The organism is Microbulbifer maximicatervae (SeqCode), from assembly GCF_052467325.1.
Genome location: NZ_CP174310.1, coordinates 3,693,766 through 3,750,349, shown reverse-complemented (window position 1 = coordinate 3,750,349; position 56,584 = coordinate 3,693,766). Strand labels below are relative to the sequence as shown.

Here is a 56,584-nt window from a genome sequence, read left to right as displayed (position 1 = left end):
CCATGCACTGGCTGGTTTTTTCTGGGTCGCTATCGGCGGTGTGGTTATAGGCGCTGGAGCAGCATTTGCCTGTGGATATATTTTGCGCCTGCTGGTCAGAGTTGGCGGTGAGGACACTACTGTACAAGTTCTAGTGAGCTTATTAGTGCCCTTTGCGGCTTATATCGCCGCCCATACTTTACAGGTATCGGGTATTTTGGCAGCTGCCAGTGCTGGAATTGCGACTCACTATACCACCTTACACGGCGCGGAAATGTCGACTACACGGATGGACCGCCGTGCAGTATGGAAAACAGTACAAGCAGTTCTTGACGGTATTATTTTTGTTTTGTTGGGAGAGCAATTGGTTCGAATTACCGGAGCGGATTTCTCCGGCGCGCGCCACACTGGTGACTTAACAATTATTTTTTATGTCCTGGCAATATTTGTTGTACTACTTCTCCTGAGATTTGTGTGGGTATGGGTCTCCCTATATCTCTCACGTTTTGGGCAGAAAGTAGAATCTTTTGGTACCCATTTTTTATTGGTTAGCGTGTTGACCATCGCCGGGGTAAGAGGGGCGATTACATTGGCGGGAGCCTTTTCCCTTCCCCTCGCTATGACAGATGGAAAGCCGTTGCCCGGCCGTGATTTAGCCCTGATTATTGCAATGGGCGTTATCTTGCTTTCCTTATTGCTGGCAAGTTTTTTATTGCCTGTTCTACTGCGCCGTTTACCCGAAGCCCCCAATTTTGCCGCTATCGGTGATGAAAAAGGTGCGCGAATATCTGCTGCCACAGCGGCAGTGAATCAGCTGATGAATATGCGTCATGATATTGATCGAGGTGAAAAAGATCGCGATCTCGCTTTTGAGGCGGTGGATCACCTTTTGGCTATTTATCGGCGGCGCATAAGCCTAGGAGAAGATGAAAGCGAGGATATTATCTGGATGCGTTCCAGGGTTGAGCGTCATTACCACCTTGCTGCACTTTCCGCTGAGCGCGAACAACTGCTGGAATTGCGTGTCTCCAGGAAGATTGATGATGAACTCCACCGCAAATTGGTTTTGGAGGTCGATCTGGTAGAGGCGAGCTTAATTAACAAAGAATAAATTTTCTCTTTTAATAGACACGCTTAAATTGGTGAAAACTTGATATGGAGTTTGTAGAGCTGTGTTCAGTTAATGGGGTTTCCCTTTTTCAGAAAAGAAAAATAGACAGTCCCCAGCGCGAGCCCCTGGGTAATTACTCAATCCCCTATCCCGCCAAGCAGGTGCAGTTCCGGGAGTTTAGTGAGGGGCAGCGTTTTGATTGGCACTGTGCCCCGCAGGCGCAGTTTATACTTTACCTTGAAGGCAGGGTGAAGCTCACAACCAGCTCCGGTGAACAATATACCTTTGCTCCCGGAGATATCTTATTAGCCAATGATTTACACGGAAAGGGTCATATCAGCGAGAGTCTGAGTCCTGGCAGGGCTGCCATTGTCATGCTTAATGACAACTCCTAGGGCCAATAACCGGCTTACTGTTTTTCCATCTCGGGCTTGGCTTCTTCCCAGTAGTGATCCAGATGCAGGTCCTTGTCGCGGCGGTCTTGTTGTAACGCCTGTAAAAGCTGCTCGCGATAGATTCGGCTTTGCGCAATATGCTGGGACTCATCGCGCCAGTAGGGGAAAAGTGCCTCCAGCATACGCTGGTCGTGCTGCTTGAATTTTAAGGCGGCGCGGCGCGCCTGTATGGGACTGAGTCCCAATAGTTCCAGCGCCTTTTCGCCGATGGTCAGGGCCGAGTCCACGGTCTCGCGGAAGATATAGCGGACCCCGGCTTCCATCAAAGCATATTGGTGCATACGGTTGCGGGCCCGGGCGAGGATGGTCACATTGGGGAAGTGTTTTTGCAGCTGGGCCACAATTTCCAGACAGGCGGCCTGGTCGCTCAAGGTCAGGATAACCAGCTTTGCGTTTTGGGCTCCGGCGGCGCGCAGCAGATCCTCTCGCGAGGCATCCCCGTAGTAAGCCTTGATACCATAGCGGCGCACCAGATCCAGCTGTTCTGCATTGCGTTCGAGCAAAGTGGTATTGAAACCGCAGGCATTTAGAAGTCGCCCGGCGATCTGCCCAAAGCGCCCGTAGCCAATAATGATTACCGGTGAGCCGGAATCCACAGGCGGTGATGTATCTATGTTGGCGGGAACCTCTGGGCCGGTGACAAACCGCGGCTGGATAAACTGTTCGTAGATCAGCAGCAGCACTGGTGTCAGGGCCATGGTCAGAGCAATTTGGGCTACTAACAGGTTGCCGATGTCCGCACTCAGGACCTGAAGCTGGGTAGAGAACGCCACCAGTACAAAACCGAATTCACCGGCTTGCGCCAATGACAGAGCGAACAACCAATCCTCGCCCTTTGACATTCGCAAGGTGCGCGCCAGGGCAAACAGCACGGTAAATTTAACCAGCACCAACGCCAATGCTAATCCGATTAGCACCAGCGGGTTGTCCGCGATCAGGGAGAAATTCAGGCTGGCACCCACGGCGATAAAGAAGAGGCCCAACAGCAGGCCCTTAAAAGGCTGTATATCCGCTTCCAGCTCATGGCGGAACTCGCTCTCGGCCAGCAGTACCCCGGCGAGGAAAGTACCCAGTGCCGGCGATAGGTCCAGCCAGGTCATTACCGCAGCTGCGGCAAATACGATAAGTAGCGCGCTCACGGTAAACAGTTCGCGCACTTGGCTGCCTGCCATTAGACGCAGTAAGGGACCGAGCAGGTAACGCCCGGCGAAAATAAAAGCCAGCATGGTGCCGATAACTGCCGATGCGTAATACCAACCACTCAAGCCACTTTCATGGGGGCTGGCAGCGGTACCTGCCAGCAGTGGCAATAGCGCGAGGATGGGAATAACAGCGATATCCTGGAACAAAAGTACCGCAAATGCAGCGCGCCCGCCCTGGCTTTTCAGCAGGCCCTTTTCACTGAGGGATTGCAATACGATCGCAGTTGAGGACAGTGCCAGGATCAGCCCGATAGCCACCGAAGAGCGCCAATCCATCTCGGAAAAGGCGAGAACCAATCCAGCGATGGCCGCAGCGGAAAACAGTAGTTGGGCACTGCCGGTGCCGAGGATAGCACCGCGCATTTTCCACAATTTCTTCGGCTGCAGCTCCAGGCCGATCAGGAACAGCATGAGTGCAACACCAAACTCGGCAACGTGCATTTCATCGCTGGCATCGCCGACTAAGCCTAGGGCACTTGGGCCTATGGCCACACCGGCGAGTAAGTAACCGAGGACTGAGCCCAGGCCCAGGCGGGTGGCAATGGGTACCGCAATCACTGCGGCAGCCATGAAAATTACTGCCTCAATAAGGAAGCCGGAGTGTTCCATTTAATCGTTATCGCTATTTGGCTGTCGGTTGCTGGGGCTCGTCGCGTTCGGGCTCAGAAAACTCCCGGCTGCGACGAATCAATGGCGCTATGGTAGAGCCCTGTACGACGATAGAAAAGAGCACCACGCCATAGGTCATGACCACCCACAGGTAGCGAAGGTCCTGTCCCTGGACGAAGGCACTGCCGGCGGGAATCGACATCGCCAGCGCCAATGCCAGACCACCTTTCAACCCTCCCCAGATCAAAATCCGGTTGGTATAGGGGTGGTACTTGCGGCGACTTTTTAAATACAGGAAGGGTATGCCGACAGCGAAAACCCGGGCGGTGAGAACAATGACAATGCCCACTGCCATCAGCAGGTAGTCGGAGGGGCGCAGGTCGATAGTAATCAGGAACAGGCCCACCAGCAGGAAGAGCAAACCGTTGAGGAAGTCCTCGGTGATGCTCCAGAAATTATCCAGCTCGTGTTGGCTCACCCGGGAAAAGCCGCGCTCGCGGGTAAAGTTGCCAATAATAATGCCACTCACCACCATTGCCAGGGCGCCGGAGACCCCGAGCACATTGGCCAGGGAAAAACCGGCAGTGGGAATAACCATGGTCAGCATCAATTCCAGGCTGTGATCATTGGTACAACAAATAGCCCAGTGGAAAACGCCACCAATGATCAGTCCCAGCAATATGCCCCCCAGTGCCTCGATAGCGAATAGCTCAGCCACTGCCGGTACTGTAGGTTGGCCGCCTTCGAAAGCGAGTGCGTAAATCACCGCGAAGATCACGATACCGAAGCCATCGTTGAACAGGGACTCACCTTCCACCTGAATGGAAACCTGCTCCGGGGCTTTCAGGTTTTTCATTATTGCCAGTACGGCGATAGGATCGGTGGGAGAGATCAATGCACCAAATAACAGGCAGTAAACAAAAGCCACCGGCATATTGATCAGCATCAGGAACCAGTAAAGAAGGGCCCCGACCACAAAGGTGGAAATGAGGGTACCGACAATGGCGAGAAGACCGATCTCCAGTTTCTGGTTGCGCAGCTCCAACAGATCGATATGCAAACTGCCGGCAAAAAGCAGAAACCCGAGCATTCCCTTGAGCAGAATATCCTCAAGGTTGAGGAGCGGCAGAAGCTGATCTGCCCAGGTGCGCAACTCTACCACCCCCAACTTGCCGAGGGCGGTGACCAATAGTGATAAGGCCAGGGCACCGGCGGTAATAGCGATCGTGGTTTGGGCGCGCAATACGTATTGGTTCAAGAAACCCAGAAAAACTGATACGGCGGCAAGAAAACAAAAGGTGTAATAAACTTCCATGCCGTGTGTGGACTCCAGCGCTGAAATATTCTCGGATGGTTTAATGCCATTTTGGGGAGCGCCCCGGCGGCAATTTATATGATGGTGAGTGTGCCGTTATTGTAGTCGTGCAGAGGCTGCTCGATTTCCCTTGGCGTGGATCTAGGGCAACAGGATTACACCGGGGCGGGCCGCGCGGGCACAAGCGGCCAACTCCCTTTTATATGGGCGCGCAATTGTAGCGGCTCTAGGGCGCCAGACAACTGCATTTTTCAGTTTTGCGCTCAAACGGATCGACTTCCCCTACCCACTAAAATTCATTAATGCCTTAGCTTTTTAAACATTACTTCATTACTTACTAACTGCCAATTAGTAGATTCCTACTGACTATTGAAAATAAAAAGGATGATTGTCACGCCAATCTAGTAGTTTTTATCCCTCCTGAGTAAAGGCAGCTACCGACTATCTCATGAATTTTTACGACAGTGTCTACACTGGTTGATAGTCCATACCCATAAATGCGCAATTGAGGAAGTAGTAGTGAAGCATTCGATATTGTGCGACACCTCTAAGCTGATCGGTCGGGTACTGATGTCGCTGATCTTTATATTTGCCGGCTGGAATAAAATTGGCGGCTACGAAATGACAGAGGCCTTTATGGTTTCCATGGGGATACCCGGCTTCATTTTGCCCCTGGTCATCGTTATAGAGTTGGTGGGAGGACTCGCGGTGTTACTGGGGATATTCACCCGGATATCTGCTTTTGTTCTTTTCCTGTTCTGTCTCGCTTCGGCCTTCCTGGTACACCTATCCCCTGGTGATGCAACAGAAATGACCAGCTTTATGAAAAATATCACGATTGCCGGCGGTTTCCTGATTCTTACCTGTGCCGGTGCCGGTCGCTTTAGCCTGGACCATTGGATACGCGGTAAGTAGATTTCAGCAACAGTTGTAGAGAGGAATTCAAGCCAATTGCAATCGTGCTTCATTGGGGAGAAATAAGCCGGGCCTATACTGCTGGGATATAGGTAATGACTCTACAGGATTACCATGAAGCTTTTTTATGCACCGGGTGTTTGCTCTCTATCGCCTCATATTGTTGCTTGTGAAGCAGGGATCAATCTGGGCCTGCAAAAGGTCAATCTAAAAACCCACGAGCTGGAAAACGGCGACGACTTTACAAGGATTAGTCCTAAAGGGTACGTGCCGGCACTGCAACTGGAAGGCGGAGAAGTACTGACAGAAGGTCCGGCAATCGTCCAGTTTTTGGCGGAACAAAAGCCCGACGCGCAACTGGCGCCACCAGTGGGCACCCTGGCCCATTACCGGCTTCTCGAGTGGCTCAACTTCCTCAGTGCTGAAGTCCACAAGCTATTTAAACCACTGTTCTGGCATGGTACAGAAGAGGAGCAGGAGGACTCCCGGGTTAGGCTTATCCGCTGGTTTGACTATATCGAAGGGCAGCTTGATAAAGACTACTTAATGGGAGACGGTTTCACGGTTGCCGATGCCTACCTGTATGTTCTCTCTCGCTGGCTGAAACATCAGCAGTTTGATATGCCCCGGTGGCCCCGGCTTCAAGCATTCCAAAAGAGAATGGAAGGAAGGCCCGCAGTGCAGCGGGCGCTTCAGGAGGAAAGTTTAGAACCGGTGTAAAGAGCTGCCGTTAACGCGGGGTAAAGCGCCGGGTTGCAGGGATATCGGACTCGATCGGTTGGCGAACCTTCGCGACGAATAGTGCAGAGAGTAGTGCCACAAAAGCACAGCCCGCCATAGATCCTGCAATAGGTGTCAGGGTTCCGGTGTGCAGGCTGCTCGCCAGTCCACCCAGTATCCCCCCGGTAATAAACAGAGCGGCGCCGTATAGCGCGTTGGCACTACCGCTGATTTTGGGGAAGAACTCCAAATAACAGGCGGCGGCATTGGGGCCGGTAATACCGATACAGCTCATCACCAGTACCAGGGGAATCATCCACAGGGTAAGTTCTTTGACTCCTGTCATAGTTCCCAGCAGCAGCAGGCCGCAACCCAATAGCTGCAACACAATACCCGCCAGCAGGATATTGCGCGGCTCAAAAAAGTTCAGTAGGCGGATATTCACCTGAACCATGCAAATTAGCCCGAGTACGCAGATACCAAAAAACAGTGGGAACTGATTCGCGCTAACACCGAAGTAATCCATAAACACAAAGGGCGCGGTGGTGATGTAGATAAACATCGAACCGCTGACACAGGCCTGTGCAATCAGGAACCCAATAGCGCGGGGATTGCGCAAAACCTGGCCGTAGCTGCCCACGAGAGACTTTAGCGGCATCATCTGGCGGCGTGCGCGGGTAAAGCGGGAGACGGTCTCCGGTAACAGCAACTGTACTAGTACGAGCATTGCCAAAGCGTACAGTAACAAAAAGACGAATATACTCTGCCAGCCGCCAACGGCTAGTAGTGCGGAGCCGATCACCGGGGCGATCAGTGGTGCAATCAGCATGATGGTGCTAATCAGGGAAATAATTTTTGCCGCCTCACGGCCACTGTGTAGGTCGCGCACAATTGCAGCACATATTACTGTGGCAAAGCCGCCGCCAACTGCCTGGCAGAAGCGCAGGATAATCAGTTGGTCTACATGGTCGGTAAACAGGACTAACAGGGAGCTGGCTATATAGATACTGAGGCCGATGGTTCCTACAAGGCGCCGTCCCCAGCGATCTGATAATGGTCCGCCAAACAGTTGTCCGAGGGCAAAGCCCAGCAGAAAACTGGACACTGAGTACTGCATCCGCTCGACTTCTGTATCCAGGGCCGCCGCCATCGCCGGAATGGCCGGCAGGTAGCTGTCGATGGAAAAAGGTGTCAGAGAAACGAGTGCGGCCAGCCACACCACTAGCCAGCGCGGGGCTTTCTCGTCCGGGTTAGAAGCGATGGATGTCATTATGTTGCTCAGGTACAGCCTGGAAGGATCTTCCCGGCAAAGCCCAATTGGCGGGAAATGGCTTTGGTAGAAACGGGCGGGCACATTGTCCCTTGCCCGCTTTGGATATCAGGGAGTTTAGTGCTTGTCTTCCCGCAATGTGTACAGTCCCTGTTTCAGTTTCAACAGGTGCTCCTGTAGCTGAGGACCTTTGCGCTGGGCTACGCCGATAGCGAGGACATCGATTACCACCAGATGAGCGATGCGCGAGGACAGCGGCGTATAGATCTCAATATCCTCTTCTACATCCACTTCCAGTGGGATGCTGGCTTGCTGTGCCACCGGCGAGCCGCTGGGTGCCAAACCAACCACCAGAGCGCCCTGCTCTTTTGCCATGCTCATGGAGCGAAGTAACGCCTTGGTGCGACCGCTCTGGGAGATAGCTACTACTACATCCCCCGCTTGCATGGACATGGCCGACATATTCTGGATGTGGTGGTCCGAGTGAGCAGCGGTGGCTAACTGTAGGCGGAAGAACTTGTGCTGGGCATCGGCGGCGACGGCACCGGAGGCGCCAAAACCGAAGAATTCCACCCGCTTGGAAGCGGCCATCGCAGTGACAGCGGCCTCGAGGGCACGGTCGTCAATTCTATCGCGGACTTTCAGCAGGGTATCCACCGTGGAGTCGAAAACCTTGCGCTTGTATTCGGCAATGGTATCCGTTTCCGTAACCGCAATCTGGCCGAAGCTGGGGCTGGAAGCCAGCTGCTGCGCCAGGTTCAGCTTGAACTCCTGGAATCCGGAGCAGCCCACGGCGCGGCAAAAGCGCACCACGGTAGGTTCACTCACCTGGGCTTCAGTAGCCAGGTCGACGATGCGCATATGAATGATTTCATCGGGGTTGGCGAGAATATACTCCGCCACCTTGCGCTCTGATTTGCGCATGGATGACAGTTGTTCACTGATTCGTTGCGTTACTTCCGCCGGTTTCACAGGACTTCCTTCTCTATGCCAGATGGCGCAGTTTAGCCGCTGTGCCCTCCGCTGGCGAGCGACATTACATTGTCAGGCAGGGCAAAATCCTGTTTATTTACACAGGTCTTGTGCATCAGCTCTGGTACAATCTTCGCCCATGGACGTATCTCAGATTTTAGACCCCCTCAACGACGCCCAGCGCGAAGCAGTAGCTGCCGCGCCCGGCAATCAATTGGTTCTGGCCGGTGCCGGCTCGGGCAAGACCCGGGTGCTGGTACACCGCATCGCCTGGCTGATGCAGGTGGAGGGCGCCTCGCCCTACTCCATTATGGCGGTAACCTTTACCAACAAGGCGGCCCGCGAGATGCGCGCCCGTATCGAAGAACTGCTGGGGGTGAATACCTTTGGCATGTGGGTGGGCACCTTCCACGGCCTGGCTCACCGCCTGCTCAAAGCTCACTGGCAAGAAGCCAAGTTGCCGCAGAATTTCCAGATCCTGGATTCCGACGACCAGCTTCGCCTGATCAAGCGGGTACAGGCAGATCTTGGGCTGGATGATAAAAAGTGGTCACCGCGGGAAACTCAGTGGTGGATTGGCGCGCAGAAAGATGAAGGTCTGCGGCCGCAATATATCAATGCCGGCGCGGATCCCTGGTTGCAGACCATGGTGCGAATCTATTTCGCCTATGAAGAGGCCTGTCAGCGCGGTGGATTGGTGGATTTCGGCGAGCTGCTGCTGCGCGCCCACGAGCTCTGGCTAAATAACGACGCTATTCTGGCCCACTACCGCCGGCGTTTTCCCCATATCCTGGTGGATGAGTTCCAGGACACCAACACGATTCAATATGCCTGGTTGCGCCTACTTGCCGGTGAGCAGTGCCATATCACCGCCGTGGGTGACGATGACCAGTCCATCTACGGTTGGCGCGGTGCCAAGATCGAGAATATCCAGCACTTTTCCACAGATTTACGAGAAGTGCAGACGGTGCGACTGGAGCAGAACTACAGATCCACCTCCACCATTCTGAACGCGGCCAATGCGGTGATCGCCAATAACAGTGGTCGCTTGGGCAAAGAGTTGTGGACCAAGGGTGAAGAGGGTGAGCCCATCGCCGTCTACGCGGCCTACAACGAACAGGATGAATCGCGCTTTATTGTCGAGCGAATCAATGACTGGGTGCGCGACGGTAATCGCCGCGACAGCATCGCTATCCTCTACCGTTCCAATGCCCAATCCCGGGTACTTGAAGAGGGGCTTTTGCGCGAGCAGGTTCCCTACCGTATCTATGGCGGCCAGCGCTTCTACGAGCGCCTGGAAATCAAGAATGCCCTGTCTTATTTACGCCTGATTACCAACCGCGATGATGATACTGCGTTTGAACGGGTAGTGAATACGCCCACCCGTGGCATCGGCGCGCGCACTGTAGAGATGGTCCGCTCTTATGCCCGGGAGCAGGGCTGCTCCCTGTGGCAGGCGGCCAAGCTGATGTTGCAGCAGCGGGTATTGGCTGCTCGCGCCGGCAATGCCCTGCAGAGCTTCCTGGACCTGATTAACCAGCTGGCAGCGAATGCAGAAGATAAAGAGTTGGATGCTATTGCTGAGGATGTGATCGAAAACAGCGGTTTGCTGGAGTTTCACGGCAAAGAGAAAGGCGAGAAAGGCCAAACACGAGTGGAGAACTTGCAGGAACTGGTCACTGCCTGTCGCGGCTTTACCGGTGCAGGCCTGCCCGAGGGAGAGGAAGATGAGGAGAAAATCCCGCTTCTTAACCAGTTCCTCGACAGCGCTGCCCTCGATGCCGGTGAAGGCCAGGCGGATGAGTTTGAGGATGCCGTCCAGCTGATGACCCTGCACTCCGCGAAAGGTCTGGAGTTTCCCCTGGTATTTATGGCGGGTGTGGAGGAAAACCTGTTCCCCCACAAGATGTCGGCGCAGGAGCCCGGCCGCATGGAGGAGGAGAGACGCCTCTGCTACGTGGGTATCACCCGCGCCATGCGCAAGCTATACATTACCTACGCGGAAAACCGGCGTCTGTTTGGCAGCGAAACCTATAACAGCCCTTCTCGCTTTATCGGCGAAATTCCACCTAATTTGGTGCAAGAAGTGCGCCTGAAGACCGAAATTTCCCGCCCGCTCTATCAGGCGGATTACGGCAAGGTAGGCCAGTTTTCCGACCCGGCGCCAGACTTCGATGATTTGCCCCCGCTGGTCCTGGGCGGGCGAGTGGACCACGCCAAGTTTGGTGAAGGAACTGTCATTGAGTTTGAGGGAACGGGTCCTCGAATGCGGGTGCTGGTTAATTTTGACGATGTTGGCGACAAGAGGTTGATACTTTCAATGGCCAAGTTGCAGCCGCTTTAAGTGATGGCTTGAGCTGGCACTAAGCATTAAATACTGAGTGCCGGAGCATGTCGGTACCGAAAGGCATGCAGAATTGAAAGTTAGATAGTGGTGAATGGATTCCAGCGATAGCGGGAATCCATTCAAAATACCAAGGTAAAATCACAGCGGACTTCCTCTGAAGACCTAAGTTGGCGACCAAAGCGTCTGCCGATAATTTGTACAATACAAAAATAACGATAAATTAGTGGCAATGAAAAAACTCAATTGGTACCCGGCTATCATTCTCGGGCTCTTAGCCCTGCTCGCCATTACCTTCGCCGCCCTGGTAGCTTCCCGTGCAGCAATGGGCCCTGCCCAGCACTTTTCTGCAGAGGGCAATAAAGAGCTGTTTGAGTGGAAATTAGTTACTACCTGGCCCAAGAATTTCCCTGGCCTCGGCAGTGCGCCGGAGCGTTTTGCCAAGAAAGTCGAGGCGATGTCAGCCGGGCGTCTCAGGATCAAAGTGTACGGTGCCGGTGAGTTGGTACCTGCCCTGGGCGTATTTGGTGCTGTTTCGGAAGGCGCCGCGCAGATGGGACACGGCGCGGCCTATTACTGGAAAGGCAAGGTGCCCGCAGCCCAGTTTTTTACCGCAGTGCCATTCGGATTGAACGCCCAGGAAATGAATGGTTGGTTGCACCACGGCGGTGGTCTCGAACTCTGGGAGGAGATCTACGAGCCCTTTAACCTGATCCCACTTGCGGGGGGCTCCACCGGTGTACAGATGGCGGGCTGGTTTAACAAACCGATTGAGTCGGTGAAGGATTTAAAGGGCCTAAAGATGCGTATTCCCGGCCTGGGTGGTGAGGTTTTAAACCGCGCAGGCGGCACTGCGGTGACCATTCCCGGTGGAGAACTCTACACCGCCCTCCAGACTGGAGTGATCGATGCTACCGAATGGGTGGGGCCCTACAACGATCTCGCTTTTGGTTTCCACCAGGTCGCTGAGTATTACTACTACCCCGGGTGGCATGAGCCGGGCTCTATCCTGGAATTTATCGTTAATAAAAAGGCGTTCGAAAAACTGCCTGCTGATTTGCAGGAAATAGTGCGAGTCGCCGCCCGTGAAGCTAACCAGGATATGCTGGACGAATACACGGCACGCAATAACCGGGCCCTCAAGGAGCTGGTAGAAGAGCACGGGGTAAAAGTGGAGCGCTTGCCGGAGGATGTTCTGTCTCACCTGAAGAAGATCAACAACGAAATTATGCAGGAGACGGCGCAGCAGGACCCGGAGTTTGCCCGTGTTTACAAAGCCTTTAAGGAATTTGAACGGGATGTGAAGCCCTACCACGAGATCAGTGAAGAGGCTTACTACCAGGCGAGAGAGTTAAAGGAAGATTAGCGCCCAACTACTGGGCCGATGATATTGCCGGCTGTGTTGCTCTACAGCCGGCGAACTCGAAATCTACAATCAGGGCAGCGGCCTGGTGCGGCCGGCATCGTCGATAGCGACAAATACAAACTCACCCTCGGTAACCTTAACCTGCTCACCAGAATCCACCCGCGTCAGCCAAACCTCAACCATAGTACGAATTGAGGAACGCCCTTCTTCAATGGCTTCCGCATAGCAGCTGACTGTTGAGCCAACCGGAACCGGGCGCAGGAAAACCATGCTGCCCACTGCAACGGTTGTGACACGGCCGCGCGCCATGGTTTGCGCGAGAATGGCGCCAGCGAGGTCCATCTGCGACATCAGCCAACCGGCAAAAACATCCCCCTGCGGATTGGTATCGCGGGGCATAGCCAGGGTTTGCAGGGTTAGCGTGCCTGTGGGTTGCGGATCTTCATCGAGAGCTGACAGTGCGGACATCGGGTACTCACAGATTGTTAGAGTTATTGGTTTCCACTACTGGAATGGTGGCGCATTCTAGCACAATTTGGCCAGTAATTGACCAGAATAAATTTCGGCCTTTAGTCGACCGTAGACGCGTTTTTGGCCGTTGGTGCTGCCTCTCAGCCCTGGACGGCTCTCTACATGACGCAGATCACTATTGCTGAACCACCCCCGGCAACCAAGTGGCCAGGGCCGGCCATATCGCCAGCAGGCAGAGCAGTAAAAGTTGAATGGCAATAAAAGGTGCTACCCCGCGATAGATGGCCGATGTCGCGACAGAACTGGGGGCCACCCCGCGCAGGTAAAAGAGGGCAAACCCAAATGGAGGCGTTAGGAAAGAGGTTTGCAAATTGATGGCAATCATAATGCCGAGCCACACCGGATCGACGCCCATTGCCAGCAGTACCGGGCCCACAATTGGTACCACTACAAAGGTGATCTCGATAAAGTCGAGGATAAAGCCCAGCAGGAAGATTACCAGCATCACCAACAGGGTCGCGCCGATTACCCCTCCGGGCAAGCTGTGGAAAAATCCTGTCACCAATTCTTCACCGTTGTAACCGCGAAATACCAGAGAAAATAATGAAGCGCCAATCAATATGGCGAAAACCATTGCCGAGACCTGAAGTGTACTGCGGCCGATTTCCCCGGCGCGCTTAAAGCTTAGTGCTCCGCGACTGGATGCCAGTAACGCCGCCCCCAGTGCGCCGACGGCGGCCGCTTCTGTAGGGGTGGCAGCGCCAACGATGATTGATCCGAGCACAATCAGCATTAAGGCAATCGGGGGCAAAAGACTGCGAAGCAGCTGGGCCTTATCCACTTCTGGAGGCTCGCTGCTCTCTGTGGGTTTGGGGCGACGGGCAATAAATAATAGATAAATGATATAGGCGGCCACCAGCAGTAAGCCGGGAATAATTGCCCCTACAAACAGATCCCCTACGCTGACTGGCTTGGGATTGAAAATGCCTGCAGACAGTTGTGCCTGTTGATAGGCATTGGAGAGGGTGTCACCCAACAGAACCAAGGCAATAGAGGGAGGGATAATTTGCCCGAGGGTACCAGTGGCGCAGATAGTGCCGGTAGCCAGTTTGGGGGAGTAGCCACTTTTTAACATGGTGGGCAGTGACATCAGCCCCATGGTGACTACAGTTGCACCGACGATGCCAGTACTGGCGGCGAGCAGCGCGCCCACTACCACTACGGAAATGGCGAGTCCCGAGGGAGCCCCCATAAAGGCTTTGCTCAGATTAACCAACAAATCCTCGGCAATCTTGGCTCGCTCCAGTATTACCCCCATCAGCACAAATAGCGGAACGGCAACCAGAGTGCCGTTTTGCATAATGCCGTAGAGGCGATCGGGGAAAGCGCGCAGCAACTCAGCATCAAATACGCCATACACAATACCCAGGCCCGCTGATAGCAGGGCGGTACCCGCGAGGGTAAAAGCTACTGGGTAGCCGAACATAAGCAGAGCGCAGACGGCTGCAAACATCAGAAAGGGGATTAGCTCAATCACACTTCGGCCCCTTCTACCTGCTTCAGTACTGCTTTTGACGACGACATTGGAATGGACTGTTGTTGGGGCAGCATCAATTGCACCAGCGCGCGAATAAACTGGGCCAGCCCCGCCAGAGCCAGGGTGACGGCGGACAGAGGAATCAGGCTCTTCAGTAAAAATACCCCAGGCAGGCCGCCGGCGTTCGCACTGTCTTCAAAAACTGACCAGCTATTCAGTACAAAGTGCCAGCTGCTTATAAATAGAAAGACGCAAAGCGGTAAGAGGAATATCAGATAGCCAATTGCATTGATCCAGGCTTTGGCCCTGGCGCTCATCCTGCGGTAGAAGACATCCACCCGCACATGGGCATCGGTCTGCAACGCATAGGCCAGCCCCAGCATAAAGGCGGCACCGTGCAGGTAAATCACGGATTCCTGTAGGGCGATAGAACCGGTATTGAAGCCGTGGCGCATCACCACAACACAGCTTTGTAACAGAACCATGGCCCAGGTGAACCAGGACAGCAGTTGCCCGGTATGACTGGTCAGGCGCTCGAGTGCCTGCGCGCTGCACAGCAGAAAACGCATGGGGGCTTCTCTCTTTACATCTTATTGTTATTTATGTTGCTCGAAGGTTAACCCTTTGCCCGCTCTCATGCCAGCAGGGTAAAAATACAGCTGTAACCTTTTTGTAATCTTTTATTCATAGAATCGTCACCCGTTGTTCCTAGCATCGCCGTGTGAAATAAAAACACTCATCGGAGTTACACAATGAACAAGCAAATTCTGGCGACTTCTCTGGCAGCCCTGACCCTGGCAACTTCACAGGTTGCTATGGCAGCGCGCGATTACATTAGTGTTGTAGGTTCCTCTACTGTTTACCCGTTTACTACGACTGTGGCGGAGCGTTTTAGCCGCGCAACCCAGTTTAAAACTCCAGTCGTTGAGTCCACTGGTACTGGTGGTGGCATGAAGTTGTTCTGCCAGGGTGTTGGAGAAAGCACTGCGGATATCACCGGTGCCTCCCGTCGCATCAAGCAATCCGAACTGGAAATGTGTAACAGCAACGGTGTTGATGTTGTTGAAGTACAGATCGGTTACGACGGCATCGTTCTTGCAAATGCTAAGAAAGCGGCTCCCTTTAAGCTGACTCGTAAGGACATCTTTCTGGCCCTGGCTAAGGAAGTTCCTAACCCAGACGGTTCTGAAACTCTGGTAGCCAACCCCTACAAGACCTGGAAGGACGTAAACCCAGCTCTGCCCAACACCAAAATCGAAGTTTTGGGTCCGCCCCCCACTTCCGGTACTCGCGATGCTTTTGCCGAGCTGGCAATGGAAGGTGGCTGTAAGAAGTTTGGCTGGATCAAAGCCATGAAGAAAACAGACAAGAGCGCTTACAAAGCGATCTGTCACAACGTTCGTGAAGACGGCGCTTATGTTGAAGCCGGTGAGAACGACAACCTGATCGTGAACAAGCTGGTTGCCAACCCCAACGCCCTGGGTATCTTCGGCTTTAGTTTCCTCGACCAGAATGCTGACAAGGTACAGGGCTCCCTGATCGAAGATCAGGCCCCTACTTTCGACTCCATCGCTGACCAGAGCTACCCGGTTTCCCGTCCGCTGTTTATCTACGTTAAGAAGCAGCACGCTGACGTGGTTCCCGGTGTTAAGCAGTTCCTGGCTGAATTCACCAATGAGCGCGCTTGGGGTGAAGATGGCTACCTGGCTGACAAAGGTATGATTCCTCTGCCTACCGAGAAGCGTCAAAAGATTGCTACTGATGTGCGCAAGCTGAACGCACTGAGTAATCTCGCAGCCAAGTAAAAAAATTCTGGAGTTGTACTGTCAAAGGGAATTGACGGCCAAGCTCGAAAGGGCTTGGCCGTTCTTTATAAGAAGACTCACAAATTGTCGCCCCCCCTGTGATGGAACGCGGGGATAAAGTCTGGATAATGCCAGCGACGATATTTTTAGTACGGTAATTCAATGCAAACCCCCACACTGTTCGCACTTTTGCTGCTCCTGATATTAGTGGCCTACGGCACTGGCTTTCGCCGTGCAGTGAACGCTGCTCGCAGTCTTGGCGGCGTTCGCAATCTGGCCGCCCTGCCCAGTTATTACGGATTACTCACCGCCCTTTGGTGTGGTTTGCCAGCACTGATATTACTCTGTGGCTGGTTGGTATTTGACGATTCGATCATCCGTGCGATGGTCATGAATAGTATTGCCGATAAGCCGGAGAGCATCTCCGGGCAGAACCTTCTCTACGCGCAGATCCAGAATCTCGCGGCGGGCCACCTGATAGGTGAAAAGTCCCCACAATTGCAGAGTGCTGCGGACTACCTCAGTCAGTTGCGTTCCAGTTCCAATAATTTACAGGCCTTCCTGAGTTTGGTGTTGGCCAGCGGCCTTGCCGCTTTTGCACTGCTGCGCTTTTCTCCCAAGCTGCGCGCTCGCGAAAAAGTTGAAAAAGTGCTGCGCACGGTGCTGATTGCCTGTGCCAGCGCCGCGATTCTAACCACTGTCGGTATTTTGTTATCGGTATTGTTTGAATCCCTGCGTTTCTTCCAGTCCGTGCCGGTGAGTGAATTTCTGTTTGGATTGCACTGGAGCCCACAGATGGCCCTGCGCGCAGACCAGGTGGGATCGAGCGGTGCTTTTGGTGCTGTCCCGCTGTTTACCGGAACCCTGATGGTGTCCGCGATCGCCATGTTTGTGGCGGTACCTGTGGGATTGATGGCGGCTATTTATCTGGCGGAGTACGCCAGTAAGCGCGTGCGTTCCCTGGCCAAGCCAGTACTCGAAATTCTCGCCGGTGTACCCACCGTGGTATACGGCTTTTTTGCTGCCTTAACCGTTGCTCCATTTATTCGCGAGCTGGCCACCTCTATGGGCCTACAGGCCTCCAGTGAAAGCGCACTGGCCGCTGGCCTGGTGATGGGAATCATGATCATTCCCTTTGTTTCCTCTCTGTCCGATGACGTGATCAACGCGGTGCCCCAGTCCCTGCGCGATGGCGCCCTGGGTTTGGGTTCCACCCAGTCCGAGACGGTGCGCAAAGTTGTGATTCCTGCGGCACTGCCTGGCATCGTCGGCGGTGTATTACTGGCGGTTTCCCGCGCAATTGGTGAAACCATGATTGTGGTGATGGCCGCCGGGCTCGCGGCGAACCTCACCGCAAACCCGCTCGAATCGGTCACGACTGTGACGGTGCAGATTGTGACTCTGTTGGTTGGCGACCAGGAATTTGACAGTCCCAAGACCCTCGCCGCTTTTGCTTTGGGCCTGATGTTGTTTATCTCCACTTTGGTGCTGAACTTTATTGCCTTGCACGTAGTGAAAAAATACCGGGAGCAGTATGACTGATCTTACTCAGGCGCAGGTTCGCGAGCGAATAGAAAAAAGCCTCGCCAGCCGTCACCGCAAAGAAAAGCTGTTTCGTGGGCTGGGTATCGGCAGTATCGCCTTTGGTGTACTCGCTGTACTGATTTTGTTCACTGACATTATCAGCAAAGGCAGTGGTGCCTTTGTGCAGACAGCTATCCAACTGGAGGTGCACTACGACGAACAGGTTCTGGGCATCGATAAGGTCGATGATGAAAGTCTGACCTGGGCAAACTTCACCGGTGTTATTCGCCAGTCCCTGCGCGAACGCTTTCCTACTGTGACTGGTCGCAGTGACAAGCGTGAGCTCTACAGCCTGGTTTCCTCCGGAGCACCTTTTACCCTGCGCGATCGTTTGGCGGCGAATCCGGAACTGCTGGGTAAATCCGAGAAAGTCTGGCTGTCAGTCGATGACGATGTGGATACTTTCGTCAAAAGCCTGAAGGACTCCAAAGAGGGATTCCGTGGTCGTACCTCGGACCAGAAGGCCGGTTGGATTGAGCAGCTGTTGGACAGCGGTGAACTGAAGAAGCGGTTCAATACCATCTTCTTTACCAATGGCGACTCCCGTGAACCAGAGCAGGCGGGTATCCGCGCAGCCTTGATGGGGTCCCTGTTTACCCTGTTGGTAACTCTCGCACTGTCATTCCCTATCGGTGTGGCGGCGGCGATTTACCTGGAAGAGTATGCGCCCAAAAACCGTTGGACCGATTTGATTGAGGTGAATATCAATAACCTCGCGGCAGTGCCTTCTATTGTTTTCGGTCTTTTGGGCCTGGCGATATTTATTAATTTCTTTGAGTTACCGCGTTCGGCACCCCTGGTAGGGGGCTTGGTACTGACACTGATGACCTTGCCCACGATTATTATTTCCAGCCGCGCGGCTTTGAAGGCGGTGCCACCCTCAATTCGCGAGGCGGCAATGGGTATGGGGGCTTCACGTATGCAGGTGGTTTTCCACCATGTGCTGCCCCTGGCGATGCCGGGAATGTTGACTGGCGCGATTATCGGTATGGCCCAGGCCCTCGGTGAGACGGCACCCCTATTGATGATTGGTATGGTCGCTTTTATTGTCGACGTACCTGCCGGGGTAACCGACCCGGCCACCGTGCTGCCTGTGCAGATTTTCCTGTGGGCAGACAGCCCGGAGCGCGCCTTTGTCGAGCGGACTTCCGCAGCCATTATGGTGCTGCTGAGTGTGCTGATTGTGATGAATACCAGCGCGGTATTGCTGCGCAAGAAACTTGAGCGCCGCTGGTAACAGAGCGCGGATTATCAGAAAGCGGGATATTATATGAGTACCATGACCCTGGATGCCGCCAGCCAAACTGATGCGGCGCAATCCGATGTTGCGGGTAGGCAAATGATGAATGATCGGGCTGATGTTAGAGAAACAGTTGGCCAACCCTTCTGTGACACCGCCAAGTTGCGTATGCGCAATGTGAATGTTTTCTATGGTGAAACCCAGGCGATCCACTCGGTCGGTCTCGATATTGGAAAAAATGAAGTGGTTGCCATGATCGGTCCCTCCGGCTGTGGTAAGTCGACGTTTTTACGTTGCCTCAACCGCATGAATGACACCATTGAAGGTTGTCGCGTCGAGGGCGAGTTAAGTCTGGATGGTGACCCCATCTATGGCCCCAAAGTGGATGTGGTACCCCTGCGCGCCCGCGTCGGTATGGTATTCCAGAAACCAAACCCTTTTCCCAAGTCCATTTACGAGAATGTGGCCTACGGCCCAAAAATCCACGGCATTGCCAGCCGCCGCGCCGATCTGGATGAGATCGTAGAAAATAGCCTGCGCCGCGCCGGTCTGTGGAATGAGGTTAAAGATCGTTTGGACAAGCCGGGTACGGGTCTGTCCGGTGGTCAGCAGCAGCGCCTGTGCATTGCCCGCGCTATTGCGGTGAGCCCGGAAGTGATCCTGATGGATGAGCCCTGCTCTGCCCTGGACCCGATTGCAACGGCGCGAATCGAAGAGCTGATCGATGAGCTGCGCCAGAACTACACTATCGCAATCGTTACTCACTCGATGCAGCAGGCTGCGCGGGTGAGTCAGCGTACGGCTTACTTCCATTTGGGGCATTTGGTGGAAGTTAACGATACTGAAACGGTGTTCACCAACCCCGAGCACGAACTCACTGAAGCCTATATCACCGGCCGCTTCGGCTAAGGTTCCTGCTCGGAGGGAAAACTATGGAAATGCATTTCGATCAACATATCTCACGCCAATTTAATGAAGACCTGGAAAGCTTAAAGACAGAGATGCTGGAAATGGGCGGTATGGTCGCCCGCCAGGTTGCCGATGCAGTTGATGCCCTGGCCAATGCTGACAGTGAGTTGGCCGAGGAAGTTCTGCGTATTGAAGAAGTCATCGATAAGAGTGAGATGGCCCTGGATGAGCACGCCACACTAATTATTGCCAAACGCCAACCGGCGGCATCTGACCTCCGTATGGTGCTGTCTGTCATTCGAATTGCCCGCGACCTGGAGCGAATTGGAGATGAGGCGAGCAAGATTGCCAAGATGGCCATAGCGCTGACAGATGAAGGTACGTCGCCGCGCGGGTATACCGAAATCCGTCATATTGCCAATGCTGTGCGCAAAATGCTCAATGACGCCTTGGATGCCTATACTCGTTTCGATGTGCAGTCGGCTCTGCAAACTCTTGCTGAGGACCAGCAGGTTGATATGGATTACCGTACGGCCGTACGTGAACTGGTAACTTACATGATGGAGGACCCGCGCAGTATTTCCCGGGTCATTAATGTGTTGTGGACCCTGCGCTCACTGGAGCGGATTGGTGACCATGCGAAAAATATTTGTGAGCAGGTTGTTTACTTGGTGGAGGGTGCTGACATTCGGCACGGGCACCAGGAAAATCTACGCAAGTCCTAAAGGGTTTTGCTAATTTAAAAAGGTCGCCTAGTGCGGCCTTTTTTTTGTTGGAATCTAATTCTTAGTCGTCAGGTAATACAGGGAATGAAATTTATCTTCGAAGTTTATCTACAAGATGGGTTTAAAGCTGAGGATTATGCCGATGCTTGGTTGCGTGCTTCCGAGATCATACAGCGCTCTCCGGGAGCGATGGGCACAGAGCTTCATCGAAAAATTGATGACCCCAATGTGTTGATAGCCATTGCTAGCTGGCGATGTAAAAAAGATCGGGATGCTATGCAAGCCGAGCACAGTAAAAAAATTGACGAAATCATTGCCAGTGTGGCCCCTTTTGTAAAAATTAATCTAATAGGGGAGTTTTATGACCCGCAATGGGTTGTAAATATTAATAGCGATTGATGTTAATCAATTCAACCTGAACATAGCCTGAATAAATATATGTTCGAATATTAAAATAAAACTTTTTATTTTATTCTTTTTAGCTGAAATTTATTTGCTTGGTGCATTACAGCCAATTACAGCGTTTGTTTTTTCTGGTTGATACATTTTTTTATCGAAAAAAAATATTCGCTTTACCGCAAATTTGGCTCTAATTGCTTATCGTGTAATTTGCTGTTGTTGCGCACCAAAAAACTTTTGTTACAATCCGCAGCCCAATTTGGATCGCTACGTTAACGAAGGATTTATCAAATGAGATTCAAGCTTGCTGCTCTGCCCCTGATGCTTGTCGCCACAACTGCAGGCGCTGAAGAATATAATTCTTTTACTAATGCTACATACGCCAATACTGATTATACATACTCTATTTCTGGTAGTTCTGGTTCTACTAGGAATAGAGGTTATGATGCAGATGATTTTAACCTTGGAACTACTTACTTTTTTGGTGGTAAGGAAACTCTTGGTCCATTAAAAGAGTTTGAATATATTAACAAAGTTAGTAATGTTTCTGGTGAATTCTATCATCATAATCACGATAGTGATGATATAGACTCTTTCTCTGTAGGTGGTGAGTATTTTGCTTCCAATGGAATTGTTGTTAGTGCCGGTATATATGATGTTTGGGAAACTAATTTAGATTATCAGTCTATCGGATACCTCTTTTCCCCAGATTTGCTGGTTAAGCTAAATCATGTTGATGACGATAGTGATAATGAGTTTTCCGTGGAGGCTCGTTATAACTACCAGTTGAATTCAACTGATTATGTTGGTTTTAATCTTTTTGTTGATGAAGAATTCGAAAATCGTGCTTTGTCCTCCAAGTACTTTACTCATCTGGCTGGAGAGCAATATCTGACTGTAGAAGTAGCTTACAATAGCATCGAGAAAGCCGATGATTACTGGGCGCTAGGCACTGAATTCTTCTTCAATCAGCGCACCTCTGTTGAATTTAATTATGATGAGAATGAAAATTACCATCTGGGTATGACTCACTTCTTTAATCGCAATATTGCTGTTGAAGCAGCTTATCTATCTAATAATGATGTTAGCGGTGATCTAGATATCTACCAGCTGGGCTTAACTGTCCAATTGTAAGCTAGCTTAAGTAAAGGGCTATCAATGATAGTCCTTTACTTTATAGTGCAGCTTGGGTAAGTTCAAAGCAACTTAGCTGCACTGCTTCAACCCTGTTTGGCACCCTAGTGCCAGCTTTCTTTTATATCCAGCTGTTTTATGTAATGGTTGGAGTACTTTGCTGATTTTTCTTTTTATATCCGACCTCTAAATAAATCTAAAATCCTTCTAAATCTCTTGCTATCGCGAAATAATCCTTCCGAAATTTAGCTTAATTCTTGTGCGGGCTTACTAAATGAAAGCTTGTCGCTTCGAATGTTTCGTAAAAACCTGTGGGTGAATAACTTTCATCGATAGGTATCTCCAGGCGAAAGGTTGCTTGTCAGTTCAGCAGAGCTATATGAGCAGTGGAAGCATAAAGAACCTGTTGTGTGAATTGAATTATCAAGGTTTGGCGATAATAGCATATTTACCGAATAGTTCATTTATATGTGGATTCTGCTTTTATCTCATACAAATAGTATTTGTTGCGCAGTAAAAAATTCTTGCTAGAATTCGCACCCCAATTTAGGTCATTATGTTAACGAAAGGTTTTGGAAATGAGATTCAGTCTCGCTATTCTTCCCCTGTTACTTCTCTCTGTAACAGCTGACGCTGAGAAATATAATTCAATTACTACAGCTGGCTATTCTAGCTTGGGTTATGATCTAGATGTTTTGGGTGGTGAGTTCGATTTAGATGGTAATCAGTTTTTGGCTGAAACTACTTATTACTTTTCTGGAAAAGAAACTCTAGGCCCTCTAAAAGAGTTTGAATATATTAACAAAGTAAGCAATGTGTCGGCTGCCTTTTTCCACAATGAGGTAGATAATAATAATGCCGATAATTACGCTGTGACCGGAGAGTATTTTTCTCAAAATGGTTTGATTTTTGGTGTTGATTTGACCGAAGTTAATGATCGCAATATTAACACGGTTGCTCTTGGCTATTTATTCACCTCGAACTTTTTATTAGAACTTTCCCATACTGATTTTGAGTCTGATGAAGAGACTTATGTTGAGTTTCGATACAATCACCCGTTGAGCGGTACTGATTATATTGGTTTTGATTTTGTCAGTGATGATGAATTCGATGTGGCTGTATTTTCCTCCAAATATTTCACTAACCTGGGAGGGGGAAGGTATTTAACCGCTGAACTTTCCTATGCCGACTATGAAGGTGATGACGATTATTGGCAGATCGGTGCAGATTATTTCTTCTCACAAAGCGCCTCGTTTGGTATGAAACTGGACGAGAAAGACGATATGAAGCTGGTTTTCACCCACTTCTTTAGTCGGAATATTGCCTTAGAGGCTGCTTATAGCACTATGGAGGCAGATGATAATATTAACATTCGCAGCTTTGGTAGTGATACCTATCGTGCTGGATCTACCTCAACGCTTGATGTTATGCCGGATCTTGAAAATGATACCGTGCTTAGCCTTCTGACTCCCTTTATAGAACTTGATGTTGAAAAATTTGAACTTAGCCTAACAGTTCAGTTATAAGCAAGCTTAAAAGGGCTATCTCAGATAGCCCTTTTATTTTAATCGGATTTATTTATCCCTTGTTGGCGATGGCTTTTATTCGATTTTGTGCCATGGTGCCAATTTCCCCTCCGGCCCCGGCAGCTTCCTGATAGTGCTTGTAAGCACTTTGCTTATTTCCCTGTCTCTCATAGGTCTGGCCAAGGTAGTAGTGAGCGTAAGCGGTATCCAGATAGCGTAGGGATCTGGTTAAGTCGCCCTCTGCAGAACTATAATGTTTTAATTTGATATTAGTGATCCCTCGCTTTAACCAATACGAAAATAGTGCTGGATCTTTTTGAATGGCTCTGTCGTATGCCTTGCGGGCATTTTTATACTGTTTTTTTTGGCTGAGTAAATCGCCTTCTAGCGCATAAAAGGCAGCTTCTTTGGGTTGCTGTTTTTGGGCTTTTCTTACCAGGGTTAGTGCAGAGTCGAAATTTTTATTATTGGCTGCGGCAATTGCATTGTCGTAATTCTTATAAGCATCGGCATCGCGCTTTAATTGCGCTATGGCTTTTTGGTAGGCGGCCTGGTTGGTGATTCCCCCTTTAGGTAGAGATTGACTGTGCTTGATATTAGCGCTGACACGGGATTGGGAAGGGGGATGGCTGGCAAAGAGTGCTTCCAGCCCACCAGTTTGTCTCCCCTCCGACAGTTCAACAAACTTTCTTTGCAGGCGTACGGCCCCCTGGGGGTCATATCCCGCAGCGGCCATATATTTCATGCCGTATTGATCTGACTCTAACTCATTGCCGCGACTGTAGCGGGCAATATAGGCGGAGCCCCCCAGTTGAGTCCCGGTGGAGATCAAGTCAGAGTAGCCGGAGTTCTGTGTGGCAGCTCCAACAATGGCCAGGCCTGCGCCCAATAATTGTTGTTGTGACATCGCAGTTGCGGAATGGCGCGCAGCGGCGTGAACTATTTCATGGCTCAGCACGGCGGCGAGTTCAGCTTCGTCATCGAGTAGCACCAGCAGGCCCCGATTGATGGCAATTTTGCCGCCGGGCAGGGCCCAGGCATTGGGTACTGAGTTGTTCAGAACCACAAACTCGTAAGGTAGCTGGGGGCGGTCTGAGACCCGCGCCAGCTTTTGGCCAACCTGACTGACGTAGTTTTGCAGGGTCGGATCAATGGTGTATTGGCCGCCCTGCTGCTGTTGGTTCGCTGCGTAATGCTGCTGTCCCAGTTGAATGTCCTCTTGCGCGGATATCAGTGATACCTGACGTTCGCCGGTGACTGGATTGACAACGCACCCCCCGAGAATCGTCGTTGTCCAAAATGCGACACATGCTGTAAGTGCTTGGGTACGCGAGATCATTGCCTTCCTCCCTGTATAATGTTGAGTCATTAGAATGGTTACTCATTGTACACAGTACGGGAATTGAGGTTTATGACGGCACTTCAAGTCATTGAGTTATTTGCGGGCAACAATCCCGAAGGTGAGCCTGTGGTGGAGCGGCTGCAGGTTCGTGTGAGCGAGGATGATAGCTGCCAGCTGGTGCGATCCCCGGTCTTTATTAAAGGAATCGCCAGTGGGGATTACATTAAGGTCGATAAAGACACCCAGCAATTTGAGTTGGTAAAGCGCTCGGGCAATTTGGCGGTGCGTATTTTTTGTCGCGGCGATAGCACGGAACTGTCAGATAAATTGACCCCACAGCTGGAAAAGCTCGGGGGTGAGTTGGATCTCGAAGCACCGCGCGTATTGGTTTACAGCATTCATGTCAGCTGTGGGTTCGATAAGATTGAGGAAATCCTCAACAGTGCCTGCGATGGGGCTAATAGTGTTTGGTATTACGGCAATGTTTATGACCCCAAAGATGGGCAGACCCCGCTCAACTGGTGGCAGGACGTTCTAAAGCCGGAGTAAACATCCGCGATATATTTGGGCCAGCCACAATAGCTTGGTAGTGTGTGGTTGAGGCGATAGCGAAGTGAGAAGGCACCTGATGTTAATAGTTATTTCACCGGCGAAAACCCTGGACTATGACAGTGATATTCCCTCATTGGAAACTACCCAGCCGGACTTTTTGAAAGAGTCAGCAGCCCTGATTAAAGAGCTGCGCGAATTGAGCCCACAGCAGGTTTCCAGCCTGATGAAGATTTCAGACAAGTTGGGAGTCTTGAACTACGATCGTTTCCACGCGTGGAAACGCCCGTTTACCGATAACAACGCCCGCCCGGCCCTGCTCGCCTTTAAAGGTGATGTCTATACCGGATTGGAGGCGGAGACTATGGGGAAGCGGGACTTTGCCTATGCGCAAAAACACTTGCGTATGCTTTCTGGCCTCTATGGTTTGCTGCGCCCACTGGACTTGATGCAACCCTATCGTCTCGAGATGGGCACTAAATTTGAAAATGCCAAGGGTAAGAATCTCTATGAATTTTGGGGAGATAAGATTACTGAAGCATTGAATGCGCAGTTGCAGGGCGTGAAGAGTCGCGAGTTGGTAAACCTGGCATCCAATGAATATTTCAAATCAGTTAAAACCAAGCAGCTCGATGCTCAGGTGATCACCCCGCATTTTAAGGACCTGAAAAATAGTCAGTATAAGATGATTAGCTTCTTCGCTAAAAAAGCCAGAGGCATGATGAGTCGCTGGGCCATTGACCAGAGGGTAAAGAAGGCTGAAGAGCTGAAAGGGTTTGATGTGGCCGGTTATGTCTATAACCCGAATATGTCCACTGAGTGGGATTGGGTGTTCACCCGGGATGAGCCGCAGTGATTAGTAATGAATTGCCCGATGCACCCTCCTGCGGGCGCAATCGCGAGCCGATTCTCCAACACTTGACGCGCCTGCTGGCTTCTAGCCGCAATGTACTTGAGGTTGGCAGTGGTACTGGCCAGCACGCAGTATATTTTGCTCCGCATTTACCGCATCTTGAGTGGCAAACTTCAGAGCGATCGCAACAGCTGGAGGCCGTAAAGTCCTGGCTGGCGGAGGTCCCCAGTAGCAACCTGCCACAGCCGCTAGTGCTCGATGTTGGCGATTCTTGGCCCGAGATTTCGGCTGATGCTATTTTCACTGCAAACACCTTACATATTATGTCGGCTGAACTAGTGCAAAAGTTCTTTCTGCACAGTGCCGATGTTCTGGAGCCGGAAGGTTTGTTGATCGTTTACGGTCCAGTGAAAATTGCAGGAGAGTTTATTGGCCCTACTAATGCTGATTTTGATAACCAGTTGAAGGAGCATGATCCCCAGCGGGGGATTCGCGATCTCGAATGGCTCGATCAGCTGGCAGAGAGTACGGGGTTCAGTCGCACAGAACTAAATTTCTTGCCGGCCAATAATCAATTAATGGTTTGGCGCAAAAATGATAATAAGGAGTAACTATGCCTGAGTGGTTTGAAATAGCGGTGATCGTAGCCTTTGCCATTGGAGCCGTATTCTTTTTTGCCAAGTACCGTGAGACAGCGGCGGCGCTACATGAGAGTGAGCGTATGAAAGCTCGTTTGTCGAATGACTTAAATCGCTACCGCGATGTGCCCAAGTTGCGCGCTCTGCGAGATGCTCTTATCGGTGTTAAGGCCCTGCCTACCGATGATGAGGGTAACGAGCATATGCTGCTGCGCGATGGTGATTTGCAGTTGCACCATTTGGTTTTGCGCCGGGAAGCAAACGCTCTGGGTAAAGAGGGTACGGCCAGCTATATCAAAGATGGCAAAGAAGTGCAGCTGCAGGAACTGGAGTAATCGAAAGCCGCTTTAATTAGCGGCTTCAGAACTCAACCTGGATGCTGGTTTTTGAGCCAGCTTTGCTGGCGGAAAGTGAAGCGTGAAGAGACTGCCCTGCCCGGGCGTGCTTTCTACACTCATTTCTCCATTGTGTCGCAGCAACACATGCTTAACGATTGCCAGTCCGAGACCGGTGCCGCCGCTGTCCCGTGAGCGGCCTGGATCAACTCGATAGAAGCGTTCAGTCAAACGGGGAATATGGATCGAATCGATACCGATACCGTTATCCTCTACGGAAAAGTGCCCGCCTTTGTCATCCAACGACCAGCGCAATTGAATCTCGCCCTCTTCGGGAGTGTATTTCACTGCATTTAAAACCAGGTTGGCGAAAGCGCTGTGTAACTCGCTGGGGTCTCCATTGAGGTAGTAGTCCCCCTCGCAATGGACTTCGATATGGTGGCGGTCGCCACTGAAGCTGCGCGCTTCCTGGGCTACCCGCTCAATCAGTTCCGGCACAGCTACAGCCATATCCCCGCTTTTGCGTTCTGAGGTTTCCAGGCGAGCCAATAGCAGCAGGTCATTGACCAACGTGCTCATACGGCCAGCCTGCTCTTCCATTTGTGCCAGAGGCTTTCTCCAGGGAGGCGGTGCCATATCACTGCTTTGCAGTGTTTCCAGGTAGCCGGCAATTACCGTGAGGGGGGTGCGCAGCTCATGGGAAACATTGGCGACAAAATCCCGGCGCATCTGTTCGAGGTTGTGCAAACGGGTGATGTCACGAACAATGACCAAGGCCTCGTCTTTACCGTAACGGGTGACTTCCAGCTGTAGCATGCGCGCCTCATTGCCAGGTGCGGGCAGAGTGAGGGGTTCTCCGCTGTTATCACCGTGCATATAGCTGACAAAGCCGGGGTCGCGGACAAAGTTGACTAATGACTGGCCGGAATCACTGGCCTGTAACCCAAGGAGTTCACCTGCTGCAGGGTTCCACCAAGCCAGGTTATCGCCGTCTTCCAGGGCTACAATGCCTTCGCGCAGTGCGCTGGTACTGTCTTGCACCCGGCGCAGCATCACATGCAATTTTTGCTTCTCGCGGCGGTGGCGCCGCTGCATTCGGTAAAAGTCGTCGTAGATTTCGCCCCAAATGCCAAAGGCGGTGGGGGCTGGGCCGCGTCTGCCGTTTGCCAGCCAGCGGTTGAAACGTTGCTGTTGCCACAGCACTGAGATCAGGTAGCTGGCCAGTCCCGCAATCAGGGCGAGAGACCAGCTGCCGGAGGTGGCACCGAGAATGGTGCACCCCAGGGTTATAATTACGAAACGCGAAAACTCGCCAATACTGCGATCCAACATAGAGTTGCCGTGTTGCCTGATAGATGGCGGCAGTGGCACAGCCTCTTCCGCCCGCATTCAATACCTCATGGAACCAGGCCCGCACTCGTCAAGTGCGGAGGTTTGATTCTGCAGGGATCGGTACCGATCCAGAAGGGATTGTCACACTTTTTCTGCAGTTTGCACAGAAAACCGATACCCGGTGCCGCGAACTGTCTGGATATAGCGGTCGTGGCCATCAATGGCCAGGGCTTTGCGCAGTCGGCGGATATGTACATCCACAGTGCGCTCCTCTACATAGACGTTTCCGCCCCACACATGATCAAGAAGCTGGGTGCGTGTATAGGCGCGCTCTTGGTGTGAAAGGAAGAAGGTGAGCAGGCGAAACTCCGTTGGCCCCATATCCACCGGCTGTCCCTTGATAGTTACCCGGTGGCTGAGGGGATCTAGTATCAATGCACCGGCGTTGAGGGGTTCCTCGGGTGTTGCCGGGCCCGCGCGGCGCAGTACGGCCTTCAAGCGTGCAACCAGCTCCCGGGGAGAGAAAGGCTTGGTGATGTAATCGTCGGCCCCAGTCTCTAACCCTTTGATTTTATTGTCTTCTTCACCTTTTGCCGTGAGCATGATGATCGGCAATGAGGTGGTGAGTTCATCGCGCTTGAGGCGCCTTGCCAGCTCTACCCCGGAAACATCCGGTAGCATCCAGTCGAGCAAAACTAAGTCTGGCTTCTCGTCGATTATCAGGGCGTGAGCTTCCTGGGCGTTCTCCGCCTCAAGACATCGGTAATCTGCCATTTCTAGTGCGACCCGCAGCATATCGCGCACTGCGGATTCGTCATCGACAATCAGGATCGTTTTACTGTGCATTTGCCTGCCATACCCGCTCTGTTGTCAGGGTTTCCCCAGTTATGGCCGAGGATTAAACGGGATTTATATGACAAATATATGACGCCCAGCTTCCGGTGCCCACTATGTCTTTAATTCAGCAGAAAATGCAGCGATATGCCGGCGAAAATGGCAAACCCTACCCAATTATTGTTGATAAAAGCTTGAAAACAGCCCTCTCGCGCCCTGTTTCGAACTAGCCACTGCTGATAAACGAATAAACCCGTAACGGGTAATAGCGCTAAGTAGTAAAGAGGTCCGAGTGTGAAATTTGACCCAATCAGTAGTAGGGCCGCTAGAACTATAAGTTGTAAGGCACCTGTTATGACCTTGTCCATCTCCCCAAACAAAATAGCTGTGGATTTAACACCGATTTGAAGGTCATCATCGCGGTCCACCATCGCATAGAAAGTGTCATAGCACAGGGTCCAAACCAGGTTGGCGGTATAGAGCAACCAGGCCTCTGCTGGCACTTCTCCTGTAACCGCTGCGAATGCCATGGGAATTCCCATACTAAAGGCGGCACCCAAGACCAGCTGGGGGAGGTATGTGTGGCGCTTCGCAAAGGGATAACCGAATGCCAGGGCCAGGGCTAAAAACGATAGGAGAATCGTGAGTGTGTTGGTGGTGAGTACCAGTAGGAAGGCGGCAGCGCTGAGCCCGGCGAAAAGCGCCAAGGCAGATTTTGGAGTCAGCGCACCGGTGGCCAGGGGACGCCCTGCGGTGCGCTTTACATGGGCGTCAATTTTGCGATCGGCAAAATCATTCACTGCGCAGCCTGCCGCCCGCATTAGGATCACACCGAGTGTAAAAACGAGAAACAAGTGAAATCCCGGCCATCCTTCAGCGGCTAACCATAGTGCGCACCAAGTGGGCCAGAGCAACAGCAGTGAACCTATAGGCTTATCCATACGTGTCAGCTGCCAGTAGGGCAGCACGGTGGGCCAGCGTTGTGCGATCTGTTGGCTGATCACAGTGAGTCCTCAGTTGCGATAGTTTGGGCAGCTTCTTGTGGTATGGGATCACCTGTCGGCTTGAAGTTGGGGAGAAAAGCTTCCGCTACCAGCAAGGGCTTGTCTCGCAACCAGAATACCGAGCGGCGCCCCCAGACTTCAAAATCTTTATCTCCAAGTTCGTGATCGGCGCAGCCAGGAGATTTTTGCAGCAGGTTGAGGGTGATTTCCCCTCTGCGAATGCCCGGTTCACTAAACAGCAGCTCCCCCAGTGGGCGGGCATCCAGGCTGCGCAGATTGCGAGATTTTCCCTGCAGGCTGCGCTCAGGTAACACGCTGCGGGCATACACCCAGGGCTGCCCGCAACCATAGAGCAATACCTCCCGAATCAGGGCGCGACTGCTAGGGTTCAGTCCCAGTGCGCGAACTTCTTCAGGGCGGGGAGGCTGCCAACCTTGATAAAGCACACGGACATAAAAGTCCCCGCCACTTTGCTGCTTGAGAGCGGCGGTGAGCGAGTCGGAATAGGTCAGCCAGGGCACCAGGGTGTTGGGCGGTTGCTGTTGTGTGTCTAGAGGCAAACTCTGCCAATCGCCAGAGGGCACAAATGGTGATTGGTGCAACGATAACTCCGCAGTCTGGGTAAAGACCCCATTGTATCCCGGCCGGTGGCAGCAGGTCTCTCCCTGTTGGATTTTTGCTCCCCAGCACGGCAATGGATATAGTGCTCACTGCAATGAAAACAACGATTCATAAAGAGAAGCTTGTTATGGGGCTTACTACCAAAATCTTAGTGGGGATGATTGCGGGTATTGCCGTTGGGTGCATATTCAATTTCTTGAATATGAGCCAGTTGTTCGGTGCCGGTGTAAACAGCGCTATTAACCTTTACCTAACCGAAGGCCTATTCGATGTTATTGGTCGTATCTTTATCGCGTCGCTGAAGTTGATGGTGGTGCCTTTGGTGCTGGTATCACTGATCAGCGGTGCCTGTGCCCTATCGGAAGGCAGCCGAATTGGACCGCTGGCGGGTAAAACTGTCCTTCTTTATATGGTGACAACGGCTATCGCCATTACTTTGGCGTTGTGTCTGGCATTGATCTTCCAGCCTGGAGTTGGTGTTAATGAAGCCGCAGCTGAAGCCGCTTCAACATTTGTGCCGAAGGAGTCCCCACCGCTTTCAGAGGTACTGGTCAATATATTCCCGACCAACCCTGTTGCCGCTATGGCTGAGGGAAATATGCTGCAGATTATCGTTTTTGCCCTGTTGATGGGCTATGCGATTTCCCGTTGCGGGGAGCCGGGTCAACGTATTGCCGCTTTCTTTAATGACCTCAATACCGTTGTATTGCGCATGGTCGGTGTGCTGATGGTATTTGCCCCTTATGGCGTATTTGCTCTGCTTGCGAAGACTTTTGCCGACCTTGGGGTTGAAGGGTTGATTCAGCTCGGCAAGTATTTCCTAGTCGTACTCGGCGCTCTGCTTCTGCATGCTTTTGGTACTTACGCAGTGATTCTAAAACTGCTAAGTGGCCTTAATCCGTTGGAGTTGCTTAAGAAGATGCGCCCAACCATGATTTTTGCTTTCAGTACAGCTTCTTCTGCAGCCACCATTCCGGTTACCCTGGCAACTGTGGAGAAACGCTTGGGCGTGGATAATAAAATTGCCGCATTTACTGTTCCTTTAGGCGCGACCATCAATATGGATGGCACCGCGATTATGCAGGGTGTGGCTACGGTCTTTATTGCCCAGTTCTTTGGAATTGAGATCGGCCTGACCGGCTTCCTGACGGTGATCCTGACAGCAACCCTGGCGTCTATCGGTACTGCTGGGGTGCCCGGCGTCGGCCTGATTATGTTGGGTATGGTATTGCAGCAGGTGGGTCTGCCGCTCGAGGGGATTGCCATTGTGATCGGCGTAGATCGCCTGCTGGATATGGTGCGCACGGCGGTCAATATTACCGGTGACGCGGTAGTAAGTAGTGTCGTGGCGAAGAGTGAAGGTGCCCTGGACGAAGAGACTTACTACGATGCCAATTACAAGAGTGTCAGCATTAACGACAACAACACAGTAGGCGCCCACTAGGGCGCTCTCCTCAAGCCTCGGCAAATCGGGGCTTGTTCTGTAACCAGCGTTTAATCAACTGTTGTCGCATGCCCTCTGTCAATTGATGGGAAGTAGCAATTTTTTGCACTTGCGGCAGCAGTTCAGCATCTCTCTGCAAGTCTGCGATGCGGTGCTGGATCTCCCCGGTCTGGCGGGTGCCGAGGATTTCACCGGGACCGCGCAGACGCAGGTCTTCCTCTGCAATAGCAAAACCATCACTGTGTTGACGCAGCGCTTGCAAGCGGGCGCGACCATTCTGCGATAGCGGTGTGCCGTACAGCAGCACGCAGTGGCTGGCGATGGAGCCGCGCCCGACCCTGCCGCGCAACTGGTGCAATTGGGCCAGGCCCAGGCGTTCGGGGTTTTCGATAATCATCAGGCTGGCATTGGGCACGTCTACGCCCACTTCAATGACCGTGGTTGCCACCAGCAAATCCACTTCCCCGGCCTTGAAGGCGCTCATCACCTGCTCTTTTTGCTCTGGCTTCAGGCGGCCGTGTACCAAGGCTACGCGAACGCCTTCGAGCATTTCGGCGAGCTCTTCGGCGGTTGATTCTGCGGCCTGGGCCTGCAGACTTTCCGATTCCTCGATAAGGGTACAGACCCAGTAGGCCTGGCGGCCCTCGGCGATAGCGCTTTGCACCCGTTCCATAACCTGGTCGCGTCGATCATTGGCAATGGCAACGGTGTTGATGGGTTGGCGCCCCGGCGGCAGCTCATCGATGATCGAGCAATCCAGGTCGGCGAAGGCGGACATCGCGAGGGTGCGGGGAATCGGTGTAGCGGTCATAATCAGCTGGTGGGGTTGCAGCCTGCCGGTAGCTCCACTTGCTGCCCCTTTCTCACGCAGCTCCAGACGTTGCTGTACGCCAAAGCGGTGTTGCTCGTCGATAATCACTAACACCAGGTTGTGGAAAGCCACCTCCTCCTGGAAGAGTGCGTGGGTGCCCACCACTAACTGGGCCTCGCCACTGGCTATCTTGCCCAGCTGTTTACGCCGCTCGGCAGCCTTTAAGCTGCCCGTTAGCTGAGCAACTTCAATACCCAGAGGTTCCAGCCAGTTACAAAAATTGATTCGGTGCTGCTCTGCCAGGATTTCTGTCGGTGCCATGACTGCTACTTGGGCGCCGGTCCCGATGCCCTTGAGGGCAGCCATAGCGGCGACCAGGGTCTTTCCCGCGCCCACATCTCCCTGCAATAAGCGCATCATCGGGCTTTGCTGAGCCAGATCCTCGGCGATTTCCTCACAAACTCTCTGCTGTGCTCCGGTGAGGGAAAATGGCAGACGCGACAAAAAGTCTCGCTCCAGGGATCGGTTAACGGACAGAGGTGGTGCCGCTACCCTAGCGCTATTGCGCCTCAACTCCAGCAGACTCAGATGGTGTGCCAGTAACTCTTCCAGGGCCAGACGCTGCTGGGCGGGGTGAGTACCTGCTGCCAGTTGATCTAGCTGGGTGCCAGCCGGAGGGGCGTGCAAATACAGCAAGGCGTCCCTGAGGGGGTAGCGCAGAGATTTGGGTAACAGCTCTGCCGGCAAGAACTCGGTAACAGCGCCGTTTTTCAGTAGAACCAGTGCCTGCTCCACCAATCCTCGCATACGGGCCTGGCTCACGCCTTCTGTTAGCGGGTAAACCGGCGTAAGGGTATCTACGGTCTCCGCATTGTCGATACCGACGATTTCCGTTTCCGGGTGGTAGAGCTCCAGGCCATTGGCTCCGCGACGGGCCTCCCCAAAGCAGCGTATTCGGGTTCCTCGGGCAAAGCGGCTTTTCTGTGCGGCAGAAAAATGAAAAAAGCGCAGAGTTAAGGTACCGCTGCCATCCTGTAATCTGACCACCAGGCTGCGGCGGCGGCCGAATACGACATCGGCGGCACTGACCTCCCCTTCGATTACCACATCCATACCGGCGGTGAGGCCGGCAATAGGCACCACCCGGGTGCGGTCCTGGTAGCGTAGAGGCAAGTGGAAAACCAAATCCTGTAGGGAGTTGATATGGAGTTTGGCCAACACCTGAGCAAATTTATCCCCCACGCCTTTGAGGGTGGTAACGGGCAGCTCGGCCAGGTTGTTATCTATCCCACGGTCAGGTGACACTGGCTGATGGCCTCTCGCAGTATGTCGATTGCGCGGTGTCGGGGGAAGCTTGCCCGCCAGGCCAGTGCTACGGTGCGGCGTGGGCCCGGTGCGGTAAAGGGGCGGGTCTCCAGCAGGCCACTGGCGTACTGTGATGCGGTGGCGGCTGAGAGTGGCAATACGGTAATTCCAAGCCCTGAGGCCACCATATGGCGGAGTGTTTCCAGTGAGCTGCCATCTGCGGCTGTGCGTATGCTGCCGCCGCCCGCTTCTTTTTCCATGGTTAGTTGCAGGTGTGGACAAGCTTCCAGTACCTGATCACGGAAGCAGTGGCCCTCACCCAGCAGAAGCACATTGTCTTCAGTGAGTTGATCCGGGGAGATAACCTCCTGCTTTGTAAGTGGATGGCCTGCGGGCATCAATACAACAAATGGCTCGTCGTACAGGGGTTGGGTGACAACGTCGGGCTCGGTAAAGGGGAGAGCAATAATGATGGCATCCAGTTCGCCCTTGCGTAGCCTCTGTCTCAGCGTGGCGGTATATCCCTCCTCAACATAGAGTGGCATTTCTGGTGCCAAATGCTGTAGTTGGGGAATAAAGTGTGGGAACAGGTAGGGCCCAATAGTAAAGATGGCGCCAACAGACAGGGGGCTAGCCAGCTGGTCCTTGCCGGCGCTGGCAATGTCTTTGATGGCTGCTGATTGTTCCAGAACCAGCTGGGCCTGGGCGACAATTCTCTCGCCCAATGGTGTTGCCTGCACTCGAGTTTTTGAGCGCTCAAACAGGGCGACACCGAGCTCTTTCTCCAGTTTCTTTACCGCGATAGAGAGTGTCGGTTGGCTGACGTAACAGCGCTCGGCGGCACGGCCAAAATGCTGTTCCTGGGCGAGAGTTACGATATAGCGCAGTTCATTGAGAGTCATGGTTGAGGCAATTAGATGGCCATTAGTAATAGTAATTATTCATAAATAATCGCCGCTGGCCAATACCCTGTCTCAATCTGTAAGCTGAGAGCGAATATTGGGAAAATTTACTAGTTTTGGGAATTCAGGTGGGATTGAGGCGCAAAATTTTGCTATATCTGTAAGGGGCACACCGAACGGAGATACGTCATGGGAGTTCTGTCCTGGGTCATTCTCGGGTTGATTGCCGGCGCTTTGGCAAAGTGGATTATGCCCGGGAGAGATCCTGGTGGTTGGATAGTCACTATGGTCATCGGCATTGTCGGTGCCTTTATTGGAGGCTGGCTGGGTGCCCTGATTGGATTCGGTGGCCCAGTGACTGGTTTCGGAATTGGCGACATAATAACGGCTACGATTGGTGCGATAATTTTTCTTGCGATCTATCGCATGTTCAAAAGGCGTGGCAACTAGTCCGCCTTTGGGGAGAGCCTCGGCGGCGAACTATAAGCATTCCGAATTTGAATTTGCCCAAATGACCCCAGCACCTTAGGACTGAATAGCACTGAATCAAGGGAATAAGGTGAGCAGCAAAGATTGTTCACCGGGAACTATATGACACAACAAGAAAAGCTTTGGATCCTTGGGTGTGGTGACCTCGGGGCGAGACTGGCACTGCATATAGACCGAAAGCAATACGCGGTTTATGGAATGCGGCGCAATCCCCTGGTAGCTCTGGCGAGTAAGCGCCGGGCAGATGTGGTGAATTGGCGCCGGGGGGATGCCACTAAGAAAGAGGATATTGAACGCTTGTTGTCTACGGGGGCGGATGTCATTCTCGCGACATTTACCCCCACTGAGCACACACCAACCGGCTATCACCGCGCCTATGTGGAAACGGCAAAGGCAGTCGCTGAAGTTGTTCCGTACCTTCCATCCCCACCGCGCTTGGTTATTTGGGTTTCATCTACTCGTGTTTATGGCCAGAGCGGCGACGACTTTATCGATGAGCAAACTTTACCTATGCCCAGCGGTTTTCAGGGAGATAGTTTGCTGGCAGCTGAAGAGATCATTCGCAATGCAATTCCCAGCAGTTGCATTGTGCGCTTTGCGGGAATTTATGGGCCTGGTCGAGATCGCTTGTTGTCGCAGGTTCGCGCTGGTCGCTGCGCTCCTCCCCAGCCACCGCAATACAGCAATCGTATCCATGTCGATGATTGTATTGGTTTTTTATTGCACCTTATTGAAAGGCACAAACAGGGGTGGATCCCAGAGCCCCTTTACATAGGCGCCGATAGCCAGCCTGTGCCGATGTACGAGCTGCAACAGTGGTTGGTAAAAGCGATGGGATATACCAGTGCCCACCTGCGCGAGATTGTGCAAACGAGCGAGCGCCGCTCGAAAAAGCTCAGCAATCAGTTGATGCTGTCCAGTGGTTACGAATTGAAGTATCCAGATTACAAGGTGGGCTATAGCGCTCTGTTGGAGTCGGAGGGCTGAGCTGCCCTCCTCAATTATTGCCACAGCATCGGCGAGAACTTCTTGCCTCAGGTCACCATAATCGCTTCGGCTTCAAAAAGGGCTCCCCGCGGCAACTCCTTGACGACGACGGTTGCCCTGGCGGGATAAGGCTCTTCGAAAAACTCTGCCATTATCTCATTTACAGCGGCAAAGTTGCTGCTGTCGGTAATGTAGAGATTGAGTTTCACAATATGCTGGAGCGATCCGTCAGAGGCCTCACAGACTGCGCTGAGGTTGCGAAAGACCTGGTGGACTTCATCGCTAAAACCTCCGCTAATCATCTGTTGTGTCTCTGGGTCCAGAGCGATTTGTCCCGACAGGTAAACAGTATTATCCACTTTTACTGCCTGGGAATAGGTACCAGCTGCGGCGGGTGCCCGGTCGGTTTTAATAACGGCTCGATTGGGCATGGGGTACTCCATTACTTATCAATATTGTTGAAAAGGAAGACCTATACGGAACTTCCGAATAATCCCATACTTATTTGCGGGGCTTTCAGAAGTCGGTTAAATATATCGCGCTTTGAAGCCTAATGGCAGTTCCCAATGGGATTCCCTTGTGTTCCTCAAGGGCGGGCGATGCGTATGACAGAAGGGAGGTTGCGCAGGCGCTTCATAACCCGCGCCAAATGTACACGGCCACTGACTTCCAGGGTCAGGGAGATCACGCTGTTGTGAGCATCCTTCTCATCCACATTGATCTGCTCGATGCTGGCGCCCTCTTCCGTAATACGAGTAGCCAGTCGGGCAATAATCCCTCTCTCTGACTCGACTTCTACCCGCACATCACCGAGGAACTCCCCTGTCACATCCGGTGACCAGTTCACCAGCATGATGTTTTCTGGGTGCTCGCGAAAATCACCGGTATTGCGGCAGGTGTCGCGGTGTACTACTACGCCTTTGCCCGAGCTGATATGGCCGATAATGGCATCCCCGGGAATAGGACGGCAACAGCGGGCAAAACTGATCATCATGCCCTCTTGGGCATCGATCGTTAAGGGAGAAGAGATATTGCTGGCTTCAGTCTCTTCACTGGTGACGGGCGCGAGTAATTTAGCGGCAGAGAAGGCCACTTTACTGCCCATACCTATCTCTTCCAGCAGCTTGTCCAAAGTTGCGCATTTAGCTTCTTTGAGGCCCGCTTCTAATTGCTCTGGTGATAGCGCGTCTAGGCTTGTGTCGAACTTACTGAGTGCTTTTTCCAGCAGGCGCCGGCCCAGGGTAATGGAATCGTGGTGACGCTGGTGCTTGAGGAAGTGACGGATAGCACTGCGCGCTTTGGCGGTTACTACAAAATTGAGCCAGTTAGGGTTTGGCTGTGCAGTTTTGCGCGTGAGAATCTCGACTTTTTGCCCGCTCTCCAGAGGTTGGGACAAAGGGGCCAGGCGCTGATTGATACGCACGGCAACACAGGAGTTGCCGATATCCGTGTGTACGGAATAGGCGAAGTCCACAGCAGTGGCTCCTGCGGGGAGGTCGACGATCTGTCCTTTAGGGGTAAAGACGTAAACTTCATCCGGGAACAGGTCAATTTTTACGTTTTCAATAAACTCTAGCGAGTCGCCGGCGCGCTGCTGCATCTCTAGCAGTCCCTGGACCCAGCGCCGTGCGCGCACCTGGCTGGTGCCACCGGTATTGATCACCTCATCGCCGGAGGCTTTGTACAGCCAGTGGGCAGCAATGCCACTGTTGGCCATTTCATCCATTTCCTTGGTGCGGACCTGAACTTCAATGGGCACCCCGTGCATACCCAGCAGCACTGTGTGCAGTGACTGGTAGCCATTGGATTTGGGGATAGCGACGTAATCTTTAAACTCGGAGATTACCGGTTTGTACAGGCTGTGCATAACACCGAGAACCCGGTAACAGGTATCCACACTGTCCACAATGATGCGGAAAGCGTAGACATCCATTATCTCCTTAAAGGACTTCTTCTTGGCGCGCATCTTTTGGTAGATGCTAAATAGGTGCTTTTCCCGACCAATCACCAGAGAGCTGATGCCCTCCCGCTGCAAGCGCAGTTCTATAGCATTCTGAATTTGTTCCAGCAGCTCTTTGCGATTGCCGCGGGCGGCGACCAGGGCGGCGCGCAAGCGGCTGGCACGCAGTGGGTAGATGGCAAAAAAAGCGCGATCCTCGAACTCGATACGAACGTCGTTCATACCCAGTCGGTGGGCGATGGGTGCGTAGATCTCCAGCGTCTCGCGGGCAATACGGGCACGCTTCTGCGGTTTCAGTGCGCCGAGAGTGCGCATGTTGTGCAGGCGGTCGGCCAGCTTGACCAGAATCACGCGGATATCGCGGGCCATGGCTAGCGCCATCTTCTGGAAGTTTTCCGCCTGCTTTTCTGCCGGGCTGTCGGTCTCGAACTGGGTTAGTTTCGAGACCCCATCGACCAGGTCGGCAACCTCTCCACCAAACTGCTCAGCCAGAGCTGCCTTGGGGATACCCGTATCCTCGATCACATCGTGCAACATGGCTGCCGCCAGGCTCTCGTGATCCATATGCATGCCCGCGAGAATAGTGGCAACTGCCAGCGGGTGGGTGACATAGGGCTCGCCGGAACGGCGCTGCTGACCATCGTGAGCCTGCTCCGCGTAAAAATAGGCGCGGCGAACGATTTGGATCTGGTCGGGGGGAAGGTATGAGGAGAGGCGGTGGGCCAAACTATCTATGGTGTGCAATGCCGCGCGCGCCTCTCGTAAAACTCAAAAAGTACCTAGTAAGAGACCTGATCAGACTTGCTGATCTGTTAGGTAGTTGGGGGTAACGATAGGAGCAGGTGCCTCTTCGCGTTCCGGCTCGTCGAGGATGGCGGCATCCACCAGGCCCTCTTCGATTTCGCGCAGGGCAATTACCGTGGGCTTATCGTTTTCTTCGGGAACCAATGGATCCCTGCCGCCTGTAGCGATCTGACGGGCGCGTTTGCTGCCGACGATAACGAGCTCGAAGCGGTTGTCCACATGCTCAAGGCAATCTTCAACGGTAATACGTGCCATAAACTTTCGTTTCCATTTGCTGTGCCCGAAGGCAAATTCTGTACAGGGGACCGGCTATTTTACCGGACCGGGAAATGTATGCAATTCGATCAATTGGTTCAGTGGCGCAACAGTGCCTGAAGTAGGTCGCCGTGGCGCAGTTGCTGCAGCTCTAAGCGCTGTCGCTGGGCAACGATAATCGCACGCAGCTCTGTTAACGCTTGGTCGAAGTTATCGTTGATTACCAGGTAATCTGCGGCGACATAATGGGTCATTTCGTCGATGGCCTGGTCCATACGGCGATCAATGACCGCTTGATCGTCCTGACCGCGTCCGGTGAGGCGCTCGCGCAGGGCTTCCTGGGACGGAGGCAAAATAAAAATACCCACTGCATCAGGTCGCAGGCGACGAACCTGTTCGGCCCCCTGCCAATCGATCTCTAGGATTACATCGCGACCACTGGCAAGAGTCTCTTCGATCTCAGCTTTGGCGGTGCCGTAGTAATTATCGCCATAAACTTGGGCGTGCTCAAAAAAAGCATCGCGCTCCAGCATTGCCAAAAACTCTTCCCGCTCGACAAAGTGATAGTCAATGCCATGGGTCTCACCTGGGCGCATGGCGCGAGTGGTATGGGAAACCGATACGGTAACCTGACTGTCGCTGTTTACCAGCGCTTTGACCAAGCTGGTTTTTCCTGCACCGGAGGGGGCGGAGACGGTGTAGAGAGTTCCTGTTTGCACAACTGATCCTGTTCGCGAGCAAAGAGCCCATTATAACCGAAGCTTGTGCCTGAAGATGAAAGAGTGTCGTGAAGGGACAAGGCTAGCCCCCGGCCGGAGTGGGGGTATCTGTTGGGAGATTCAGGGCACGTTACCACCTGCGCGCCTGAGCCCGGCCGGGATAGCCTCGCGGGAGTTTCTTAATCACCACCAACCACCTGTGATCAAGGATTTCCCTCTGTTGCTAATCGCTAACGAAAGTGACTCTATCCTCTTTGCGCCGGATTGCCAACCACCACCATACCAACGTGCTAGTAAATAGGTAGGACGCAAAGAATGGTACAAACGTATTGCTTAGTAGAGGGATAGCGCCGATCAGTGCCGCGAGCCTTGTTAGCTCGAGGTGTCTGGAGTTAGGATGACCATCCAGTATTCTTCCGTTAATGGAAAGGCAAATAATCAGTGCTATTACTGCGCCCATTAATTGCCAAAAGCTTAAGGCGGCACTGAACCATAGGAGTGATAAGGTTGCTGCGGTGTAGCAGAGGTGTTGCGCGAAAGCGTAGTTACGTGCACCAAGGCTGATGTCTGGGTTAAAACGCTGAAAGTTTGCGAGGTTAGTGGAAGCCACAGGCATGGATTTTTCAACATCTGCAGGCCTGTATCCGGTTGGGCGAAACCACAAAGTGAGCTTTTCCCACCAGCTTTTTGTGTACCAGGCATCGACAGCCATTCGTTTCAGGTGCTGTAAATTGGCTGCGACAGGATCAAATGTATTCAGTGGCTTGCGCACGCCATATAAACAGGGTTCACCCTCAATCTCTGGCTGATATGTGCCAAATAAACGGTCCCAAACAATTAATATCCCCCCGTAATTTTTATCTACATAGATGGGGTTCTGGGCGTGGTGTACCCGGTGGTTAGAGGGAGTAACTACAAACCATTCCAACCAGCGTATTTTGGGTATCTTTTGTGTGTGTGCCCAAAATTGGTAAATAAGATCTATGGCTCCGGCAACAATAACAATCTCTGCTGGTAAACCAATTAGCAGCAGCGGTAGATAAAATATCCAGTCCAGTTGTAACCCCCCGGAAGACTGGCGCAAAGCTGTACTCAGATTGAAATCCTCACTTTGGTGATGCACTAAGTGCTCTGCCCAAAAGATATTTACTTCATGGCAAATACGGTGCTTCCAGTAGTAGCAGAAGTCATAGGCGAGAACTGCCAGGGCCAGGTGCCAACCATTGTCGATTGACCAGCTGAAACCAACCCATTGATAGTAGGGTTCTAGTAACGTAAATAGCGGGATATAGATAATGAGGAACAAGCTTTTGTAGGTCATCCCAATAATGCGATTGAGGATTCCCGTACTGAGGTTACCAACAGCATCATTCAGTCGGTAGATACCCCAGCCCTTCCAGCGATCTAGGGCGAACTCCATTAGTATGGAGAAGAGGAAAAATGGAATGGCAAAAGTAAGCAGGTCCACAGAAGCCCCTTATTTTTATTATTAGATAGCATATCTGATGCACTCTGCCATATCGCTACAGGAGCGCAAACATCGGTGAAGGCTGGATTCTAAAATCAGTCAGTATTCGTTGAGGTTTTTTAAAACAAGTAAGCGGCAGGATCAAAATAGCGGAGTCTACTTGGAACGAATTGCTAGATTGGTAGGGATGGGCTGTTAGTTTATCCACTTCAGTGGCTCGGTGTAGTTAAAAACAATTGCGTATAGCTTTCTTTGGGGAGCGGTACTCCGCTGTGGATTTTGAAAGAAAAAAGGCCGGCATATGCCGGCCTTTTGTACGCTGTGAAGCCTGAGATTTACTCGGTAACTTCTGCTTCTAAAGTGACACCAGTGTAGGATTCATAACCGTAGATACTAATGTACCAAGTACCGGAATCCGGACTGCTGATGGTGCAGGTCTCATCGTTGCCAGAGAGGTAAGGACGACAGTCATACCTACGCTGGGTGGGATAGTTTCCATGGCGTACGTAGAGGTCAGCATCGCCGGAGCCGCCGGACATCTCTACAGTAAGGGTGGAAGTTCCCGCTTCAATATCGATGGTGAAGTCAGTCCAGTTACCTTGGCTGCCGGAGAGATTGGTTTCCGTCCAGCCCGTGCTACTGCCGCTGTCGTCATCATCACCGCCATTGTCACTATCGTCGCCGCTAGCCATGGCTACAGCAGCTGCAGCGTCGACAATACCGGAGCCACAGTTGTTGCAGGATGATGGGAAGCTGCGAGCAGTGCTGGTGAGGATCGACTCAACTTCATCTGGGGTTACGTTGGGGTCAACCGCATAAATCAACGCAGCAGCACCAGCCACGTGAGGGGCGGCCATACTGGTGCCCTGGCTGTAGTAGTAGCTATCGCTGCCGGCATCTGTGGAGCCGTTGTTATAGGTGGACAGGATACCATCGGAATCGTTTGCGAAGCTCTGTGCGCCACCCGGTGCGGCAACATCTACCACACTGCCAAAGTTGGAGTAGTAAGAGCGGCCGCCGGTGCGGTCAGTTGCAGCGACTGTAATTACACCATCACAGCTGGCGGGGGTGTACTGGCTAGCATTTGCACCACTGTTACCAGCGGCCACAACAACAGTTGCGCCGAGGCTGCGTGCGGTATCGATAGCGCTTTGCGTTGTGGTAGCACAGCTGCCGCTGCCGCCGAGACTCAGGTTCAATACTTGAGCGGGATTTTCGTTGGTGGGCAGGCCGCTAACAGAGCCGCCGGCGCCCCAGATGATGCCGTCGGCAATATCTGAGGTATAGCCACCACAGCGTCCGAGTACACGTACGGGTACGATCTTAGCCTCGTAGGCAACACCGGCTATACCCATGTTGTTATTGGTAACACCAGCGATAGTGCCTGCTACATGAGTCCCGTGCCAGCTGCTGTCGCTTTCGGAGGTTTCGTCACAGGTACCGGCTTCATACCAATCGCCAGGGTCTGTGGGATCGTCATCCCGCTCATCTCCGTCTACAGAAACGAAAGTGTCTGAGATCATGTCGTAGCCTGGCAGAATATTGTCGACCAGGTCGGCGTGGGGCAGATAACCGGTATCGAGTACGGCAACGACTACCCCATCGCCTTGGGTGACGTCCCAGGCTTCTGGCAAGTTCAAACCACCGGTGGATTCATAGTAGTGCCACTGGCTGAGGTAGCTCGGGTCATTGGGTTCAGCCATGGCCTGTAGGATCAAGTCCGGCTCTGCGTATTCCACATCCGGATCTTGTTTAAGGCGGTCGATGATTGCGTTTACTTCAGTTCTATTTTTACGGCCTTCCAGGCGCATTACCTGGGCACCGGTGGCCATACGGCGAAGGTGACGCATCTTGTGGCCGGCGCGGCGAGAAGCTTTCTCGACCGTCTCATCGGCCATGGTAGCAGCCTTCCCAACTTTAGCGCTCTCCTTGTACTTTACGATGATGCGGTCAGTCACCAGTGTATTATCAGCCTCTGCTGCGTGAGCAGCAAAAGGTGTTGTACACAGTAACGAAAGCGCACTCGCCAGAGTCGTCTTTTGTAAAAGACTTTTCAATGATGATTTCATTATTGTTATATCTCCGAGATATTTTTAATCCGGTTATCAGTATTCTGATAGACCGAAGACTCCTGAATAACTCCGCGCTGACAAAATAAATTTGCTTAACGGATGGGTCTAGAAACTGTCTTGTTCCTAATCGACAAGTCAGTTGGACCAAAATTGGTACCAAAGTTTCAAAATGGTACTCCTGTATAACGTTTGTGAAATTATTATCCTCAGCTTAAGCCTTTAAATTTGTGTGGCTTTTGGCGACAAATTTATAAGTTTTGGTAAAAAAATCTGGTAGTGAGAATTTATCTACAGGAGAGTTGTGGAGGGGGTCACAAGAAGAATTTGATTGATATACGAATATTTTTAAATAAGTATTACTGCACAAAGAAACGGGTAACTTGCTGAGCATGCCCAATGAAGTGCGCCCTGCATTTGAGAAGATTTACTTTCAGGCTCTTTCACTAGCGAGCCAGCAGCCCCCCTGGAGCCTGGTTAGACATTCGGATTAGGGGGTGCCCCAATAGTTGAGCTAGAAAGGTTGGTGTTAGGAGCTGGCCCTATTATAGCTGGGGGTTTTGGCCCACAATTTTGCAGCTAGCAATCCGAAGATAAATCCAAATAGATGAGACTCCCAGGAGATAAAACCACCCCGTGGCAAGACACCGAAAATAAGCCCTCCATAAAGAACGGCTACCCCAATAGATATTAATAAACGGCTAAATTTCCTGCTGATAAATCCCGCAAGAAGCAAAAAGCCAAAGTAGCCGTAGATTACTGAGCTAGCCCCTAAGTGATTACTACCCCTGCCACCAAAAAGCCAAACGGCAAGCCCGGTGGTGATCACAATAAACAGAGTAACTTTCAGGTATGTTTTGATCCCGTATTGCAGTACTAAGAAACTGAAGATGCAGAGAGTGAATATGTTCGAGAAGAAGTGCCAGCTACTTCCATGCAGTAATGGTGCAGAAAAGATATGAGGGAGGTGATTAATTGAGCGGGGAACAATCCCAAAGTAATTAAGCGATCGGCCGCTCAGAATGTTGATAACCTCAATTGCAGCAAGCACTAAAAAAATAGCACCGACCCACTTCAGATCTTGTCGCATAAATCTTCCTCAAAAGGGAGAACCTTGGCTTTTCTCGTAATTGGGAGCAGGGGGCACTCATTACTTTGGTGAGAATGCTCCAAAGTGTTACTCGATATTTTGTACTTGCTCGCGCATCTGTTCGATCAGCACCTTGAGCTCTACCGCAGCTTGGGTTGTGTCAGTGACCACAGATTTTGAGGAGAGGGTGTTGGCTTCGCGGTTAAATTCTTGCATCAGGAAATCCAGCCGCCGGCCGATTGAACCACCGCCGGCTAAAACCCGGCGTGTTTCGGAGGTGTGCGCACTGAGGCGGTCGAGCTCTTCATCGACATCTGCTTTCTGGGCCAACAGGACGATCTCCTGCTCAAGCCGGTCCTTGTCAAGCTCCACTTGCAATTCTTCCAGGCGGCTGCGCAGCTTTTCCCTCTGTGCCTCAAGAATTTGGGGAAGCAGTTCTCGAACATTGGCGACTTGTGCTTCAATCCCGATTAGGCGGGCTTCAATAAATTTGGCCAGCTCAGCGCCTTCGCGCTCGCGGTTTGCGCGCAGTTGCCCGAGTGCCTCGCGAAAAGCTTCTACTATCGTTGCGGATTGCTGATCGGTATCCGCCTCTGGCTCTCTGATAACGCCGGGCCACTGCAGAATTTGCAAGGGGTTTAGCGGCTGAACATCCTCGCCATCCGCTACCTGCCTTGCCGCTTGAATCAGTGCCTGGGCAAGGGGTTGGTTGATTTCCAGACCTGTATTTTCGGCGCTATTAGCCTTTAGGCTCAGGGTCAGTTCAATTTTGCCTCGGGATAGTGTTTTACGCAGAGTATCGCGCAGCTGTGTTTCCAGAGGACGAGCGGCTTCGGGCAAACGGAAGTGTGGCTCCAGGTAGCGATGGTTGACCGAGCGCAACTCCCAGATAGCGGTGCCGCTTGCGTAATTGGCCTCGGCGCGTCCAAAGGCTGTCATGCTGCGCACTTTGTTCTGTTCCCGTTGACTGGCCATAGCTGATCCCCTACAGGCGTATTAATCGGCCCGGCATAATAACACAGCGTTTGGATCTCGATGCTGGGGTATATAATGCGGGGCTTTCATTCAATATTTGAGGTGGACTATGCAGCGTCCCAGTGGCCGCGCCCCTGCGCAATTGCGCCCGGTAAAAATTACCCGCAACTATACCCGTCATGCGGAGGGATCTGTGTTGGTGGAGTTTGGCGATACCAAGGTTTTGTGTAATGCCTCTCTATCCAGTGAAGTCCCAAGGTTTTTGCGCGGCCAGGGTAGCGGTTGGATTACTGCAGAGTACGGCATGTTGCCACGCTCCACAGGTTCGCGCATGCCCAGAGAGGCGGCTAAGGGCAAGCAGAGCGGGCGTACTGTGGAAATTCAGCGTTTGATTGGTCGCTCATTGCGGGCGGCAGTAGATCTGGAGAAGCTGGGTGAGAACCAGATCACCGTAGACTGTGATGTTATCCAGGCTGATGGTGGAACCCGAACTGCAGCAATTACTGGTGCTTGTGTGGCACTGGTTGATGCGCTCCGTCATATGCAGCGAGAGAAGATTATTGCCGAGGATCCACTTAAGAACATGGTTGCAGCTGTGTCGGTGGGTATTTATCAGGGAGAGCCCCTATTGGATCTGGACTATCCGGAAGATAGTTCAGCGGATACAGATATGAATTTGGTCATGGCTGCTGACGGCGGCATGATCGAGGTTCAGGGCACGGCCGAGGGCGAGCCGTTTACCGAGAAACAGTTTGCTCAGATGTTGGGACTGGGCAAGGCGGGTATCGATGAGTTGATCGCACTACAGAAGCTGGCTTTGGACGAATAAAGTCGGCACTTCCCGAATCCAGCCCCGCTTTTCAAGGGAGAGGGGCTGGAAGTTGATGCAAATCAGGTTTCGATTTCGTAGTCCATAATCACCGGCAAATGGCTGGAGAACTTCACATTTTTATTGATGGCACCGTACTCGATACGATTTTTCAGGCCATGTGAAACAATCTGCATATCGGTACGCCACCCGTCCCCTTCTCCGACAGTGCCGCTGGGCCACCAGCTAAATTCATCGGTGTCTTTTACCACACGCCGAAAAGCATCGACATAACCAACATCGTTGAAAAGTTGGTCAAGCCAGCGTTGCTCGTGACGCATAAAACCGGGGGAGTCTTGATGATCCTGCCAGTTTTGCACGTCGGCACGACGGTGAGCCATGCCCCAGTTACCACAGAAGATAAAGTCGCGGCGTTTGCGGCTGATTTTTAGCAGGTGCGCCTGCATATCTTCAAAAAACTGAACTTTTTTATCTAACGATGACTCATCGGAAGCTACTGGCGCAAGTAGGGAGCCAATACTCAGGCGCTCAAAGTCCGCTTGTAAATAGCGGCCGTACATATCTTCACCATTCGCAAAACCCATACCAAATATTATGGCCTTGGGTTGACTGCGGGTGTAGATCGCCACACCGTTCTCGTGGGGAGTTCCCGAGTCGAAGAAATAACTGTAATAACCGTCGGGATGAAATATTGGATGGTCCAGTTCGGGCTCGAGAGAGCGCAGGTCCTGAAGGCAGATGATGTCTGCGTCCTGCTCTGCCAACCAATCGTAGAGACCGCGTTGTGCGGCCTGATGAACGCCGTCTACCGACAAGCTCACTATTCGCATTATTAGCCCCTTACCAGCGGACTGTGTATCATTAGAAACATTATATGCATGCCTACCCCCGGGAATGCTACGGGGAGGTCTCCCTTCACCTTAGCCAATAGTTAACAATTTTCCATGCAGCAATATCAGCGCGATTTTATCCAACTTGCCCTGGATCATCAGGTCCTGTGTTTTGGCGACTTCAAATTGAAGTCGGGCCGTCAAAGTCCGTATTTTTTCAATGCCGGTCGCTTTCATACCGGTGCTGCACTGGCAGCGCTGGGACAAGCTTATGCCGAGGCGATTATCGCTTCGGGAGTGGAGTTCGATGTCATTTTTGGACCGGCCTACAAAGGTATACCGCTGGGTGCGGTGACTGCTGTGGCTCTGGCCCAAAAAGGGATCGATAAGCCTTTCTGTTACAACCGGAAAGAAGCCAAGGATCACGGTGAAGGCGGAACCTTAGTAGGTGCGCCGCTTAATGGCAAGGTTTTGATTATCGATGATGTCATTACTGCAGGCACAGCAGTGCGTGAAGTGATGCAAATTATCGAATCTCACGGTGCAGAAGCAGCGGGTGTTGTGATCGGCCTCAACCGCCAGGAAAAGGCCAGTGAAGATTGTGAATTCTCCGCTATCCAGCAAGTTGAGAGACAGTACAATATCCCAGTGGTCGGCATCGTACAGCTAGACGATGTGATCAGCTTTCTCGAGCAGGAGTCGAAAGATAGCGATACTCTGCAGAAAATTGTGGACTACCGGCAGCGCTACGGTGTCGCGGGTCAATAGATTTTGCCCCCCCGAATCGCGGGCCGATTAATACAGAGAGTAGAGCGATGCGAATCGCCCCTATAGCGCCTTTATTGATCAGCACCCTATTGCTGTTGTCTTTAGAGGCATATGGTAACAATGGCCGTGTTTTGTATCGATACACTGATCACCAGGGTGTCTTGGTGATAAACGATGCTATTCCGCCGGAATTTGTTCCGAATGGCTATGAGATTCTTACTCTCACTGGTCGTGTGGTTGATGTGGTTGCACCGCAGCTCAGCCCCGAAGAGCACCAGGCCCAGCTTAAGTTGGAGGCCCAGCGCAAAGCGGATCGCAAGCTGCTTAAGCGTTATAACAGTATTGCGGATATTGAGAGTGCACGGTCGCGCAAGCTGGCAATCGTTGAGCAGGATATGGCGATCATGCGTTCAAATATTGGCAGCCTGCGCCGACAAATTGCTCAAGAGGAAGCCTCTGCTGCACGTACGCAGCGGGGCGGTCGAGAGGTGTCTCCCGAGTTGTTGCAGAGAATCGTGGACCTGCAAAAAGAAATGGAGGTACTTGAAGAACGCCTTAACCGACGCGCGACCGAGATGGATACCATAGGAGCAGATTTCGATAAGGCGGTAGCCCGCTATACGGAACTTACCTCTGAGAGTTAATCAGTTTCCAGGTATCTAAATTTCCCAGGTGGGCTGCTACTAAAAGCCCACCTGAAGAAATCATTATCTGGCTGCAGCTACCGTCTCACGGAAGAATCCAGCTGTTAACACGGGCCACTGTTCAGCCCAATACTCTGTAGGCTTCCGCTTAAAGCCGCTGCGTACATATTGCACGATACGCCCCTCTGCGCTGGCCAGCAGCAGATTGGCAGCACCACCGAGAGGTAGGGTCGGGCGAAGGTGCTCACGCAATTCGGCTTCACGCAAGATCTGCCTGATCTGGGTTTCCAGCCGATCAAACAGCTGCAGGATGCGCCCGTGCAGCCTCTCAGTTTCGCCGGTAAGTGCATCGCCTGTAAGCAGGCGAGTTATGCCGGGATTGCGCTCACAGAAGGCCAGCAGGAGCTGCAGAATTTTCTGGCAGCGATTGAGGGCTGAGGGCTCTTCCTGCAGGATCATTGCGATACGGCTGAAGATTGTCTCCTCAATAAATTCGATCAGCCCTTCAAACATCTTGGATTTACTGGGGAAGTGACGATATAGCGCGGCTTCAGAGAAACCGACTTCCTTGGCCAGTGCTGCTGTTGTAATACGTGCGCCAGGGCTGACTTCTAGCATATGTGCTAGGGCTTCCAGGATTTGTTGACGCCGATTGATTTTTTCGCTGCTCATTGACTGCCTTTGGTCCGCTTGGGGGGCGGAATTTAGTTTTGCTCTTGTCGTCTTATTTTGACGGCGGCAGAATCCTACCGATTCGCCGGGCTGTCTTCAATTGCCAAGGGCCTAGTGGTCCACAGTTTGCACTTCATTGTTGGTAATCAAAGTGCCTACACCTCGATCAGTAAATATTTCGAGCAATATGGCGTGGGGGACACGGCCATCAATAATATGAGCAGAATTTACCCCGTCTTGAACGGCGTCCAGGGCGCAGGCAATTTTCGGCAGCATGCCGCCATAGATGGTGCCATCCTGAATTAAGTTCTCTACCTCATTGGTGCTCAGACCGGTGAGAACTTCTCCCTCCTTATCCTGCAAGCCCGCAACATTGGTTAGTAGCATCAGTTTCTCTGCTTTCAATTGCTCGGCAATTTTTCCGGCGACGAGATCGGCGTTAATATTGTAAGAGAGCCCATTGCCGTCGACGCCAATAGGGGCAATAACCGGGATAAAGTCGCTGTGAACCAGCATATTGATCACATCAATATTAACTTTCTCGACTTCTCCCACCTGGCCAATATCTATGATTTCAGAGGCATGCAGCCCTGCACTCTCATTTTTCCGCGTTAACTTGCGCGCCTTGATAAGCAGACCATCCTTGCCTGTAACACCCACAGCACGCCCCCCATTTTTATTGATCAAGTTAACGATCTGCTTGTTGACTGTTCCCCCTAAGACCATTTCTACAACATCCATGGTTTCGCTATCGGTGACTCTCATCCCATCTACGAAGCGGGACTCAATACTGAGTTTGTCTAGTAATTGCCCAATTTGAGGACCGCCGCCGTGTACGACTACGGGATTCATACCCACTAGCTTCATCAGGATAATATCTCGTGCAAAGCTGTTTTGTAGCTGCTCATCCACCATGGCGTTACCGCCGAACTTGACCACAATGGTTTTGCCCGTAAAGCGCTGGATATAGGGCAGAGCTTCATTGAGAACCTGGGCACTTTTCAACGCAGAGTTTAGATCTAGGGACATGGACAGTTCCTTACACAGGGCGATAGACAGGCAGGCAAGGGTGCGAACCTGAGTCGCCAAAGATTCAAAGCAAATGTGGTGGATTGTTTACTAAGTAACACGGGCTGTGCCTAGTGGCGACAGCTTTTGTGCCGCCTTTTTATCTTAATCGAGCAGTTGCCAGTCGGGTACTACAATCGCAGGAGCAATTTTTTTAAGTTGCCCCATCACTTCTGTACGGATACGTTCAAGGGCTTGTTCGCTTTCGGCCTCAAAGCGCAGAGTCAACGCACTGGTGGTATTGGAAGCACGTATAAGTCCCCAACCGTCGGAAAATTCTATACGTAGCCCATCGATGGTGTTGACATCAGCATTGCTAAAATTCCCTTTCTCGCGCAGCTGTTCAATCAACGAGAATTTCTCAGTTTCTTCAACAGGTAGCAGGATTTCGGGGGTGCTGTACATTTTTGGTAATGTATCGAGGAGTTCGTCAAGGCTCTGTTCGCGCAGTGCCATGATCTCAAGCACCCGTGCGGCTGCGTAGAGGCCATCGTCGAAGCCAAACCAACGGTCTTTAATAAAGATATGCCCTGATAGCTCGCCGCCCAAGATAGCTTTGGTCTCCAGCATCTTGGCTTTCATGGGGGAGTGACCAGTCTTCCACATAATCGGGCGGCCACCATATTGGTTGATTAGCTGGGATAAACTTCGGCTACTTTTAACGTCGAAGACAATATTTTCTCCAGGATTTCGCGCGAGGATATCCCTTGCTAATAACATAACCAGTTGGTCGGCCCAAGCGATACGACCGCTGCTTGAAATTAAGGTAACACGATCGCCATCACCATCCAGAGCTACGCCCAGATCTGCACCGGTAGCCAGTACTTTTTCAGTGAGGGCCTCGAGGTTTTCAGGCCTGGAGGGGTCCGGTGCATGATTGGGAAAGTTGCCATCTACTTCACAATATATCGGTGTTACTGCACAGCCCAATTGCTCAAACAGGCGGGGTGCTAAATTAGATGTAGCACCATTGCCGGCATCGACAACCAGATGTGGTTGTCCAGCGAGAGCGACATTGTTGAATACCTCATCGACATATTTATCGGTGATTTCTTGTTCCCGGTTAACACCCTCGCCGCTTTTAAGCGAGCCTTTCTTCATTAATTGGTAGAGCCCCTGCAGCTTGTCTTCCGCCAGGGCGCGACCTTTCAGCACGATTTTAAAGCCGTTGTATTCTGCTGGATTATGGCTAGCAGTAACAATGACCCCGCTACTGGTGTTTTTTCCCTTTGCGCAGGCGTAATAGAGCAATGGCGATGGAATCAAACCGAGGTTGATAGAGTTACAGCCACTATCAAGAATCCCCTCAATCAGGCATTGGCTAAGAGCTTCGCTGCTATTGCGTCCATCCCGGCCTACTAGCAAGAGATGTTCACCGGCGTGCTGTGCCAGGGTGCCAAGCGCTCTACCCAGCTGATAGGCAAAAGGTTCATTGATTTCCTGCCCGGCGATTCCACGGATATCGTAAGCGCGGAAAACATGCTGGGGATACTCATTGGTAAGAGACAGGTCGGATTTATCAACACCACTTTCTGGAAGGTTCTCTGAGCTATTTTCCTTTTCGCTTTCTGAACTTTCCGAGTCAGAGCCTGAGATACTCGGTGCTGAGGCCAAACTCTGCGGTAAAAAATCTGTATTGGGAGTCTGTGCAGTCCCCCCATCAGAGTTTTGTGGATGTGCTTTATTTAGCTCGTCACCACTAGCCTCCTTACTCCTTTCCCATGGGGCTCTTGAATCGCGGGGTAAGAATTTGAGCAGGGCGAGCAGACTCGCCAATATCCCAGCGCCAGCACCAATGTAAATCCAGGATGTGGGCAGGCTGTGCTGTTCGACAAAGGCTTGGGAGGGACTGAAGTGAAGGCTTAAATAGCTGTCGTCAAGTTGCTCCACAGTGTTGTAGCCTTTTCCTTTACCGGCGCGCCACAGTGTTTGTCGGTGGGCATCGGGAAATTTCTGCATCAACTGAACTTGTCCATTACTACTGCCCAGGTTTTTTAAAATATTTTCCAGCACAGAAAAGGGTTGGGTAGCCAGTAGCTGTTCATTTTCCAAATTAATAACACTATGTAATTGCCAGCTATTTTCCATACCTGTACGCAGTACTTCCATTGGTTGCTCAGGTGTTCCCTGGCCGCGCTTTAACAAGTCAACTAGGGCAAAGTTGAGGGGGGGATTTTTTCCAGAGCCTACTCGAACCTGTTCAGAAGAAAAGGCCTGGAGGGATACCTGCTCAGGTAGTTTGGCAGATTCAATCAGTATTGCTGCAGGGAGTTTCCTTGACTCCAGGGCCTGCAGGCTTTTTGAATAGCTTGTAATGTAAGACTGCACTATCTCAGCTAGTTCGGCAGTTTTTTGTTTGGCAGCTAACTCAATCTGCGAATGATTATGTGGCATTACAAGGTATTGGGCTAATAGATATGCGCCGCCCAGCCAAGCGACAACTATTAACAGTGATGGTAAAAGCAACCCTTTATGCATGGTACCGCCTGGTTTCTTTTTGTTGTTGGAGACCACAGATATCCCTATTTTGTGCGTAAATTTTGTTACACAGCCCTAGAGGCAATGAGTTCAATGAGTTGTCGGGCCAGGTCGGTCTTTAAAGCGGGAGCTAGTTGGCTCTGACCGTCGGTATCGATCACGGTGACAGCATTGTGATCGCTGTTAAATCCAGAATTTGGCTGGCTTACATCATTGGCAATAATCATATCGAGGTTCTTTCGGCGGAGCTTGCTTTGAGCATGCTCAAGTACCTGTTCAGTCTCAGCGGCAAATCCAATGGTAAAAGGCCGCAGCTCGGTCCGTTTGGCAATGGCCGCGACGATATCGGGGTTTTTGATTAGGGCAATTGCATCATCATTTTTCCCGTCTTTCTTTTTGATTTTTTGCTCAGCGACCTGGGCCGGGCGGAAATCGGCAACGGCTGCTGCACTGATAAAGATATCGCAGAGGTCGGCAGCATTTATTGCTGCTTCATACATATCCTGGGCGCTGACAACATCAATACGATTGACCTTCGGCGGCGTATCCAGATTGACGGGACCGGCAATCAACGTTACGTCGGCGCCGGCACTCTGCGCCGCAGCAGCCAGGGCGAAGCCCATTTTTCCAGAGCTGTGGTTGCTGAGAAACCTCACGGGGTCAATGGCTTCCCTGGTGGGGCCGGCAGTGATTACTACCCTGCGGTTCTGCAGTGAGTGGCTTGTGTGAAACAGGGCTTCAGCGTGTTCCGCCAGATTTTCTGGTTCTAGCATACGGCCGGGACCTACGTCGCCACAGGCCTGGCTGCCTGCGCCCGGGCCCCAGAATATGACTCCGCGCCCCTTCAGGGTCTGAGTATTGGCTGAGGTAGCTGCGTGGCGCCACATGGCTTGGTTCATGGCTGGTGCCAGGGCCAGGGGGGCTTCACTGGCCAAGCAAAGGGTGGTTAGAAGGTCATCAGCCATACCGGCGGCCAACTTCGCGATTACCTGGGCACTGGCTGGAGCAATCAGGATAAGGTCAGCCCATTTCGCCAGTTCGATATGACCCATGGCGGCTTCTGCCGAGGGGTCCAACAAGTCTGTATGCACCGGATTACCGGATAGCGCCTGAAAGGTTAGTGGCTGTATAAACTCTCGCGCCCCGGCACTCATTACCACCCGGACTTCTGCGCCGCGCTCTTTGAGCCGGCGAACCAGGTCGGCACTCTTATAGGCGGCAATTCCACCGCTGATACCTAAAAGTATGCGTTTGTCGGCCAGAGAGGACATAAATGCTGTTTCCGATTTGGTGCGAGCCGGTAAGATTAGCATTTCTGCGTCGTTTCTTATAAGACAGCAGTAGCGCCTTGCCGGTGCTGAGAGGAAAAGGTGTTCAGTAGATGTGCGATAGATAAGTCACGGAATAACTGGGCTACAAATGAAAATAAAGGATTGGCCCGCAGGCGAGAGGCCTCGGGAAAAGCTGTTGGAGAGAGGAGCTGAGGCTCTGTCGGATGCAGAGCTATTGGCAATTTTTCTGCGTGTGGGGCTCCCCGGCCTCTCAGCCGTGGATTTGGCCAGGGGGCTTCTTAATGATTTTGGCGGCTTGCGCCCTCTGCTGGAGGCTGAGCGAGACGATTTCTGCCGCGCGCGAGGGCTCGGCGATGCCAAGTTTGCCCAGTTGCAGGCGGCGCTGGAAATGGCCAAGCGGCACTTGGCGGAAACCATACAGCACGGCAGCGCACTGTGCAGTCCCGGAGCGGTCAGGGATTACCTGGCGATCCAGCTCAGGCACCGGCGCAGGGAAGTGTTCTGCTGCCTTTACCTGGATAATCAACACCGGGTAATTGCTTTTGAGGAGTTGTTCGAGGGGACTCTGAATGCGGCGAATGTCTATCCGCGTGAAGTAGTACAGCAAGCGTTGCTGAAGGGAGCTGCGGCGGTTATTTTGGCGCACAACCACCCGTCTGGTGTCAGTGAGCCCAGCCAGGCAGATATCTGGATTACCGAGCGTTTAACCCAGGCGCTAGAGCTGGTGGATATCAAAGTTCTGGATCATTTGATCGTCGGTGAGGGCAAGGCGCTATCCTTTGCAGAGCAGGGATTGATGTAAAGGCGTCGTTCCCGGCGTTGAAATGTTGTACAAAACTTGCTCCCTACGGGCTCTTTTGGTATAAAACGCCGCTCTTTGCGGCCGGGCCAGATTCTGCACAGGTTCCGCCGCCATCCAGGAACCGGATTAGAATCCCGATTTTTATGTTCCCGCACTACCTTTTCCTCTTCAGGATTGGCGCCATGCGGGCACAAGCGTTTTGAAGAGGCCAACAGATGTCCAAGGTATGTCAGGTAACCGGTAAGCGTCCGGTCACCGGAAACAATGTATCCCACGCTAAGAACCGCACCAAGCGTCGCTTCGTGCCGAACCTGCACAGCCACCGTTTCTGGGTTGAATCCGAGAAGCGTTTTGTGAAGCTGCGTGTTTCCGCGAAAGGTATGCGCGTTATCGATAAGAAAGGTATCGACGCTGTCTTGACTGAGCTGCGCGCCCGCGGCGAAAAAGTGTAACGGCTGTAGCCCAGCTAATAGATTGGAGATAGAGCAATGCGTGAGAAGATTCGTCTGAATTCCAGCGCCGGTACTGGCCACTTCTACACCACTACCAAAAACAAGCGCAACATGCCTGAGAAAATGGAGATCAAAAAGTACGATCCCGTTGTACGCAAGCATGTAATGTACAAGGAAGGCAAAATCAAGTAATTGCCTACCGCTACTGTACAGAAAGCCCGGTTTTAACCGGGCTTTTTTGTGCGTATTGGAAATTGAGCAGCCAGTTTACACAGGGTAACTCCAGACGATGCCAGAGCTCCCAGAAGTAGAAACCACTCTCAGAGGCCTGCAACCTCACCTGGAGGGGCACAAAATTCGCTCCGCAAAAGTGCG

55 protein-coding genes (2 of these 55 running past the window's edge) are annotated in these 56,584 nt (G+C 52.2%); 28 read left to right on the top strand and 27 right to left on the bottom strand.

Features of this window, described 5'->3' with window-relative positions:
• On the top strand, positions 1 to 1,090 hold the 3' portion of the coding sequence (locus tag ACJJIE_RS16775; protein ID WP_444892401.1) for a Na+/H+ antiporter. It extends 530 nt beyond the left edge of the window; 1,090 of the gene's 1,620 nt are visible here — the last part of the coding sequence; its start codon lies beyond the left edge, outside the window; the stop codon is at positions 1,088 to 1,090.
• A gap of 44 nt (positions 1,091 to 1,134) precedes the next feature.
• The gene (locus ACJJIE_RS16770) at positions 1,135 to 1,485 is read left to right on the top strand and encodes an AraC family ligand binding domain-containing protein (protein ID WP_444892400.1); all 351 of its coding nucleotides are present in this window, start codon (positions 1,135 to 1,137) and stop codon (positions 1,483 to 1,485) included.
• A 14-nt stretch (positions 1,486 to 1,499) separates the two neighbouring features.
• On the opposite strand, the gene ACJJIE_RS16765 is transcribed toward ACJJIE_RS16770, so the two are convergent.
• Positions 1,500 to 3,356: a monovalent cation:proton antiporter-2 (CPA2) family protein gene (locus ACJJIE_RS16765; RefSeq protein ID WP_282930597.1), complete on the bottom strand. Its 1,857-nt coding sequence runs from the start codon at positions 3,354 to 3,356 to the stop codon at positions 1,500 to 1,502.
• Between the two features lie 13 nt (positions 3,357 to 3,369).
• Complete coding sequence (locus tag ACJJIE_RS16760) at positions 3,370 to 4,671, bottom strand: cation:proton antiporter (RefSeq protein WP_282930598.1); 1,302 nt, start codon at positions 4,669 to 4,671, stop codon at positions 3,370 to 3,372.
• Positions 4,672 to 5,190: 519 nt separating this feature from the next.
• Here ACJJIE_RS16760 and ACJJIE_RS16755 point away from each other — a divergent pair.
• Positions 5,191 to 5,586, top strand: a complete 396-nt coding sequence (locus tag ACJJIE_RS16755; protein ID WP_282930599.1) for a DoxX family protein — start codon at positions 5,191 to 5,193, stop codon at positions 5,584 to 5,586.
• Positions 5,587 to 5,700: 114 nt separating this feature from the next.
• Entirely contained in the window at positions 5,701 to 6,306 is a 606-nt protein-coding gene (gstA, locus tag ACJJIE_RS16750; RefSeq protein ID WP_444892399.1) for a glutathione transferase GstA, read from the top strand.
• Between the two features lie 10 nt (positions 6,307 to 6,316).
• Here gstA and ACJJIE_RS16745 read toward each other — a convergent pair whose 3' ends face one another.
• Complete coding sequence (locus tag ACJJIE_RS16745) at positions 6,317 to 7,576, bottom strand: multidrug effflux MFS transporter (RefSeq protein WP_282930601.1); 1,260 nt, start codon at positions 7,574 to 7,576, stop codon at positions 6,317 to 6,319.
• Between the two features lie 117 nt (positions 7,577 to 7,693).
• Entirely contained in the window at positions 7,694 to 8,548 is an 855-nt protein-coding gene (hexR, locus tag ACJJIE_RS16740; protein ID WP_282930602.1) for a transcriptional regulator HexR, read from the bottom strand.
• A gap of 139 nt (positions 8,549 to 8,687) precedes the next feature.
• Between hexR and uvrD the strand changes: the two genes are divergently transcribed.
• Together uvrD and ACJJIE_RS16730 are read left to right on the top strand one after the other, a co-directional pair.
• Positions 8,688 to 10,892, top strand: a complete 2,205-nt coding sequence (gene uvrD, locus ACJJIE_RS16735; protein ID WP_444892398.1) for a DNA helicase II — start codon at positions 8,688 to 8,690, stop codon at positions 10,890 to 10,892.
• 232 nt (positions 10,893 to 11,124) lie between these two features.
• The gene (locus ACJJIE_RS16730; RefSeq protein WP_444892397.1) at positions 11,125 to 12,258 is read left to right on the top strand and encodes a TRAP transporter substrate-binding protein; all 1,134 of its coding nucleotides are present in this window, start codon (positions 11,125 to 11,127) and stop codon (positions 12,256 to 12,258) included.
• A 69-nt stretch (positions 12,259 to 12,327) separates the two neighbouring features.
• Here the strand turns inward: ACJJIE_RS16730 and ACJJIE_RS16725 are convergent, their stop codons facing one another.
• The 3 genes from ACJJIE_RS16725 to ACJJIE_RS16715 form a co-directional block, all read right to left on the bottom strand.
• Positions 12,328 to 12,717, bottom strand: coding sequence for an acyl-CoA thioesterase (locus ACJJIE_RS16725; RefSeq protein ID WP_108735392.1), 390 nt, complete (start codon positions 12,715 to 12,717; stop codon positions 12,328 to 12,330).
• Positions 12,718 to 12,904: 187 nt separating this feature from the next.
• Positions 12,905 to 14,266: a TRAP transporter large permease gene (locus tag ACJJIE_RS16720; protein ID WP_444892396.1), complete on the bottom strand. Its 1,362-nt coding sequence runs from the start codon at positions 14,264 to 14,266 to the stop codon at positions 12,905 to 12,907.
• Complete coding sequence (locus ACJJIE_RS16715) at positions 14,263 to 14,835, bottom strand: TRAP transporter small permease subunit (protein ID WP_444892395.1); 573 nt, start codon at positions 14,833 to 14,835, stop codon at positions 14,263 to 14,265. The genes ACJJIE_RS16720 and ACJJIE_RS16715 overlap by 4 nt, the downstream gene beginning before the upstream one ends.
• Before the next feature lie 183 nt (positions 14,836 to 15,018).
• Here ACJJIE_RS16715 and ACJJIE_RS16710 point away from each other — a divergent pair, with 183 nt between their 5' ends.
• The 8 genes from ACJJIE_RS16710 to ACJJIE_RS16675 all read left to right on the top strand — a co-directional run bounded on the left by ACJJIE_RS16710 (position 15,019) and on the right by ACJJIE_RS16675 (position 23,588).
• Positions 15,019 to 16,071: a PstS family phosphate ABC transporter substrate-binding protein gene (locus tag ACJJIE_RS16710; RefSeq protein ID WP_282930607.1), complete on the top strand. Its 1,053-nt coding sequence runs from the start codon at positions 15,019 to 15,021 to the stop codon at positions 16,069 to 16,071.
• Positions 16,072 to 16,233: 162 nt separating this feature from the next.
• On the top strand, positions 16,234 to 17,613 hold the full coding sequence (gene pstC / locus ACJJIE_RS16705) for a phosphate ABC transporter permease subunit PstC (protein WP_444892394.1): 1,380 nt from the start codon (positions 16,234 to 16,236) through the stop codon (positions 17,611 to 17,613).
• Positions 17,606 to 18,892 carry a phosphate ABC transporter permease PstA gene (gene pstA / locus ACJJIE_RS16700; RefSeq protein WP_282930609.1) on the top strand — a complete coding sequence of 429 codons (1,287 nt, stop codon included), beginning with the start codon at positions 17,606 to 17,608 and terminating at the stop codon, positions 18,890 to 18,892. Before pstC ends, pstA begins: the two co-directional genes overlap by 8 nt.
• 102 nt (positions 18,893 to 18,994) lie before the next feature.
• Positions 18,995 to 19,804 (top strand): phosphate ABC transporter ATP-binding protein PstB, encoded by an 810-nt coding sequence (pstB, locus tag ACJJIE_RS16695; protein WP_282934617.1) that lies wholly within the window; start codon positions 18,995 to 18,997, stop codon positions 19,802 to 19,804.
• Between the two features lie 23 nt (positions 19,805 to 19,827).
• A complete protein-coding gene (phoU, locus tag ACJJIE_RS16690) occupies positions 19,828 to 20,529 on the top strand; it encodes a phosphate signaling complex protein PhoU (protein WP_282930610.1) in 702 nt (233 codons plus the stop codon).
• 84 nt (positions 20,530 to 20,613) lie between these two features.
• Positions 20,614 to 20,928 carry an antibiotic biosynthesis monooxygenase family protein gene (locus ACJJIE_RS16685; RefSeq protein ID WP_444892393.1) on the top strand — a complete coding sequence of 105 codons (315 nt, stop codon included), beginning with the start codon at positions 20,614 to 20,616 and terminating at the stop codon, positions 20,926 to 20,928.
• A 291-nt stretch (positions 20,929 to 21,219) separates the two neighbouring features.
• Positions 21,220 to 22,062, top strand: a complete 843-nt coding sequence (locus ACJJIE_RS16680) for a putative porin (RefSeq protein ID WP_444892392.1) — start codon at positions 21,220 to 21,222, stop codon at positions 22,060 to 22,062.
• Between the two features lie 578 nt (positions 22,063 to 22,640).
• On the top strand, positions 22,641 to 23,588 hold the full coding sequence (locus tag ACJJIE_RS16675) for a putative porin (protein WP_444892391.1): 948 nt from the start codon (positions 22,641 to 22,643) through the stop codon (positions 23,586 to 23,588).
• 52 nt (positions 23,589 to 23,640) lie between these two features.
• On the opposite strand, the gene ACJJIE_RS16670 is transcribed toward ACJJIE_RS16675, so the two are convergent.
• A complete protein-coding gene (locus ACJJIE_RS16670) occupies positions 23,641 to 24,927 on the bottom strand; it encodes a M48 family metalloprotease (protein ID WP_444892390.1) in 1,287 nt (428 codons plus the stop codon).
• 72 nt (positions 24,928 to 24,999) lie between these two features.
• Between ACJJIE_RS16670 and ACJJIE_RS16665 the strand changes: the two genes are divergently transcribed.
• From ACJJIE_RS16665 to ACJJIE_RS16650, 4 genes are all read left to right on the top strand, one after another.
• The gene (locus ACJJIE_RS16665) at positions 25,000 to 25,479 is read left to right on the top strand and encodes a DUF4265 domain-containing protein (RefSeq protein WP_108735048.1); all 480 of its coding nucleotides are present in this window, start codon (positions 25,000 to 25,002) and stop codon (positions 25,477 to 25,479) included.
• 79 nt (positions 25,480 to 25,558) lie between these two features.
• Entirely contained in the window at positions 25,559 to 26,335 is a 777-nt protein-coding gene (yaaA, locus tag ACJJIE_RS16660) for a peroxide stress protein YaaA (RefSeq protein ID WP_444892389.1), read from the top strand.
• Positions 26,332 to 26,943 (top strand): DUF938 domain-containing protein, encoded by a 612-nt coding sequence (locus tag ACJJIE_RS16655; protein WP_444892388.1) that lies wholly within the window; start codon positions 26,332 to 26,334, stop codon positions 26,941 to 26,943. Before yaaA ends, ACJJIE_RS16655 begins: the two co-directional genes overlap by 4 nt.
• A gap of 2 nt (positions 26,944 to 26,945) precedes the next feature.
• Positions 26,946 to 27,305 carry a hypothetical protein gene (locus tag ACJJIE_RS16650; protein WP_444892387.1) on the top strand — a complete coding sequence of 120 codons (360 nt, stop codon included), beginning with the start codon at positions 26,946 to 26,948 and terminating at the stop codon, positions 27,303 to 27,305.
• A 12-nt stretch (positions 27,306 to 27,317) separates the two neighbouring features.
• On the opposite strand, the gene phoR is transcribed toward ACJJIE_RS16650, so the two are convergent.
• The 4 genes from phoR to ACJJIE_RS16630 form a co-directional block, all read right to left on the bottom strand.
• Complete coding sequence (gene phoR / locus ACJJIE_RS16645; protein ID WP_444892386.1) at positions 27,318 to 28,694, bottom strand: phosphate regulon sensor histidine kinase PhoR; 1,377 nt, start codon at positions 28,692 to 28,694, stop codon at positions 27,318 to 27,320.
• A gap of 84 nt (positions 28,695 to 28,778) precedes the next feature.
• Positions 28,779 to 29,483 carry a phosphate regulon transcriptional regulator PhoB gene (phoB, locus tag ACJJIE_RS16640; protein ID WP_444892385.1) on the bottom strand — a complete coding sequence of 235 codons (705 nt, stop codon included), beginning with the start codon at positions 29,481 to 29,483 and terminating at the stop codon, positions 28,779 to 28,781.
• Positions 29,484 to 29,593: 110 nt separating this feature from the next.
• A complete protein-coding gene (ubiA, locus tag ACJJIE_RS16635; protein ID WP_444892384.1) occupies positions 29,594 to 30,475 on the bottom strand; it encodes a 4-hydroxybenzoate octaprenyltransferase in 882 nt (293 codons plus the stop codon).
• Positions 30,472 to 31,077 carry a chorismate--pyruvate lyase family protein gene (locus ACJJIE_RS16630; protein WP_444892383.1) on the bottom strand — a complete coding sequence of 202 codons (606 nt, stop codon included), beginning with the start codon at positions 31,075 to 31,077 and terminating at the stop codon, positions 30,472 to 30,474. The genes ubiA and ACJJIE_RS16630 overlap by 4 nt, the downstream gene beginning before the upstream one ends.
• A gap of 146 nt (positions 31,078 to 31,223) precedes the next feature.
• Between ACJJIE_RS16630 and ACJJIE_RS16625 the strand changes: the two genes are divergently transcribed.
• Positions 31,224 to 32,540: a dicarboxylate/amino acid:cation symporter gene (locus ACJJIE_RS16625; RefSeq protein WP_444894778.1), complete on the top strand. Its 1,317-nt coding sequence runs from the start codon at positions 31,224 to 31,226 to the stop codon at positions 32,538 to 32,540.
• A gap of 10 nt (positions 32,541 to 32,550) precedes the next feature.
• Here the strand turns inward: ACJJIE_RS16625 and recG are convergent, their stop codons facing one another.
• Together recG and ACJJIE_RS16615 are read right to left on the bottom strand one after the other, a co-directional pair.
• The gene (recG, locus tag ACJJIE_RS16620) at positions 32,551 to 34,656 is read right to left on the bottom strand and encodes an ATP-dependent DNA helicase RecG (RefSeq protein WP_444892382.1); all 2,106 of its coding nucleotides are present in this window, start codon (positions 34,654 to 34,656) and stop codon (positions 32,551 to 32,553) included.
• A complete protein-coding gene (locus ACJJIE_RS16615; RefSeq protein WP_282930624.1) occupies positions 34,635 to 35,558 on the bottom strand; it encodes a hydrogen peroxide-inducible genes activator in 924 nt (307 codons plus the stop codon). Before ACJJIE_RS16615 ends, recG begins: the two co-directional genes overlap by 22 nt.
• Before the next feature lie 189 nt (positions 35,559 to 35,747).
• On the opposite strand from ACJJIE_RS16615, the gene ACJJIE_RS16610 reads away from it, so the two are divergent.
• Complete coding sequence (locus tag ACJJIE_RS16610) at positions 35,748 to 36,008, top strand: GlsB/YeaQ/YmgE family stress response membrane protein (RefSeq protein ID WP_108735039.1); 261 nt, start codon at positions 35,748 to 35,750, stop codon at positions 36,006 to 36,008.
• A gap of 141 nt (positions 36,009 to 36,149) precedes the next feature.
• Positions 36,150 to 37,034, top strand: coding sequence for a sugar nucleotide-binding protein (locus ACJJIE_RS16605; RefSeq protein ID WP_444892381.1), 885 nt, complete (start codon positions 36,150 to 36,152; stop codon positions 37,032 to 37,034).
• 47 nt (positions 37,035 to 37,081) lie between these two features.
• On the opposite strand, the gene ACJJIE_RS16600 is transcribed toward ACJJIE_RS16605, so the two are convergent.
• The 8 genes from ACJJIE_RS16600 to ACJJIE_RS16565 form a co-directional block, all read right to left on the bottom strand.
• Complete coding sequence (locus tag ACJJIE_RS16600) at positions 37,082 to 37,465, bottom strand: Rid family detoxifying hydrolase (RefSeq protein ID WP_282930626.1); 384 nt, start codon at positions 37,463 to 37,465, stop codon at positions 37,082 to 37,084.
• A 155-nt stretch (positions 37,466 to 37,620) separates the two neighbouring features.
• Entirely contained in the window at positions 37,621 to 39,738 is a 2,118-nt protein-coding gene (gene spoT, locus ACJJIE_RS16595; RefSeq protein ID WP_282930627.1) for a bifunctional GTP diphosphokinase/guanosine-3',5'-bis pyrophosphate 3'-pyrophosphohydrolase, read from the bottom strand.
• A 51-nt stretch (positions 39,739 to 39,789) separates the two neighbouring features.
• On the bottom strand, positions 39,790 to 40,053 hold the full coding sequence (gene rpoZ / locus ACJJIE_RS16590) for a DNA-directed RNA polymerase subunit omega (protein WP_282930628.1): 264 nt from the start codon (positions 40,051 to 40,053) through the stop codon (positions 39,790 to 39,792).
• 98 nt (positions 40,054 to 40,151) lie between these two features.
• Positions 40,152 to 40,772, bottom strand: a complete 621-nt coding sequence (gene gmk / locus ACJJIE_RS16585; RefSeq protein ID WP_282930629.1) for a guanylate kinase — start codon at positions 40,770 to 40,772, stop codon at positions 40,152 to 40,154.
• 223 nt (positions 40,773 to 40,995) lie between these two features.
• Entirely contained in the window at positions 40,996 to 42,240 is a 1,245-nt protein-coding gene (locus tag ACJJIE_RS16580; protein ID WP_282930630.1) for a sterol desaturase family protein, read from the bottom strand.
• A gap of 335 nt (positions 42,241 to 42,575) precedes the next feature.
• A complete protein-coding gene (locus ACJJIE_RS16575; RefSeq protein ID WP_282930631.1) occupies positions 42,576 to 44,309 on the bottom strand; it encodes a S8 family peptidase in 1,734 nt (577 codons plus the stop codon).
• Between the two features lie 529 nt (positions 44,310 to 44,838).
• On the bottom strand, positions 44,839 to 45,399 hold the full coding sequence (locus tag ACJJIE_RS16570) for a rhomboid family intramembrane serine protease (protein WP_282930632.1): 561 nt from the start codon (positions 45,397 to 45,399) through the stop codon (positions 44,839 to 44,841).
• A gap of 87 nt (positions 45,400 to 45,486) precedes the next feature.
• On the bottom strand, positions 45,487 to 46,374 hold the full coding sequence (locus tag ACJJIE_RS16565; RefSeq protein ID WP_282930633.1) for a YicC/YloC family endoribonuclease: 888 nt from the start codon (positions 46,372 to 46,374) through the stop codon (positions 45,487 to 45,489).
• A gap of 109 nt (positions 46,375 to 46,483) precedes the next feature.
• On the opposite strand from ACJJIE_RS16565, the gene rph reads away from it, so the two are divergent.
• Positions 46,484 to 47,203, top strand: a complete 720-nt coding sequence (rph, locus tag ACJJIE_RS16560) for a ribonuclease PH (protein WP_282930634.1) — start codon at positions 46,484 to 46,486, stop codon at positions 47,201 to 47,203.
• A gap of 62 nt (positions 47,204 to 47,265) precedes the next feature.
• Here rph and ACJJIE_RS16555 read toward each other — a convergent pair whose 3' ends face one another.
• A complete protein-coding gene (locus ACJJIE_RS16555; RefSeq protein WP_282930635.1) occupies positions 47,266 to 48,033 on the bottom strand; it encodes an exodeoxyribonuclease III in 768 nt (255 codons plus the stop codon).
• A gap of 114 nt (positions 48,034 to 48,147) precedes the next feature.
• Here ACJJIE_RS16555 and pyrE point away from each other — a divergent pair, with 114 nt between their 5' ends.
• Both pyrE and ACJJIE_RS16545 read left to right on the top strand, forming a co-directional pair.
• A complete protein-coding gene (pyrE, locus tag ACJJIE_RS16550; RefSeq protein ID WP_282930636.1) occupies positions 48,148 to 48,801 on the top strand; it encodes an orotate phosphoribosyltransferase in 654 nt (217 codons plus the stop codon).
• Positions 48,802 to 48,848: 47 nt separating this feature from the next.
• Positions 48,849 to 49,445, top strand: a complete 597-nt coding sequence (locus ACJJIE_RS16545) for a hypothetical protein (RefSeq protein WP_282930637.1) — start codon at positions 48,849 to 48,851, stop codon at positions 49,443 to 49,445.
• Between the two features lie 63 nt (positions 49,446 to 49,508).
• On the opposite strand, the gene slmA is transcribed toward ACJJIE_RS16545, so the two are convergent.
• From slmA to coaBC, 4 genes are all read right to left on the bottom strand, one after another.
• Positions 49,509 to 50,117 carry a nucleoid occlusion factor SlmA gene (slmA, locus tag ACJJIE_RS16540; protein ID WP_108735025.1) on the bottom strand — a complete coding sequence of 203 codons (609 nt, stop codon included), beginning with the start codon at positions 50,115 to 50,117 and terminating at the stop codon, positions 49,509 to 49,511.
• Between the two features lie 111 nt (positions 50,118 to 50,228).
• The gene (gene argB / locus ACJJIE_RS16535; RefSeq protein ID WP_444892380.1) at positions 50,229 to 51,146 is read right to left on the bottom strand and encodes an acetylglutamate kinase; all 918 of its coding nucleotides are present in this window, start codon (positions 51,144 to 51,146) and stop codon (positions 50,229 to 50,231) included.
• A gap of 144 nt (positions 51,147 to 51,290) precedes the next feature.
• Positions 51,291 to 53,663 carry a phosphomannomutase/phosphoglucomutase gene (locus tag ACJJIE_RS16530; RefSeq protein ID WP_444892379.1) on the bottom strand — a complete coding sequence of 791 codons (2,373 nt, stop codon included), beginning with the start codon at positions 53,661 to 53,663 and terminating at the stop codon, positions 51,291 to 51,293.
• Positions 53,664 to 53,728: 65 nt separating this feature from the next.
• Positions 53,729 to 54,934 (bottom strand): bifunctional phosphopantothenoylcysteine decarboxylase/phosphopantothenate--cysteine ligase CoaBC, encoded by a 1,206-nt coding sequence (coaBC, locus tag ACJJIE_RS16525; RefSeq protein WP_444892378.1) that lies wholly within the window; start codon positions 54,932 to 54,934, stop codon positions 53,729 to 53,731.
• A gap of 148 nt (positions 54,935 to 55,082) precedes the next feature.
• Between coaBC and radC the strand changes: the two genes are divergently transcribed.
• The 4 genes from radC to mutM all read left to right on the top strand — a co-directional run.
• A complete protein-coding gene (gene radC, locus ACJJIE_RS16520) occupies positions 55,083 to 55,757 on the top strand; it encodes a RadC family protein (RefSeq protein ID WP_444892377.1) in 675 nt (224 codons plus the stop codon).
• Between the two features lie 215 nt (positions 55,758 to 55,972).
• Positions 55,973 to 56,209: a 50S ribosomal protein L28 gene (gene rpmB, locus ACJJIE_RS16515; RefSeq protein WP_020413982.1), complete on the top strand. Its 237-nt coding sequence runs from the start codon at positions 55,973 to 55,975 to the stop codon at positions 56,207 to 56,209.
• Between the two features lie 36 nt (positions 56,210 to 56,245).
• Positions 56,246 to 56,401, top strand: coding sequence for a 50S ribosomal protein L33 (gene rpmG, locus ACJJIE_RS16510; RefSeq protein ID WP_020413983.1), 156 nt, complete (start codon positions 56,246 to 56,248; stop codon positions 56,399 to 56,401).
• A 97-nt stretch (positions 56,402 to 56,498) separates the two neighbouring features.
• A protein-coding gene (mutM, locus tag ACJJIE_RS16505; RefSeq protein WP_444892376.1) for a bifunctional DNA-formamidopyrimidine glycosylase/DNA-(apurinic or apyrimidinic site) lyase crosses the window boundary here: on the top strand, positions 56,499 to 56,584 show its start. It continues 730 nt past the right edge of the window; only the first 86 of its 816 coding nucleotides appear in the window; it begins with the start codon at positions 56,499 to 56,501; its stop codon lies off the right edge, out of view.

Bases quoted from the DNA above. Each gene is read 5' to 3' on its own strand.
- ACJJIE_RS16625 (WP_444894778.1), top strand. From the start codon at position 31,224: ATGGGGCTTACTACCAAAATCTTAGTGGGGATGATTGCGGGTATTGCC.
- ACJJIE_RS16710 (WP_282930607.1), top strand. From the start codon at position 15,019: ATGAACAAGCAAATTCTGGCGACTTCTCTGGCAGCCCTGACCCTGGCA.
- phoR (WP_444892386.1), bottom strand. From the start codon at position 28,694: ATGCGGGCGGAAGAGGCTGTGCCACTGCCGCCATCTATCAGGCAACAC.
- ACJJIE_RS16530 (WP_444892379.1), bottom strand. From the start codon at position 53,663: ATGCATAAAGGGTTGCTTTTACCATCACTGTTAATAGTTGTCGCTTGG.
- ACJJIE_RS16760 (WP_282930598.1), bottom strand. From the start codon at position 4,671: ATGGAAGTTTATTACACCTTTTGTTTTCTTGCCGCCGTATCAGTTTTT.
- ACJJIE_RS16685 (WP_444892393.1), top strand. From the start codon at position 20,614: ATGAAATTTATCTTCGAAGTTTATCTACAAGATGGGTTTAAAGCTGAG.
- ACJJIE_RS16665 (WP_108735048.1), top strand. From the start codon at position 25,000: ATGACGGCACTTCAAGTCATTGAGTTATTTGCGGGCAACAATCCCGAA.
- coaBC (WP_444892378.1), bottom strand. From the start codon at position 54,934: ATGTCCTCTCTGGCCGACAAACGCATACTTTTAGGTATCAGCGGTGGA.
- uvrD (WP_444892398.1), top strand. From the start codon at position 8,688: ATGGACGTATCTCAGATTTTAGACCCCCTCAACGACGCCCAGCGCGAA.
- phoU (WP_282930610.1), top strand. From the start codon at position 19,828: ATGGAAATGCATTTCGATCAACATATCTCACGCCAATTTAATGAAGAC.
- slmA (WP_108735025.1), bottom strand. From the start codon at position 50,117: ATGAGCAGCGAAAAAATCAATCGGCGTCAACAAATCCTGGAAGCCCTA.
- ACJJIE_RS16605 (WP_444892381.1), top strand. From the start codon at position 36,150: ATGACACAACAAGAAAAGCTTTGGATCCTTGGGTGTGGTGACCTCGGG.
- ACJJIE_RS16545 (WP_282930637.1), top strand. From the start codon at position 48,849: ATGCGAATCGCCCCTATAGCGCCTTTATTGATCAGCACCCTATTGCTG.
- ACJJIE_RS16680 (WP_444892392.1), top strand. From the start codon at position 21,220: ATGAGATTCAAGCTTGCTGCTCTGCCCCTGATGCTTGTCGCCACAACT.
- ACJJIE_RS16575 (WP_282930631.1), bottom strand. From the start codon at position 44,309: ATGAAATCATCATTGAAAAGTCTTTTACAAAAGACGACTCTGGCGAGT.
- rpmG (WP_020413983.1), top strand. From the start codon at position 56,246: ATGCGTGAGAAGATTCGTCTGAATTCCAGCGCCGGTACTGGCCACTTC.
- ACJJIE_RS16565 (WP_282930633.1), bottom strand. From the start codon at position 46,374: ATGGCCAGTCAACGGGAACAGAACAAAGTGCGCAGCATGACAGCCTTT.
- ACJJIE_RS16675 (WP_444892391.1), top strand. From the start codon at position 22,641: ATGAGATTCAGTCTCGCTATTCTTCCCCTGTTACTTCTCTCTGTAACA.
- rph (WP_282930634.1), top strand. From the start codon at position 46,484: ATGCAGCGTCCCAGTGGCCGCGCCCCTGCGCAATTGCGCCCGGTAAAA.
- ACJJIE_RS16770 (WP_444892400.1), top strand. From the start codon at position 1,135: ATGGAGTTTGTAGAGCTGTGTTCAGTTAATGGGGTTTCCCTTTTTCAG.
- ACJJIE_RS16745 (WP_282930601.1), bottom strand. From the start codon at position 7,576: ATGACATCCATCGCTTCTAACCCGGACGAGAAAGCCCCGCGCTGGCTA.
- pstA (WP_282930609.1), top strand. From the start codon at position 17,606: ATGACTGATCTTACTCAGGCGCAGGTTCGCGAGCGAATAGAAAAAAGC.
- rpoZ (WP_282930628.1), bottom strand. From the start codon at position 40,053: ATGGCACGTATTACCGTTGAAGATTGCCTTGAGCATGTGGACAACCGC.
- pstB (WP_282934617.1), top strand. From the start codon at position 18,995: ATGATGAATGATCGGGCTGATGTTAGAGAAACAGTTGGCCAACCCTTC.
- ACJJIE_RS16650 (WP_444892387.1), top strand. From the start codon at position 26,946: ATGCCTGAGTGGTTTGAAATAGCGGTGATCGTAGCCTTTGCCATTGGA.
- ACJJIE_RS16615 (WP_282930624.1), bottom strand. From the start codon at position 35,558: ATGACTCTCAATGAACTGCGCTATATCGTAACTCTCGCCCAGGAACAG.
- argB (WP_444892380.1), bottom strand. From the start codon at position 51,146: ATGTCCCTAGATCTAAACTCTGCGTTGAAAAGTGCCCAGGTTCTCAAT.
- gstA (WP_444892399.1), top strand. From the start codon at position 5,701: ATGAAGCTTTTTTATGCACCGGGTGTTTGCTCTCTATCGCCTCATATT.
- radC (WP_444892377.1), top strand. From the start codon at position 55,083: ATGAAAATAAAGGATTGGCCCGCAGGCGAGAGGCCTCGGGAAAAGCTG.
- ACJJIE_RS16765 (WP_282930597.1), bottom strand. From the start codon at position 3,356: ATGGAACACTCCGGCTTCCTTATTGAGGCAGTAATTTTCATGGCTGCC.
- ACJJIE_RS16670 (WP_444892390.1), bottom strand. From the start codon at position 24,927: ATGATCTCGCGTACCCAAGCACTTACAGCATGTGTCGCATTTTGGACA.
- ACJJIE_RS16570 (WP_282930632.1), bottom strand. From the start codon at position 45,399: ATGCGACAAGATCTGAAGTGGGTCGGTGCTATTTTTTTAGTGCTTGCT.
- ACJJIE_RS16730 (WP_444892397.1), top strand. From the start codon at position 11,125: ATGAAAAAACTCAATTGGTACCCGGCTATCATTCTCGGGCTCTTAGCC.
- phoB (WP_444892385.1), bottom strand. From the start codon at position 29,483: ATGCACAGTAAAACGATCCTGATTGTCGATGACGAATCCGCAGTGCGC.
- pstC (WP_444892394.1), top strand. From the start codon at position 16,234: ATGCAAACCCCCACACTGTTCGCACTTTTGCTGCTCCTGATATTAGTG.
- ACJJIE_RS16555 (WP_282930635.1), bottom strand. From the start codon at position 48,033: ATGCGAATAGTGAGCTTGTCGGTAGACGGCGTTCATCAGGCCGCACAA.
- pyrE (WP_282930636.1), top strand. From the start codon at position 48,148: ATGCAGCAATATCAGCGCGATTTTATCCAACTTGCCCTGGATCATCAG.
- ACJJIE_RS16715 (WP_444892395.1), bottom strand. From the start codon at position 14,835: ATGCGTTTTCTGCTGTGCAGCGCGCAGGCACTCGAGCGCCTGACCAGT.
- rpmB (WP_020413982.1), top strand. From the start codon at position 55,973: ATGTCCAAGGTATGTCAGGTAACCGGTAAGCGTCCGGTCACCGGAAAC.
- ACJJIE_RS16600 (WP_282930626.1), bottom strand. From the start codon at position 37,465: ATGCCCAATCGAGCCGTTATTAAAACCGACCGGGCACCCGCCGCAGCT.
- ACJJIE_RS16610 (WP_108735039.1), top strand. From the start codon at position 35,748: ATGGGAGTTCTGTCCTGGGTCATTCTCGGGTTGATTGCCGGCGCTTTG.
- yaaA (WP_444892389.1), top strand. From the start codon at position 25,559: ATGTTAATAGTTATTTCACCGGCGAAAACCCTGGACTATGACAGTGAT.